Origin of the sequence: Pseudomonas sp. ANT_H4 (assembly GCF_008369295.1) — a bacterium.
Taxonomy (GTDB): domain Bacteria; phylum Pseudomonadota; class Gammaproteobacteria; order Pseudomonadales; family Pseudomonadaceae; genus Aquipseudomonas.
The window spans coordinates 1-54211 of record NZ_VOBG01000030.1 but is presented as its reverse complement, the minus strand read 5'-3'; the positions used below and the strand labels follow the sequence as shown (position 1 = coordinate 54211).

General features: G+C 59.7%; 61 protein-coding genes, 2 tRNA genes and 3 pseudogenes (1 of these 66 cut by a window edge). 45 read left to right on the top strand and 21 right to left on the bottom strand.

Annotated features, from left to right (window positions below):
• The 5 genes from modB to FQ182_RS25755 form a co-directional block, all read left to right on the top strand.
• Positions 1–368, top strand: the 3' portion of a protein-coding gene (gene modB, locus FQ182_RS25775; protein ID WP_133102688.1) for a molybdate ABC transporter permease subunit. Its footprint begins 313 nt before the window's first position; the window shows 368 of its 681 coding nt (coding positions 314–681); its start codon lies beyond the left edge, outside the window; the stop codon is at positions 366–368.
• On the top strand, positions 368–1453 hold the full coding sequence (gene modC, locus FQ182_RS25770; protein WP_178114531.1) for a molybdenum ABC transporter ATP-binding protein: 1086 nt from the start codon (positions 368–370) through the stop codon (positions 1451–1453). Before modB ends, modC begins: the two co-directional genes overlap by 1 nt.
• 84 nt (positions 1454–1537) lie before the next feature.
• Positions 1538–2566 (top strand): DNA topoisomerase IB, encoded by a 1029-nt coding sequence (locus FQ182_RS25765; RefSeq protein WP_149414464.1) that lies wholly within the window; start codon positions 1538–1540, stop codon positions 2564–2566.
• 143 nt (positions 2567–2709) lie between these two features.
• Complete coding sequence (locus FQ182_RS25760) at positions 2710–4344, top strand: ABC-F family ATP-binding cassette domain-containing protein (RefSeq protein ID WP_149414465.1); 1635 nt, start codon at positions 2710–2712, stop codon at positions 4342–4344.
• Positions 4345–4412: 68 nt separating this feature from the next.
• Positions 4413–5117, top strand: coding sequence for a YoaK family protein (locus tag FQ182_RS25755; protein WP_149414466.1), 705 nt, complete (start codon positions 4413–4415; stop codon positions 5115–5117).
• A 150-nt stretch (positions 5118–5267) separates the two neighbouring features.
• On the opposite strand, the gene FQ182_RS25750 is transcribed toward FQ182_RS25755, so the two are convergent.
• On the bottom strand, positions 5268–5621 hold the full coding sequence (locus FQ182_RS25750) for a hypothetical protein (protein ID WP_149414467.1): 354 nt from the start codon (positions 5619–5621) through the stop codon (positions 5268–5270).
• Positions 5622–5741: 120 nt separating this feature from the next.
• Here FQ182_RS25750 and FQ182_RS25745 point away from each other — a divergent pair, with 120 nt between their 5' ends.
• The gene (locus tag FQ182_RS25745; protein WP_133102694.1) at positions 5742–5981 is read left to right on the top strand and encodes a hypothetical protein; all 240 of its coding nucleotides are present in this window, start codon (positions 5742–5744) and stop codon (positions 5979–5981) included.
• Positions 5982–5987: 6 nt separating this feature from the next.
• Here FQ182_RS25745 and FQ182_RS25740 read toward each other — a convergent pair whose 3' ends face one another.
• Positions 5988–6311, bottom strand: coding sequence for a YbjQ family protein (locus FQ182_RS25740; RefSeq protein WP_149414468.1), 324 nt, complete (start codon positions 6309–6311; stop codon positions 5988–5990).
• 131 nt (positions 6312–6442) lie between these two features.
• Between FQ182_RS25740 and FQ182_RS25735 the strand changes: the two genes are divergently transcribed.
• A complete protein-coding gene (locus FQ182_RS25735; RefSeq protein ID WP_133102696.1) occupies positions 6443–6658 on the top strand; it encodes a hypothetical protein in 216 nt (71 codons plus the stop codon).
• A gap of 224 nt (positions 6659–6882) precedes the next feature.
• Here FQ182_RS25735 and FQ182_RS25730 read toward each other — a convergent pair whose 3' ends face one another.
• The 3 genes from FQ182_RS25730 to FQ182_RS25720 form a co-directional block, all read right to left on the bottom strand.
• Positions 6883–7194, bottom strand: coding sequence for an AzlD domain-containing protein (locus tag FQ182_RS25730; RefSeq protein WP_149414469.1), 312 nt, complete (start codon positions 7192–7194; stop codon positions 6883–6885).
• Positions 7191–7886, bottom strand: coding sequence for an AzlC family ABC transporter permease (locus tag FQ182_RS25725; protein ID WP_149414515.1), 696 nt, complete (start codon positions 7884–7886; stop codon positions 7191–7193). Before FQ182_RS25725 ends, FQ182_RS25730 begins: the two co-directional genes overlap by 4 nt.
• 98 nt (positions 7887–7984) lie before the next feature.
• Complete coding sequence (locus FQ182_RS25720) at positions 7985–8200, bottom strand: hypothetical protein (RefSeq protein ID WP_149414470.1); 216 nt, start codon at positions 8198–8200, stop codon at positions 7985–7987.
• Between the two features lie 176 nt (positions 8201–8376).
• Between FQ182_RS25720 and FQ182_RS25715 the strand changes: the two genes are divergently transcribed.
• The 8 genes from FQ182_RS25715 (at position 8377) to FQ182_RS25680 (ending at position 16097) form a co-directional block, all read left to right on the top strand.
• Positions 8377–8733, top strand: coding sequence for a metalloregulator ArsR/SmtB family transcription factor (locus tag FQ182_RS25715; RefSeq protein ID WP_149414471.1), 357 nt, complete (start codon positions 8377–8379; stop codon positions 8731–8733).
• A gap of 18 nt (positions 8734–8751) precedes the next feature.
• Positions 8752–10035, top strand: a complete 1284-nt coding sequence (locus FQ182_RS25710; protein WP_149414472.1) for an arsenic transporter — start codon at positions 8752–8754, stop codon at positions 10033–10035.
• 12 nt (positions 10036–10047) lie between these two features.
• A complete protein-coding gene (locus tag FQ182_RS25705; RefSeq protein WP_149414473.1) occupies positions 10048–10518 on the top strand; it encodes an arsenate reductase ArsC in 471 nt (156 codons plus the stop codon).
• A 9-nt stretch (positions 10519–10527) separates the two neighbouring features.
• Positions 10528–11217: an arsenical resistance protein ArsH gene (arsH, locus tag FQ182_RS25700; RefSeq protein ID WP_178114533.1), complete on the top strand. Its 690-nt coding sequence runs from the start codon at positions 10528–10530 to the stop codon at positions 11215–11217.
• A 349-nt stretch (positions 11218–11566) separates the two neighbouring features.
• Positions 11567–11863 (top strand): hypothetical protein, encoded by a 297-nt coding sequence (locus tag FQ182_RS25695; protein WP_149414475.1) that lies wholly within the window; start codon positions 11567–11569, stop codon positions 11861–11863.
• A gap of 264 nt (positions 11864–12127) precedes the next feature.
• A complete protein-coding gene (mgtA, locus tag FQ182_RS25690; protein ID WP_149414476.1) occupies positions 12128–14842 on the top strand; it encodes a magnesium-translocating P-type ATPase in 2715 nt (904 codons plus the stop codon).
• Between the two features lie 76 nt (positions 14843–14918).
• Positions 14919–15266: a DUF2493 domain-containing protein gene (locus FQ182_RS25685; RefSeq protein ID WP_149414477.1), complete on the top strand. Its 348-nt coding sequence runs from the start codon at positions 14919–14921 to the stop codon at positions 15264–15266.
• A gap of 24 nt (positions 15267–15290) precedes the next feature.
• Positions 15291–16097: a hypothetical protein gene (locus FQ182_RS25680; RefSeq protein ID WP_149414478.1), complete on the top strand. Its 807-nt coding sequence runs from the start codon at positions 15291–15293 to the stop codon at positions 16095–16097.
• 30 nt (positions 16098–16127) lie between these two features.
• Here the strand turns inward: FQ182_RS25680 and FQ182_RS25675 are convergent, their stop codons facing one another.
• Complete coding sequence (locus FQ182_RS25675) at positions 16128–16886, bottom strand: tellurite resistance TerB family protein (protein WP_149414479.1); 759 nt, start codon at positions 16884–16886, stop codon at positions 16128–16130.
• A 161-nt stretch (positions 16887–17047) separates the two neighbouring features.
• Between FQ182_RS25675 and FQ182_RS25670 the strand changes: the two genes are divergently transcribed.
• Positions 17048–17575, top strand: a complete 528-nt coding sequence (locus FQ182_RS25670; protein ID WP_149414480.1) for a DinB family protein — start codon at positions 17048–17050, stop codon at positions 17573–17575.
• Between the two features lie 2 nt (positions 17576–17577).
• Here FQ182_RS25670 and FQ182_RS25665 read toward each other — a convergent pair whose 3' ends face one another.
• Complete coding sequence (locus tag FQ182_RS25665; RefSeq protein ID WP_149414481.1) at positions 17578–18036, bottom strand: GFA family protein; 459 nt, start codon at positions 18034–18036, stop codon at positions 17578–17580.
• 225 nt (positions 18037–18261) lie between these two features.
• On the opposite strand from FQ182_RS25665, the gene FQ182_RS25660 reads away from it, so the two are divergent.
• Positions 18262–18546 carry a hypothetical protein gene (locus FQ182_RS25660; protein ID WP_149414482.1) on the top strand — a complete coding sequence of 95 codons (285 nt, stop codon included), beginning with the start codon at positions 18262–18264 and terminating at the stop codon, positions 18544–18546.
• A gap of 1 nt (position 18547) precedes the next feature.
• On the opposite strand, the gene FQ182_RS25655 is transcribed toward FQ182_RS25660, so the two are convergent.
• Together FQ182_RS25655 and FQ182_RS25650 are read right to left on the bottom strand one after the other, a co-directional pair.
• Positions 18548–19183, bottom strand: a complete 636-nt coding sequence (locus FQ182_RS25655; RefSeq protein ID WP_149414483.1) for a LysE family translocator — start codon at positions 19181–19183, stop codon at positions 18548–18550.
• Positions 19184–19316: 133 nt separating this feature from the next.
• Positions 19317–19508 carry a DUF2188 domain-containing protein gene (locus FQ182_RS25650; protein ID WP_149414484.1) on the bottom strand — a complete coding sequence of 64 codons (192 nt, stop codon included), beginning with the start codon at positions 19506–19508 and terminating at the stop codon, positions 19317–19319.
• Between the two features lie 136 nt (positions 19509–19644).
• On the opposite strand from FQ182_RS25650, the gene FQ182_RS30785 reads away from it, so the two are divergent.
• From FQ182_RS30785 to FQ182_RS25630, 5 genes and pseudogenes are all read left to right on the top strand, one after another.
• A complete protein-coding gene (locus FQ182_RS30785; protein ID WP_306108733.1) occupies positions 19645–19965 on the top strand; it encodes a hypothetical protein in 321 nt (106 codons plus the stop codon).
• A 12-nt stretch (positions 19966–19977) separates the two neighbouring features.
• Positions 19978–20169, top strand: coding sequence for an N-acetyltransferase (locus tag FQ182_RS30780; RefSeq protein WP_306108734.1), 192 nt, complete (start codon positions 19978–19980; stop codon positions 20167–20169).
• An 89-nt stretch (positions 20170–20258) separates the two neighbouring features.
• A complete protein-coding gene (gene yghU, locus FQ182_RS25640; RefSeq protein WP_149414485.1) occupies positions 20259–21098 on the top strand; it encodes a glutathione-dependent disulfide-bond oxidoreductase in 840 nt (279 codons plus the stop codon).
• Between the two features lie 190 nt (positions 21099–21288).
• Positions 21289–21547: pseudogene (locus FQ182_RS31060) on the top strand (phage repressor protein); the annotation flags it as partial.
• Between the two features lie 9 nt (positions 21548–21556).
• The gene (locus tag FQ182_RS25630; RefSeq protein WP_131427900.1) at positions 21557–21793 is read left to right on the top strand and encodes a hypothetical protein; all 237 of its coding nucleotides are present in this window, start codon (positions 21557–21559) and stop codon (positions 21791–21793) included.
• Positions 21794–21887: 94 nt separating this feature from the next.
• On the opposite strand, the gene FQ182_RS30775 is transcribed toward FQ182_RS25630, so the two are convergent.
• Positions 21888–22034 (bottom strand): hypothetical protein, encoded by a 147-nt coding sequence (locus FQ182_RS30775; protein WP_178114530.1) that lies wholly within the window; start codon positions 22032–22034, stop codon positions 21888–21890.
• Between the two features lie 384 nt (positions 22035–22418).
• Here FQ182_RS30775 and FQ182_RS30770 point away from each other — a divergent pair.
• The 3 genes and pseudogenes from FQ182_RS30770 to FQ182_RS25610 all read left to right on the top strand — a co-directional run.
• Positions 22419–22625: pseudogene (locus FQ182_RS30770) on the top strand (integrase); the annotation flags it as partial.
• Positions 22626–22861: 236 nt separating this feature from the next.
• Positions 22862–23290 (top strand): DUF2231 domain-containing protein, encoded by a 429-nt coding sequence (locus FQ182_RS25615; protein WP_149414487.1) that lies wholly within the window; start codon positions 22862–22864, stop codon positions 23288–23290.
• On the top strand, positions 23287–24579 hold the full coding sequence (locus FQ182_RS25610) for a sorbosone dehydrogenase family protein (protein ID WP_149414488.1): 1293 nt from the start codon (positions 23287–23289) through the stop codon (positions 24577–24579). The genes FQ182_RS25615 and FQ182_RS25610 overlap by 4 nt, the downstream gene beginning before the upstream one ends.
• A gap of 856 nt (positions 24580–25435) precedes the next feature.
• On the opposite strand, the gene FQ182_RS25605 is transcribed toward FQ182_RS25610, so the two are convergent.
• Positions 25436–25522 (bottom strand) — tRNA-Leu (locus FQ182_RS25605).
• Positions 25523–26171: 649 nt separating this feature from the next.
• A complete protein-coding gene (locus FQ182_RS25595) occupies positions 26172–26780 on the bottom strand; it encodes a LysE family translocator (RefSeq protein ID WP_149414490.1) in 609 nt (202 codons plus the stop codon).
• 172 nt (positions 26781–26952) lie between these two features.
• Here FQ182_RS25595 and FQ182_RS25590 point away from each other — a divergent pair, with 172 nt between their 5' ends.
• Positions 26953–27372 carry an RDD family protein gene (locus FQ182_RS25590; protein ID WP_178114529.1) on the top strand — a complete coding sequence of 140 codons (420 nt, stop codon included), beginning with the start codon at positions 26953–26955 and terminating at the stop codon, positions 27370–27372.
• Between the two features lie 409 nt (positions 27373–27781).
• On the opposite strand, the gene FQ182_RS25585 is transcribed toward FQ182_RS25590, so the two are convergent.
• Entirely contained in the window at positions 27782–28312 is a 531-nt protein-coding gene (locus tag FQ182_RS25585; RefSeq protein ID WP_149414492.1) for a hypothetical protein, read from the bottom strand.
• A gap of 56 nt (positions 28313–28368) precedes the next feature.
• On the opposite strand from FQ182_RS25585, the gene FQ182_RS25580 reads away from it, so the two are divergent.
• Complete coding sequence (locus FQ182_RS25580; protein ID WP_149414493.1) at positions 28369–28581, top strand: hypothetical protein; 213 nt, start codon at positions 28369–28371, stop codon at positions 28579–28581.
• Positions 28582–28828: 247 nt separating this feature from the next.
• Positions 28829–29260 carry a glycine zipper domain-containing protein gene (locus tag FQ182_RS30545; RefSeq protein WP_133102728.1) on the top strand — a complete coding sequence of 144 codons (432 nt, stop codon included), beginning with the start codon at positions 28829–28831 and terminating at the stop codon, positions 29258–29260.
• A 57-nt stretch (positions 29261–29317) separates the two neighbouring features.
• On the opposite strand, the gene FQ182_RS29920 is transcribed toward FQ182_RS30545, so the two are convergent.
• Positions 29318–29455, bottom strand: a complete 138-nt coding sequence (locus tag FQ182_RS29920) for a hypothetical protein (RefSeq protein ID WP_178114528.1) — start codon at positions 29453–29455, stop codon at positions 29318–29320.
• Positions 29456–29512: 57 nt separating this feature from the next.
• On the opposite strand from FQ182_RS29920, the gene FQ182_RS25570 reads away from it, so the two are divergent.
• Entirely contained in the window at positions 29513–29800 is a 288-nt protein-coding gene (locus tag FQ182_RS25570) for an integrase (protein WP_149414494.1), read from the top strand.
• 78 nt (positions 29801–29878) lie between these two features.
• On the opposite strand, the gene FQ182_RS25565 is transcribed toward FQ182_RS25570, so the two are convergent.
• Positions 29879–29952: transfer RNA gene (locus FQ182_RS25565), tRNA-Cys, on the bottom strand.
• Between the two features lie 241 nt (positions 29953–30193).
• Entirely contained in the window at positions 30194–31918 is a 1725-nt protein-coding gene (ggt, locus tag FQ182_RS25560; protein ID WP_149414495.1) for a gamma-glutamyltransferase, read from the bottom strand.
• Positions 31919–32321: 403 nt separating this feature from the next.
• Between ggt and FQ182_RS25555 the strand changes: the two genes are divergently transcribed.
• Together FQ182_RS25555 and FQ182_RS25550 are read left to right on the top strand one after the other, a co-directional pair.
• On the top strand, positions 32322–33599 hold the full coding sequence (locus FQ182_RS25555) for an MFS transporter (protein WP_149414496.1): 1278 nt from the start codon (positions 32322–32324) through the stop codon (positions 33597–33599).
• Between the two features lie 134 nt (positions 33600–33733).
• Positions 33734–34882, top strand: a complete 1149-nt coding sequence (locus tag FQ182_RS25550) for a MalY/PatB family protein (protein ID WP_149414497.1) — start codon at positions 33734–33736, stop codon at positions 34880–34882.
• Positions 34883–34936: 54 nt separating this feature from the next.
• Here FQ182_RS25550 and FQ182_RS25545 read toward each other — a convergent pair whose 3' ends face one another.
• Positions 34937–35152 (bottom strand): molybdopterin-binding protein, encoded by a 216-nt coding sequence (locus tag FQ182_RS25545; protein WP_133102741.1) that lies wholly within the window; start codon positions 35150–35152, stop codon positions 34937–34939.
• A 340-nt stretch (positions 35153–35492) separates the two neighbouring features.
• On the opposite strand from FQ182_RS25545, the gene FQ182_RS25540 reads away from it, so the two are divergent.
• From FQ182_RS25540 to FQ182_RS25530, 3 genes are read left to right on the top strand one after another with little or no spacing between them, the layout of a single operon-like run.
• On the top strand, positions 35493–36464 hold the full coding sequence (locus FQ182_RS25540; protein WP_149414498.1) for an aliphatic sulfonate ABC transporter substrate-binding protein: 972 nt from the start codon (positions 35493–35495) through the stop codon (positions 36462–36464).
• 10 nt (positions 36465–36474) lie between these two features.
• The gene (locus FQ182_RS25535) at positions 36475–37314 is read left to right on the top strand and encodes an ABC transporter permease (protein ID WP_149414499.1); all 840 of its coding nucleotides are present in this window, start codon (positions 36475–36477) and stop codon (positions 37312–37314) included.
• A 3-nt stretch (positions 37315–37317) separates the two neighbouring features.
• On the top strand, positions 37318–38031 hold the full coding sequence (locus FQ182_RS25530; protein ID WP_149414500.1) for an ABC transporter ATP-binding protein: 714 nt from the start codon (positions 37318–37320) through the stop codon (positions 38029–38031).
• A 27-nt stretch (positions 38032–38058) separates the two neighbouring features.
• Here the strand turns inward: FQ182_RS25530 and FQ182_RS25525 are convergent, their stop codons facing one another.
• From FQ182_RS25525 to FQ182_RS25510, 4 genes are all read right to left on the bottom strand, one after another.
• A complete protein-coding gene (locus tag FQ182_RS25525; RefSeq protein ID WP_149414501.1) occupies positions 38059–40449 on the bottom strand; it encodes a TonB-dependent receptor in 2391 nt (796 codons plus the stop codon).
• Between the two features lie 126 nt (positions 40450–40575).
• Positions 40576–41526, bottom strand: a complete 951-nt coding sequence (locus tag FQ182_RS25520; protein WP_149414502.1) for a FecR domain-containing protein — start codon at positions 41524–41526, stop codon at positions 40576–40578.
• Complete coding sequence (locus FQ182_RS25515) at positions 41523–42041, bottom strand: sigma-70 family RNA polymerase sigma factor (RefSeq protein ID WP_149414503.1); 519 nt, start codon at positions 42039–42041, stop codon at positions 41523–41525. Before FQ182_RS25515 ends, FQ182_RS25520 begins: the two co-directional genes overlap by 4 nt.
• A gap of 99 nt (positions 42042–42140) precedes the next feature.
• Positions 42141–43097, bottom strand: coding sequence for a LysR family transcriptional regulator (locus tag FQ182_RS25510; RefSeq protein ID WP_149414504.1), 957 nt, complete (start codon positions 43095–43097; stop codon positions 42141–42143).
• Between the two features lie 122 nt (positions 43098–43219).
• Between FQ182_RS25510 and FQ182_RS25505 the strand changes: the two genes are divergently transcribed.
• The 11 genes and pseudogenes from FQ182_RS25505 to FQ182_RS25455 all read left to right on the top strand — a co-directional run.
• Positions 43220–44515 (top strand): MFS transporter, encoded by a 1296-nt coding sequence (locus FQ182_RS25505; RefSeq protein ID WP_149414505.1) that lies wholly within the window; start codon positions 43220–43222, stop codon positions 44513–44515.
• 16 nt (positions 44516–44531) lie between these two features.
• The gene (gene rhmD, locus FQ182_RS25500; protein ID WP_149414506.1) at positions 44532–45716 is read left to right on the top strand and encodes an L-rhamnonate dehydratase; all 1185 of its coding nucleotides are present in this window, start codon (positions 44532–44534) and stop codon (positions 45714–45716) included.
• Positions 45717–45727: 11 nt separating this feature from the next.
• Entirely contained in the window at positions 45728–46528 is an 801-nt protein-coding gene (locus FQ182_RS25495; protein ID WP_149414507.1) for an HpcH/HpaI aldolase/citrate lyase family protein, read from the top strand.
• Positions 46529–46539: 11 nt separating this feature from the next.
• Positions 46540–47973 (top strand): aldehyde dehydrogenase, encoded by a 1434-nt coding sequence (aldA, locus tag FQ182_RS25490; RefSeq protein ID WP_149414508.1) that lies wholly within the window; start codon positions 46540–46542, stop codon positions 47971–47973.
• Between the two features lie 82 nt (positions 47974–48055).
• Entirely contained in the window at positions 48056–48940 is an 885-nt protein-coding gene (locus FQ182_RS25485; protein ID WP_149414509.1) for an amidohydrolase, read from the top strand.
• Entirely contained in the window at positions 48940–49260 is a 321-nt protein-coding gene (gene rhaM, locus FQ182_RS25480) for an L-rhamnose mutarotase (RefSeq protein WP_149414510.1), read from the top strand. Before FQ182_RS25485 ends, rhaM begins: the two co-directional genes overlap by 1 nt.
• A gap of 39 nt (positions 49261–49299) precedes the next feature.
• Positions 49300–50358, top strand: coding sequence for an L-rhamnose/proton symporter RhaT (gene rhaT / locus FQ182_RS25475; protein WP_149414511.1), 1059 nt, complete (start codon positions 49300–49302; stop codon positions 50356–50358).
• A 28-nt stretch (positions 50359–50386) separates the two neighbouring features.
• A complete protein-coding gene (locus FQ182_RS25470) occupies positions 50387–51157 on the top strand; it encodes an SDR family NAD(P)-dependent oxidoreductase (RefSeq protein WP_149414512.1) in 771 nt (256 codons plus the stop codon).
• A gap of 227 nt (positions 51158–51384) precedes the next feature.
• Positions 51385–52707, top strand: a complete 1323-nt coding sequence (locus FQ182_RS25465; protein WP_149414513.1) for a carbohydrate porin — start codon at positions 51385–51387, stop codon at positions 52705–52707.
• Between the two features lie 125 nt (positions 52708–52832).
• Positions 52833–53747, top strand: a complete 915-nt coding sequence (locus FQ182_RS25460; RefSeq protein WP_149414514.1) for a pyridoxal-phosphate dependent enzyme — start codon at positions 52833–52835, stop codon at positions 53745–53747.
• 287 nt (positions 53748–54034) lie between these two features.
• Positions 54035–54211: pseudogene (locus FQ182_RS25455) on the top strand (ribonucleotide-diphosphate reductase subunit beta); the annotation flags it as partial.

Below are 54211 nucleotides of genomic sequence, written 5' to 3'. Positions count from 1 at the left end.
CTTTCGTGGTGCAGCCGTTGCAGAACGCCTTCAGCGCCATCGGCACCCGTCCGCTGGAAGTGGCCGCGACCTTGCGGGCCAACCCCTGGGACACTTTTTTCAACGTAATCCTGCCCCTGGCCCGTCCGGGCTTTATCACCGCCTCGATTCTCGGTTTTGCCCATACCGTCGGCGAGTTCGGCGTGGTGCTGATGATCGGCGGCAATATCCCCGACAAGACCCGGGTGGTCTCAGTACAGATCTACGATCATGTCGAAGCCATGGAGTACATGCAGGCCCATTGGCTCGCCGGGGCGATGGTGGTGTTTTCTTTCCTGGTGTTGCTGGCGCTCTACTCCAGCCGTAAAACCAAAGCGGGCTGGAGTTGATGTCGATGATTGAAGTACGCCTGCAACTGAGCTATTCCGATTTTGCCCTGGATCTTGATCTGCAGTTGCCTGGCCGTGGGGTGACCGCGCTTTACGGGCATTCCGGCTCCGGTAAAACCACCTGTTTGCGTTGTATTGCCGGGCTGGAACGGGCCGAAGATGGATTTATCCAGATCAACGATGAGGTGTGGCAGGACAGCCGCAAAGGGTTATTTGTCCCGCCCCATAAACGCGCCCTCGGCTATGTATTCCAGGAAGCCAGCCTGTTCCCGCATTTGTCGGTGCTGGCCAACCTGGAGTTCGGCCTCAAACGCATCCCCCGGTCACAACGACGAGTGGACATGGCCCAGGCCACAGAACTGTTGGGCATCGGCCACCTGCTCGACCGTCATCCCCAACATTTGTCTGGCGGCGAACGCCAGCGGGTCGGCATCGCCCGCGCCCTGCTCACCAGCCCGCGCCTGCTGTTGATGGATGAGCCGTTGGCGGCCCTGGACAGCAAACGCAAGAGCGAGATCCTGCCCTACCTGGAACGCTTGCATGACCAGTTGGAGATTCCGGTGTTGTACGTCAGCCACGCCCAGGATGAAGTGGCGCGGCTGGCCGATCACATTGTCCTGCTCAGCGACGGCAAGGCCTTGGCCAGCGGCCCCATCGGCGAAACCTTGGCCCGCCTCGACCTGCCGCTGGCCCTTGGCGACGATGCCGGGGTGGTGATCAACGGCACAGTCAGCGCCTATGACGCCCACTACCAGTTGCTCACCCTGCAACTGCCCGACAGCCAGTTGCAGGTACGCGTCGCCCATACGCCGCTGGACCTGGGCAAGCACCTGCGCTTTAAAGTCCAGGCCCGGGATGTCAGCCTCAGCCTACAGCCTGAGGAACACAGCAGTATCCTCAATCGACTGCCGGTGACCGTGACCCAGGAAATCCCTGCCGATAACAGTGCCCATGTATTGGTGCGGCTCGACGCGGCAGGTACGCCATTGCTGGCGCGCATCACCCGCTTCTCGCGAGACCAGTTGCAACTGCATCCAGGCCAGGCGTTGTGGGCGCAAATCAAGGCGGTGGCGGTGCTGGCGTGAGCAGTTGGAATCCATTGGCACGACCGCAAACCACGGTGGTCAATCAGTCATACCGGCCTGATTTGTTGCCAAGGACTTCGCCCCATGCCCGATCCTGCGTTGCTTGCCGACCTGCCCCGCGACCTGCATTACGTTGACGACACCCAGGCGGGCCTGAGCCGTAAGAAAGTACGCGGCACGTTCCAGTATTTCGATGCCCGTGGCCAGCGCATCACCGACGCGGCCGAGGTCAAGCGCATCAACGCTCTGGCGGTGCCACCGGCCTATACCGACGTGTGGGTCTGCTCCGACCCGCGCGGTCACCTGCAAGCCACCGGCCGCGATGCCAGGGGGCGCAAGCAATACCGCTATCACCCGCGCTGGCGCGAAGTGCGCGACGGCGATAAATACTCCCGTCTGCAAGCGTTCGGCAACGCCCTGCCGAAACTGCGCAAACACCTGGAAGCGCAGATTGCCGCGCCCGGTTTTAATCGCGAAAAAGTCCTGGCCACGGTGATCCTGCTGTTGGATGCCACGCTTATCCGCGTCGGCAATAGCCAATACGCTCGGGATAATCGCTCCTATGGGCTGACCACCCTACGCGCCCGACACGTGGACATCAGCGGCAGCGCGATCCTGTTCCAGTTTCGCGGCAAGAGCGGCATCGAGCACCAGATCACCGTCAAGGACCGGCGCCTGGCCAATGTCATCAAGCGCTGCCTGGAATTGCCAGGGCAGGATCTCTTTCAATACCTGGACGAAAATGGCGATCGCCATACGATCAGCTCCACAGACGTCAACGCGTACCTGCATAGCCTCACCGGCGCCGACTTCACCGCCAAGGATTACCGCACCTGGGCCGGCAGCGCCCTGGCGTTGGCGGTGTTGCGGGAGTTGGCCTGGCAGCCTGAATCGGAGGCGAAGAAGCATGTGGTGGAGATGGTCAAGGACGTTGCCAGGCAATTGGGCAATACCCCGGCGGTGTGCCGCAAGTGCTATATCCACCCGGCCGTGCTGGAGTATTTCAGCCTAGGCGAGCTGGCGAAACTGCCCAAGCCCCGGGTGCGCAAAGGCTTGAAAGTCGAGGAAGTGGGGCTGGCGATGTTTCTCGAACAACTGGCTGCATCCTTGTAGGAAAAAACCCAAGTGCGTTACCCTGTTGGTCCTTTCTGATCGCAGGACGACCGCCGACGTGAACAACTAAGCCTTCCAAAATGTAATCGCAACGAGCCGCCTGGCGCGCTTGTTGGCTTGCCCCACATTTTTTGGAGGTGCTGATGACTGACGTCAACCGGCTGCCTGTGCTTGTTTCTTTGCATCGCGTGGGTTTCCAGTTCGCCAATGGCGAAACATTGCTGGAAGACCTGACCTTAACTTTCGATCACACACCCACCGGGATTGTCGGCCGTAATGGCATGGGCAAAAGCATCCTGGCGCGATTGATTGCGGGGTTGCTCATGCCCTCTTCCGGCCTGCTTAAGTCTTCGGCCAGGCTGGCCTATGTCCCACAAACGGTTCCCCTCTTTCCCGGCCAAACCGTTGCCCAACTGACTCGCTGCGCCGACGTCCTCATGGCTCTTCAACGCCTGGCCAAGGGTGAAGCGACGGCCGAGGACCTGGACTTGGTCGACGACCGCTGGGACCTGGCCGAGCGCCTGCGCAAGGCATTGGATGGGGCGGATTTATCCGAGGTCGATGTTGAAGACCCGGCCGAGCAACTCAGCGGCGGCCAACTGGCCAGGGTCGCGGTGATCGGCGCGCTCTTGTCCCAACCGCAGTTGCTGATTCTCGACGAACCCACCAATCATCTGGACAGCGCTGGCCGCGACTGGCTACTCAAGACCTTGGGCGACTGGCGCGGGGGCCTGATCGTGGTCAGCCACGATCGGCAGTTGCTCAACACTCTGGAGCGGATCATCGAACTGTCACCCCTGGGCACGCAGGTATACGGTGGCAACTACAATGATTTTCGCGCGCAGCGCGAGACCGAACGGCACGCCGCCCAGGCCACCCTCGAACATGCTCGCCTGGACCGCAGCCGCGAACGCAAACGCCTGAAAAAAGACCATGACAGCGTCCAGCGCCACGCCGCCAGCGCCCGCAAACACGCAGAAACCGCCAATGTCGACCCGCTCACCCGGTCACGCTGGAAAGGTGCCGCCAATGACATCGTCAGCACTGTGCGCAGCGCCCAAGTGCAGCACAAGAATGAACTCAATGAGCGCGTGCGCCAGGCTCACGCGCGGGTGGTGGACGAGACACCAACGTTACTATCCCTGCCGGGGACCACACTGCCATACGGGCTCCAAGTGTTATCCCTGGACCAGGCACGGTTGCCCTGGCTCGATGCCCACGCACCTACCACTTACCTGAGTGTCAACCTGATCGGCCCGATGCGCGTGGCGGTGAGCGGCCCCAATGGCTGCGGCAAATCCACCTTACTCAAGCTGCTGGCAGGTCAATTGCAACCGCTGAGCGGAGAATGCCGGGCTCATGTGCCCAGTGCCTATATCGATCAGCGGCTGGCGCTGCTGGACGATACGCTCTCGATTGTCGAGCATCTGCAACGGCTCGATACGCCGCTGACAGAAAGCGAGTTGCGCACGCGCCTGGCACTGCTGCAACTGGACGCCTTGCGGGTGACGCAACCGGTGGGCAATCTCAGCGGTGGGGAGCGACTCAAGGCCGCCATGGCGGTCGCGTTGTGGCGCGAGACGCCGGCGCAACTGCTGCTATTGGACGAGCCCACTAACCACCTGGACCTGGAATCGGTGATCGCTTTTGAACAAGCATTGCAGGATTTTACCGGGGCGATGGTTGCGGTCTCCCACGACGAAGTGTTTCTCGCTGCACTCAACCCGACCCATTGTTTGAGTTGGCACGCTGATGGCTGGCACTTTGAAGTGAGCTAGGTCATTGCAGTCTGGATCAAAGCGTCCTACGGTAGTGGCCGGATAATCTCATCAAGGAACCTAAGCCTGTGCTGCCCTCCGCCCTCAAACCTTACGCCAACGCGGCCCTTCTGCAGCGACACAAATGGCGCGGCCGTGTCGGACTGATGCTGGTGGCCAGCCTGTCGGTGCTGGCGGGCATGACCGACGCCATCGGATTCATGGCCAGCGGCGACTTTGTCTCGTTCATGAGCGGCAACACCACGCGCCTGGCGGTGGCAATCAGTGAAGGCGACCGTGGCCTGACCGCACGCCTGACGTTGCTGGTGGCGACGTTTGTCGCGGGCAATGCCTTGGGTGTGATCCTCAGCCGGGTCAGCAAGCGTCACGCCTTGCCGCTGTTGCTGTGCATCGCCACGTTGCTGTGTGGGGCGGCGGCGTGGCCGTTTGCCAATCAACTGCCGGCCTTGCTGGCGGCGATCATCGCCATGGGCATGCTCAATGCCGCCGTGGAAGAGGTCAACGGCTTGCCGGTGGGTCTGACTTATGTGACCGGCGCGTTGTCGCGTTTCGGCCGGGGGTTGGGGCGCTGGATGCTGGGTGAGCGCAGGAACGGCTGGCGAGTGCAACTGGTTCCCTGGGCAGGCATGTTTGTGGGTGCGGTAATCGGTGCCTTGCTGCAGCAGCAGATGGGCATTCGTGCGCTGTTGGTCAGCGGTTTTCTGTCAGCGCTGCTGGGACTGGTGTCGCTGAAGATTCCCCGACGCTGGCACCTGGGATACATGCCGCGCTAAGTGCGGCTTTAAGAAACAGGTGCCCTCCCGACGTTGGCCTCGACTTCCTTGTACTGGTAAAGAGCCAGGACGCCGGGCGAGCGCGGGCATATTAAGGCAATGCCCGCGGTGTGTCCGCCGGGCATTTCTGAAAAATTCTAAGGCAATGTCTTACAGACAAGTCGCCAGGGCCGCAAGGCGGCGCTTGGCGGCCCAGTTGTCCTCGGCTGCGTAATAGTTGACGGTGGTGGCATTGCCCGCGCCGCGCACGTCGACAAAGTAATCGCCACCGGTGGTGTAGACCGTGTGGCCACCGCCTTCGGCAGGTTCCATGAACCCACCGGCATCGACGCCAAATACGGACTCATCCTGCCAGCCAAACTGGATGCATTGGGCAACCACCAGGGCGGCCTTGTCCGAAGCCAGGGTCTTGTAAGGCGCGGCAGAACGCGCGTCTTTCATCTTTGAGCCCGCGCAACCGGCCAGTGATGCCAGTACCAAAGCGCCTATTACCACCATCCGCATGCCATTACTTCCTTGGAAAAAACGCGACTCTACCATTGGTGCGGACATAGCAGGCGACACCGAGTGATTATTGCGTCACCCTGTCGCCTACTTGTAAACCCGCTTTTATCCGGAAAACCAATGACACCCAACGCCGAACTCTACAACCCATCCACCGACTATGCCGACAAGCTGATCAGCCGCATCGGCCAGACACCTTCGTGGATTGCCAAGCGCATCGGCGTCACCGACAAGCGCATCCGCTACATCCTCGACGGCGAGCGCACGGTGAAGGGCGAAACCACCCCGATCCAGATGAGCTATACCGAGCAGTTCGCTTTGGAATGCCTGGCGGCCGAGGCCCAGGCCAACAAGAAGTAACCGGGGTTATTTCAGCTTCACTGCCGTCCCGGTAACAAACACCACCAGCATCGCCCCGCGTCCGCCGCCGGGCATGCTGATCTCAAAATCCAGACCTACCACCGCATCCGCTTGCAGGCTATGCGCCCGCTGCTTTATTTCGTCGGTGGCCTGGATGCGCGCTTCCTTCAACGCCCGCTCAAGCGTTTGCGAGCGCCCCCCGAAAAAATCCCGCATCCCGGCAAACAGATCTCGTACCACATTAATGCCTTGTACCGATTCGGCGCTGACAATGTCGAGGTACTCGGCAATCTCACGCCCGGCGATGGTGTGGGTGGTGGTAACAATCATGGGGTTCTCCTGTTGAGCAATGGGTGCACCACCTGCGGCCAAGGTGGCATACACGTCAGGTATGGCATTATGATACCGACGCTGGACCTCACTGATGAGGCCAGCGGGACACTACCTAGAAAGGAAGCATCATGAAAGATTTCGTCATCGGCGTTAACAATACCGTTCTCTACATCGCACTGGCGTTCCTGTGGATCACAGGCCTGGTGGTGATGTTCAGCCAGAGTTTTCTGGCAGGTTTGGGCGCCTTGATAGGCGGTACCCTGATTTGGTGCATCATCTCCGGCTTCTGGTTCGTCCAGTCGGCGACTTACGACGAACTGCGCAAACTCAACGCAAAAAACTGATACAACTCTGCCGCTCGCTCGAGCGGCATTCCTGACTCTGATTAATCGACGACCATCAGCTTTTCGCCTGCACGGGCGAAGGAAAGCTATCGTCAACCTGTCTTGCAGATGAAGTTTGTTTCACTGTAATGGGAGACTTCGCCCTCTATATTGGGCAGGCTCATTTTTAGAAGTCTCCCTTCTGCCCGCCCTCCCGCGGGCTTTTTTTTGCCTGCGGTGGGCGCTCAGAGCAACCAGCGAAACAGGTAAAACAGTGCCATGCTCAGCAGCACCGTGATCAACACGCTGCGGGTCCAGAACATCAGCGCCACCGCGCACACTCCGGCCAGCAGGTAGGGATTGCCCAGGCTCAGATTAAGCTTGTCGTCGGCCAAGAAAATGATCGGGCCGCAAATGGCGGTCAGCATGCCAGGCACCGCAAAACCGAGAAACTCCCGCGCGCCACGGTTCAGACGCACCGGCAGACGAGGTTCGAGGAACAGGTAGCGATTGAGGAACACGATCAGGCCCATGCCGAAAATCATCACAAAGATCATTGCTGCCCTACTCCCAGGCGTTTGCAGGCATAACCCACGCTCATCCCCAACAGGCCAGCCACCACCACCGCCGACTCCCACTGCCAGTAGCTCAGCAGCACCGAACACAGCAATGACACCGCAACGCAAACCACCGTTGGCACATCACGCACCACGGGGGTAATCAAGGCAATAAAGGTGGCAGCGATGGAAAACTCCAGGCCCAGTTGATCAAGGCCGGGAATGCTTTTGCCCAGTACAATGCCGGCGAAGGTAAACAGGTTCCAGATCAAGTAGAACGTCAGCCCTACGCCCAGGGCGTACCAACGATTGAAGGTCTGGCGGTCATATTGGCTGACCAGGGCGAAAAACTCGTCGGTCAAGAGAAAGCCCAGGCTCATGCGCCACCGTGCCTTGAGCGGCGACAAGGTTGGACGCAGGTGCATGCCGTAGAGCAGATGCTGAGAGGTCAGCAGCAAGGTGGTCAGCAAAATAGAAATCAGGCTGGCACCGCTCTTGACCATACCGATGGCCACCAACTGCGCGGCACCGGCAAACACAATGGTAGACAGGCCCTGGGCTTCCCATGGGGTGAACTGGGCATCAATCGCCGTAGAGCCGGCCAGCAGCCCCCAAGGGGCACAGGCCAGGGATAAGGGCATGATCGCAATCGCGCCACGGGCAAAGGCGTAGTGAGGCAAGGCAGTAGGCATGGACAACAGGCTCATCGACAGACAGTCGACAAGCATGGCAGCGGCGAGACGGGTTGTCTTGAATGATCTTGCTCAACAGCCGGGCTGATGCGTGGGCTTCAGGCAAGCTTGACCGACACCCGCTCCACCGCATCACGCGTTTCGCGCAGTTCGTGGGCATCCTGATTGAGGCGGTGGATGGTGTTCAGCAGACGCTGGCGCAACACTTCATCGCCGAGTTTTTCCACCGCGCGCATCAGGTCAAAGGCCGCGGTTTCATTGTTGTCCGCAACAGAATCAAGAGTTTTACGCAGGTTTCGAGTCGCACGGGTCACACTGTTTCTTCCTTAATAACCGATGGGCAGGCACTTTAGGACATTTGTGTTTCATTTTAATTTCAACCACTTGTCATCGACTCCAGCGCCGTTGACGTGGGTCAATCGAAACATCTTTTGACTAATATATGTGGATATCCGTATATTCGAACTATCGAATATGAAAGGCCCTGTCCATGTCAGACCTCTTTCCCCCACCCAGCGTCTTCAAATGCCTGGCCGATGCCACCCGCGCACGTGTTGCGCTTCTGATCCTGCGCGAAGGCGAACTTTGCGTCTGTGAGCTGATCCATGCTCTGGACGACAGCCAGCCCAAAATCTCCCGCCATCTGGCGCAACTGCGCAGTTGCGGGCTGTTGCTGGACCGCCGCCAGGGCCAATGGATCTATTACCGTCTCAATCCAGCGTTACCGCAATGGGTGACAACGGTGCTGGAAGCCACGCTACAGGCCAATGAAGCCTGGCTGCACATGGATGCACAACGTCTCGGCGCAATGGGCGACAGACCACAACGGGCCAGTGCCTGCTGCTGACTTCTCGGAGAGCGCTTCATGCTTGTCGCAATTGCCATTTTTATCTTCACCATCGTCCTGGTCATCTGGCAGCCCAAGGGCCTGGGCGTCGGCTGGAGCGCCACGATGGGCGCGATCCTGGCCCTCGCCTGTGGCGCTATCAGCCTGACGGATATCCCGGTGGTGTGGCACATCATCTGGAACGCCACCGGCACGTTCGTCGCGCTGATCATCATCAGCCTGTTGCTGGATGAAGCCGGCTTTTTTGCCTGGGCGGCGCTGCATGTGGCCCGCTGGGGCCGTGGTCGTGGCCGTCGGCTGTTTGCCTATATGGTGCTGCTGGGCGCCCTGGTATCGGCGCTGTTCGCCAATGATGGCGCGGCGCTGATCCTCACGCCCATCGTCATGTCGATGCTCCTGGCGCTGCGCTTCTCGCCAGCGGCAACCCTGGCGTTCGTCATGGGCGCGGGCTTTATCGCTGACACCGCCAGCCTGCCGTTGGTGGTGTCGAACCTGGTGAACATCGTCTCGGCGGACTACTTCAAGATCGGCTTCAACCAATATGCCGCGGTGATGGTGCCGGTAAACCTTGTCAGCGTCGCCGCGACCCTGGCGGTGTTGTTGTGGTTCTTCCGCCGAGACATCCCCCAGGCTTACGACCCCGCCGACCTTGCTGACCCGGCAACCGCGATCCATGACCGCGCCACCTTCCTCGCCGGCTGGTGGGTGTTGGGCATTCTGTTAGTGGGCTGCTTCGCCCTGGAGCCCCTGGGCATTCCCATCAGTGCGATCTCCGCCGTCTGCGCCGTACTGCTGCTGGTGATCGCCGCCAAAGGCCACAAGATCTCCACCCGCAAGGTGTTGAAAGAAGCCCCATGGCAAATCGTGATCTTCTCCCTGGGCATGTACCTGGTGGTCTACGGCTTGCGCAACGCGGGGCTGACCGACTACCTGGCGACCTGGCTCGACACCTTCGCCCACTACGGCATCTGGGGCGCAGCACTGGGCACCGGGCTACTGACGGCACTGCTGTCATCGGCGATGAACAACCTGCCGACGGTGCTGATCGGCGCGCTGTCCATCGAGGCCAGTCACGCCGTCGGCGTGGTCAAGGAAGCGATGATTTACGCCAATGTGATCGGCAGCGACCTGGGTCCGAAGATCACCCCCATCGGCAGCCTCGCCACCCTGCTCTGGCTGCATATCCTGGCACGCAAAGGTATCAATATCACGTGGGGTTATTACTTCAAGGTCGGCATCGTCCTGACCCTGCCGGTGCTGTTGATCACCCTTGCCGCCCTGGCTCTACGCCTCAGTATCTAACGGAGAACCGTCATGAAAGTGCTGTTCATGTGCACCGCCAACAGCTGCCGCAGCATCCTGTCTGAAGCGCTGTTTAACCATCTGGCTCCGGAAGGTTTTCACGCCATCAGTTCCGGCAGTTTCCCCAAGGGGCAGGTGCTGCCCCGCAGCCTCAGTACCCTAGAGGCCGCAGGGATCAGCACCGAAGGCCTGTACAGCAAAGGCAACGAGGCCTTCGAAGGCAGCCCGCCGAATATTGTGATCACTGTCTGTGACAAGGCCGCCGGTGAAACCTGCCCGGTGTATTTCGGCCCAGCGATCAAGGCCCATTGGGGCCTGGAAGATCCTTCGGACCTCAACAGCGATGAAGCGCACATCGATGCGGCCTTCCACGCCACCCTGGAAACCATCGAAACCCGCTGCCGGGCCTTTTTCGCGTTGCCTTTCTCCAGCCTCAGCCCCACTGAGCTGAAGGCCGAACTCGACCATATCGCCGTGCTGTAACCGGAGTCCATCATGAGCACCCTGCCCAATCTCAACGCCACGTTGTCTGGCCACCTGAACAGCGATCTCGACAACCGCCCGCGCATCCTGTTGCTGTACGGCTCCACCCGTCCACGCTCCTTCAGCCGCCTGCTGGTGGAAGAAGCCGCCAGGTTGCTGCAACACCTGGGCGCCGACACACGCATCTTCAACCCATCGGGCCTGCCCCTGCCGGACGATGCTCCCAGCGACCACCCTAAGGTCCAGGAGCTGCTGGAACTAATGCAATGGTCCGAAGGCCAGGTCTGGTGCTCTCCGGAGCGCCACGGCTCAATGTCGGCGGTGTTCAAGGCACAAATCGACTGGGTGCCCCTGGCCCTCGGCGCGGTACGCCCGACCCAGGGCAAGACACTGGCGGTGATGCAGGTGTCAGGAGGCTCGCAATCTTTCAATACGGTCAACCAGTTGCGGGTACTCGGGCGCTGGATGCGCATGTTCACCATCCCCAATCAGTCGTCGGTGCCCAAGGCGTTTATGGAGTTCGACGACCAGGACCGCATGAAGCCCTCGGCGCTGTATGACCGGGTGGTGGACGTGATGGAGGAGTTGGTAAAGTTCACTTTGCTACTGCGTGATCGACCCGACCTGGTGGACCGCTACTCGGAACGCAAGGAAAGCGCCGACGAACTGTCGCAACGGGTCAATCAACGGTCGATCTGACACTATTGGTGTTACGCGGTATATGAGTGGCTTATATGTACTGCAAGTTTTGCGCACCTCTTATCTGAATGAATTCTGAACCAGTGACAAATTAATTCTTTTAATGTTGACAATCAGTAACTGCCTAAGTAAATTGCCCGTGCCTGCAACCCGGGCCATTTTTTAAACCTCACAAAAGAAGCCAATGGACACAAACTCTAGTCACTGTCCGATCACCGTGAATGCGGCGAGTCGGGCGCTAAACCCAGTTAATGACGGGACTCGCCTTTCAGGTCGGGTAAGCTGCGCTAGAGCTTGAAGCTCCAACGTAACTGCCTCATCCGGCGCCAGTCCGGTCCCGAGGCATGTTATGAACTTTCAACTCCTTGTTTTGCCTGATCTGCGCACGCTGGCTTCGGCCCTGCGTGCCAAGCTGTGCCGTGAGCCGGTAGGCTTTTCCCCTACCCGCAAGGCCTGTGTCACCCCTTCCTCTCGTGTAAGCTCGGCCCATCCCCAGGCCCACTGGCGTATCTGCCCAACGACTGGCCAACGAGTCCAGCAATGGGATCACGCCGACCCTCAAGACCCTCAGAGTCGATACTTTTCCAGCCTGCTCGTCCAAGCGAGCCTGATGCTGAGCCTCTACGTGGGCGCTCGCGCGGCGTAAGCCGGCTGGAAACGTCAGCCGTCGCGATACAGGCTGTTTTCTGATTATTCGCTAATTGATTCGCTGGAGTTCTCTATGGACGAAGCCAGTAGTAGCCCGCTGCGCGTTAGTTAACTAACGACCTTATAGCGGGCCTGTAGAAAGTTGCCCAACACTTTATTTAAACCGATCGCGAAGTCAGCGACTCGGCATGCTTTCGCTCGCCTGTCATCAGGTAAGTACCGGGTATGTTTTGTCGAAAAATTGGCGACAGGAGTACATCCAATGAGCGCAATAAAAACCACACCATTGCCGAACAAAAACAGCACGAATACCGACACCAAACTGTCGATGCGCGCTGCCCGTGAAGCTCAAAACGGCCTCTCGACCACCCTCGCCAACGTCAGGGCGAGCAAGGACGGCCTGACCGAACTGGACGCCAGCGCTCGCCTGCAACGGGAAGGCTACAACGAGGTCGCCCATGACAAGCCACCTCACGCCTTCGTGCAGTTTCTCCAGGCACTGAACAACCCGTTCATCTATGTCCTGTTGACCTTGGCCGGCATCAGCTTCGTCACCGATTACTGGCTACCGCTGCAGGCGGGTGAAGAAGTCGACCTGACCAAGGTCATCATTATCATGACGATGGTCATGCTCAGCAGCCTGCTGCGTTTCTGGCAGGAACACCGCTCGGCAAAATCCGCCGAGGCCTTGAAGGCCATGGTCCGCACCACCGCCACCGTGCTGCGGCGTGAGCAAGTCGGCGCCCAACCAACCCTGCGGGAAGTGCCGATGCGCGACCTGGTGGCCGGCGATATCGTGCAACTGTCGGCCGGCGACATGATCCCGGCGGACATCCGCCTGATTGAATCCCGCGACCTGTTTATCAGCCAGGCGGTGCTGACCGGCGAAGCCTTGCCGGTGGAAAAATACGACACCCTGGGAGATGTCACGCAAAAATCCGCCACCTCCAAGGTGGCAGACCAGAGCAACCTGCTGGACTTGCCGAACATCTGCTTCATGGGCACCAACGTGGTCAGCGGCCGAGCGCGGGCGGTGGTGGTAGCGACCGGGCCACGCACCTATTTCGGCTCGTTGGCCAAGGCGATTGTCGGCTCCAGGGCACAGACCGCGTTTGACCGGGGGGTGAACAGCGTCAGCTGGCTGTTGATTCGCTTCATGCTGGTGATGGTGCCCATCGTGTTCTTCCTCAACGGCTTCTCCAAGGGCGACTGGGGCGATGCCTTCATGTTTGCCCTGGCCGTTGCGGTGGGCCTGACCCCGGAAATGCTGCCGATGATCGTCAGCGCCAACCTGGCCAAGGGCGCCAACGCCATGGCCAAGCGTAAAGTGGTGGTCAAGCGCCTGAACGCGATCCAGAACTTCGGCTCGATGGACGTGCTGTGCACCGACAAGACCGGCACCCTGACCCAGGACAAAATCATCCTCGAGCACCACGTCAACGCCAGCGGCCAGCGTGATGATGCGGTGCTGTCCCTGGCCTGGCTCAACAGCCATCACCAAAGCGGCATGAAGAACCTGATGGACCAGGCGGTGGTGCAATTCTCGGAGCACAATCCCAAGTTCCAGGTGCCGTTTGCCTACAGCAAGGTCGACGAACTGCCCTTCGACTTCGTGCGCCGGCGCCTGTCCATCGTGGTCAAGGACAGCCACGACGACCACCTGTTGGTGTGCAAGGGCGCTGTCGAGGAGATGCTTAGCATCTCTACCCATGTGATGGAAGGTGACGCTGCCGTCGTCCTGGATGACCGCCGCCGCGAAGAGTTGCTGGCCATCGCCAACGACTACAACGAGGATGGTTTCCGGGTGCTTGTAGTCGCAACCCGCAACATCCCCAAGGCCCTGGCACGCAACCAATACACCACCACCGATGAACGCAACCTGGTGATGCGTGGCTTCCTGACGTTCCTCGATCCACCGAAAGAAACCGCCGGCCCGGCCATCGCCGCGCTACGGGAAATCGGCGTGGCGGTGAAAGTGCTCACCGGCGACAACCCCGTAGTCACTCGCACCATCTGCCGCCAGGTGGGGCTGGAGCCAGGCGAACCGCTGCTGGGCGTGGAAATCGAGGCCATGGATGACGCCACTCTCAAGCTGCGGGTCGAGGAGCGTACGATTTTCGCCAAACTGACCCCGCTGCAGAAATCCCGGGTGCTCAAGGCCTTGCAGTCCAACGGCCACACTGTGGGCTTTCTCGGCGACGGCATCAACGATGCACCAGCGCTGCGCGATGCCGACGTCGGTATCTCGGTGGACAGCGGCACCGACATTGCCAAGGAATCGGCCGACATCATCCTTCTGGAAAAGAGTCTGATGGTGCTGGAAGAAGGCGTGCTCACGGGCCGTGAGACCTTCGGCAATATCATGAAGTACCTGAACATGACGGCCAGCTCCAACTTCGGCAACGTGTTCTCGGTGCTGGTGGCCAGTGCGTTCATTCCGTTCATGCCGATGCTGGCGATCCACTTGCTGCTGCAAAACCTGATGTACGACATCTCCCAGTTGGCCCTGCCCTGGGACAAGATGGACAAGGAATACCTGGCCAAACCACGCAAGTGGGATGCGAAAAACATCGGGCGCTTCATGATCTGGATCGGGCCGACCTCGTCGATCTTCGACATCACCACCTTTGCCCTGATGTGGTACGTGTTCTCGGCCAACAGCGTGGAAATGCAGACGCTGTTCCAGTCCGGCTGGTTTATCGAAGGGCTGCTGTCGCAAACCCTCGTGGTGCACATGTTGCGCACCCGCAAAATCCCGTTCTTCCAAAGCACCGCCGCCTGGCCGGTGATCATGATGACCTGCATCGTCATTGCGCTGGGGATCTATGTGCCGTTCTCACCCCTGGGCACCCTGGTGGGCTTGGAGCCGTTGCCGCTGTCGTACTTCCCATGGCTGGTGGGCACCTTGCTCAGCTACTGCTGCGTGGCGCAACTGATGAAGACGATCTACATCCGCCGCTTCAAGCAGTGGTACTGATCAAAACCTGCCCTGGACGCGGTGGTTATCCCTGGATGACCACCGCCTGCGCAGGCTCTACACAAGGAACATCACCATGCGCGTCTTGATCTGTGCAGGTCGTCATTACGCCGATACAAAAATGTCTCGCCAAGTGCTGGACGCCTATCACCGCCTGCACCCTGTGCACGTTTTGATCCACGGAGGCAGCCAGTATTTGGGCAGCGAAGTGGAAGACTGGGCTCGGGAAACGAGCGTCGATGTGGTGCGTTATCCGCCTAACTGGCAACGGCACGGCAAGCAGGCAGAGCGCCATCGCAACCAGTTCATGCTGGCGGACAGCCGGCCCGATGTCGTCATCGCCCTGCCTGGTGGCGAAGACACGTCTGAGCTGGTCAGTCGGGCCAAGGACTGCGGCATTCATGTGCTTACCGTTGAAAACTGAGTTACCTATCTGGAGCATGAACCCATGCACAAAAACACGCCGCTGCGCCCTGATGGTTTTGCCAAATACCGAACCAGGCAACGCCAACAAGCCAACGCCACCTTCCAGCACCTGCCGCCCTCCCGACAATGGGCCTTGCGGCGCAACCTGATTTTTGTCGGCACGACCCTGGGCAGCCTTCTGGTGGTGAGCCTGTTCGCCAAGGCCTTCGCCGCCGGCGGTGCCTATAAGGTCGACGATGGCGCGATCAATGCCCCCGGCGAATGCAACGTTGATGGCTGGTTTACCCGCCATCGCCATGATTCATCGACTCACAACGCAACCCTGTCCGCTGCCTGCACGTCCGGTGCGGTGCCGTGGCTGCAATGGGGCGCGGCCGTCGACGATAGCAATACGCAAACCCAGGTCAGCCCGCAGCTCAAGGCGCAGCTGTGGTCACGGCAAGAGCTGGGCATTGAGGTCGCGTTGTCCGCTGCGGCGCATTTTGCCGTGGATCGCCGACATACCTTCGACGGTGCTGACTTGAGCCTCCCGCTTACCTGGCAACTGCTGGGCGCCTTGCGACTGAACGTCAATGCCGGCTGGGCCCACGCCCATGATGAGGGTGAGCAGAATCATCGTCTGACCTGGGGCACAGGGTTTGAATACAGCTTGGCAGACTCGCTGACCCTGATCGGCGAGCGTTATGGCCAGCAGCGCGGCGAGCAGGCTTGGCAAGCCGGGCCTCGGGTGCATATCGGGAGGGATGTCGATGTGGACCTGGTGGTTGGGCGCAGCCTGATTGGGGATCGAGACCAGTGGCTAACGACGGGGGCTACGGTGCGGTTTTGAAACCGTACGCCCTCGCCGCCCCACACACCGTTAAACCTGTCCCTTGGCCTGCTGCTCCAGGTGCACCTGCAACGCGGGGTCAATCTGCAGTTGGCTCGCCAGTTCGTCCAGGTAGCTGCGCTCCGCGTCCTGCTGGTCGTCCACCAGCAGGACACTGGCCAGGTAAACCTCGGCAGCCACGGCAGGGTCCTGGGCAAACTCGGCAAAATCTGCCGCATCCAATGGCCGGGCGACCTCGGCATCCAGCCATTGCTGCAATTGCGGGTCATCGGTATGGAGACCGACTTCGGCTAAAATCCTCTGTTTCTCCTGATCATCGATCCGGCCGTCGGCCTTGGCCGCCGCGATCAGGGCCCGCAGGACCGCGTGACTGTGCTCCTCGACCTGGGACTCGGACAGTTGATCAACGGTCTGCAACGCCTGCTGCGGCGCAGACGCCTGCTGCCGTTGCCAGGTCTGATACGCCTGAAAAGCCATCATCCCCAGCGAGGCCAGGGCCGTATAGTTGGTGCCGCCGGAACGCCCCTGAGTCGCACCGCCAGCCCGTGCGCCACCGAGCATTCCACCCAGGCCGCCAAGCAAATCCCCCAGGCCGCCGCCCGACGCGGCACCGCCACCGCCAACGCCACCGCCACCGCCAGAACCGGTTCCACGCAGCAAACCGCCGAGCAAACCACCCAACCCGCCGAGGCCGCCAGCACCGCCCTGGGGTGCCGCCGAACTGCCCTGCTGGGGCATCGAGGCTTGGCCTGCTCGCAACAGCTGTTCCAGTAGATTGCCGGTGTTCATGGTGATGCCCTCCTTCGGGCTATATTCCAGACAAGCAACAATAGCCCGCCTTGGACATAATGCCATGACCGCCCGGCAGGCCCTGTTCTGTAGCGCCCATCCCCTCGGCCGCCTTATCATGGCCTCGCCACATTCAGCGCACGCCACCCAGGAAAACCTGCATGACTCGCACCCAACATGTTGCCCTGATGGCGACCTATAACCAGTGGATGAACCGCAAGGTCTACGAGGCGGCCAGCCGCCTGAGCGACGACGATCTGCTGGCTGACCGAGGCGCCTTCTTCGGCTCCATCTTCGGCACGCTGAACCACTTGGCGCTGGGGGATACCGTCTGGCTCAAGCGCTTTGCCCTGCACCCGGCCGACTACACCGCCCTGGCGCCGCTGAACACACTGGATGTCCCGCAACGACTGGATCAGGTGACATTTGCCAATATCCGCGAACTGTCGGCCCATCGCGCCTGGCTCGACGGGATCATTATTGATTGGGCGAACGCCATCAGCGAACCAGATCTGGACCAGCACCTGCACTACCGCAACATGGCGGGCATTACGGCCGAAAAGAATTTCTACAGCCTGATCAGCCACTTCTTCAACCACCAGACCCATCACCGAGGCCAGGTAAGCACCCTGCTCTCACAAGCCGGCCAGGACATCGGCGATACCGACCTGGTAGGCCTCCTCGATTAGGATCAGGCTGCACAGTGCTCTGCGTAGGCCTGTAGCAGGCGAGGAAACTCATCAGGCTCGGGAAGCTGCGCAAAGCTTCGGACCGCTGGGGTGGACGCCCACGGCAACTTCTCGCTGGTCCAGGTTTCCATGAAGGGCACGTAGCCGCTGGCGTCATCCAGCATGGTCGCCCGCAGGTTGATCAAGTCATCTATCCCCTGGGGACGGGTGAATAACCAGCTCATGCAGTGCGGGCAGAAATAGTGGCGGGCTTCGCCATGGAGTCCACCGATCACGGGCTCGCCCTGGGTGAGCGAAAAACCGTCAGCAGGAACGAGGGCGCTCAGGGAGAACGCGCTGGAGGACATTTTCTGGCAGCTGGTGCAATGGCAAGCCATGGTAATAACCGGCTTCAAGCTGACGGTAAAACGTACCTGCCCGCAGCGACAGCCGCCTTCCCAAGAGATCGTATCGACGCTCATCACGCATTCCTTTTTATGATTGGGTTGCGCGCAGGGTAGCGTCTACGTCGGGGCCTTGAACAGGTCGCCGGAAGACCGCGCCAGGCACATTTGGGGTCAAGGGCGAACGTCACGCCGCGCCAGCGGTCGAAAAAACAAGAGTGCAGTGTTTATCAATGCCGCACCCTGACCGCGTGCATCAACAGATTGCAGATGCCGCGTACCCTCAAAGAAGGAGACGCTTTCATGGTCACTCACTTCAAGGTCGCTGGGCATCTGGCTTGCGGCCATCACGGTAACAATCTCACGTCCAGCATCGAGCTGAACCGGGTTAAATGCCGCACCTGCCGCAACACCGAAGCCTACAAGGAAGCCCGCCGCACCCAACGCAACGCCGCTCGCCGTGTCGCGCGCAAATCCAGGGCCAACCCGGCCGCAAATGACTGGCGCAGCGCCTGGACTCAACGCTTGACGGATCTGCCAGGGCTACAACGCCTACCGCGGGGTTTCCGCGGGCAGCCATTCGTGTAGATCATGGCGCAGGGGCACGACGATAGGCTGCCAGCAACACGCCCATCGTCATCAACAAGCCACCGGCGCCCCGATTGAAACGCTGCAAGTGCGCGGGCCGCAAGCGACTCAACAGGCGCGCCCCGCACACGGCATAAAACGTCATGGTGCTAACGTTCAGCACACACAGCACCAGCAATAGGCAGGCGTACTGCGGCAATTGGGGCTGAGCGCTGTCGACAAACTGCGGCAGGAAGGCCGACATGAACAACAGGGCCTTGGGATTGGAAATCGCCACCAGGAAACTGCGGGTGAAAATGATTGCCGAGTGAGCGCCCGGCTCATCGCCCTCGCCCACCACCGGCAACGCCGATTGCGGGGCGCGCAGCATCTGCCAGCCCAGCCAGATCAGATACGCCGACCCCATCCATTTCAGTGTTTGAAACAACCCTTCGCTGGCCGCCAGCAGCAACCCCAGCCCACACGCCACCGCCGTGACCAGCAGCGCATCGGCAAGCACCGCGCCCGCCATGCCCCAGATTGCCGCCTTCAAACCATGGCGCGACCCGTTCTGCAGCGCCAACAACACCGTCGGGCCAGGAATCGCGATAATTGCCGCGCTCATCATGACGAAGACAAACAACGTAGCCAGGGACATCGGGGTTTCCTATCAAAAAGGAGCTAACAGTGCGCGAATGATCCGCCAAAAATCTTCTCGTCGCCTAGTCCAGGATCAACTCGCACAAAAAAGCCCCGGGAGTGCCGAGGCTGATGATGGGTTTTACTGTGGTTTAATCGTTGCCTGACGCAGGCCTTGGACGCGCCTTGTACCCCGGCAGCGCCGCCGCATAAGCCAGCGCCTGCTCGCGGGAGCCAAAGGACGCCAAACGGTCATCCCTGGTACACACCCGCCAGGGGCCACTATTGACCCGGACGATTTCATAGCCGTTAAGATGCATCTTGTTCAGCATTGGAGCGCTCATAGTCACCTCCCTCAATCCGAGATAATCCAGGCGTTGCCTGAACGACCATACACCTGGGTGAGGTGATGCAACCTACCGAACGTCGCACCGGTTAACTTTTCTTAACGTCGCGCAGCTCACTCATGGAGATAGCAAGATGATCTGGATTAAAGAAGCGACTATCAACGATATTCCCCTACTGCGCGATATCGGCATCCAGACCTATACAGAGCACTTCTCGACGATCTGGAGTCCGGCGGGCATGCAGGCGTTTCTGGACAAAGACTTCGCCATTCAGGCCCTGCGACAAACCCTTGAGTCACCTGACCGGCATGGCTGGTTTCTGGCCTTCGACGAACACGACAGCGCCGTAGGTTTTGCCAAAGTGAACTGGGCCAAAACGATGCCTGGCAGCGACAAGATCGGCGCCGAACTGCAAAAAATCTACTTTGCTCAATCCCAGGCCGGCAAGGGCTAGGGCAAGCACCTTCTGCAGTTCATTTGGCAGCTTGCGCAAAACCGTCAAGAGCGACTGCTGTGGCTTGAAGTGCTCAAGACCAATATCAGCGCCCAGCGTCTCTATGAGCGCCGGGGCTTTGAAGCCCAGGCAGAGATACCTTTCAGTACCGACCTCGCCGCGATCCCGATGGTGCTCATGGCTTGCAGCCTCGCCCAAGCCTGAGCTGCCATCACTGGCGAATACAATCACGCCATCATCGGCGGCGCGCAGAGCGTTGTGATCACAGCGCCTGAACCAGGAGATTTCACCCTATGAACAAAACATCTTACGTGCCCCCCAAGGTCTGGCAGCACGCCGTGCCGTCGGGAGGCCAGTTTGCCAACATCAATCGGCCAACAGCGGGAGCAACCCACGAAAAAGCACTGCCCATCGGCAAGCACCCGTTGCAGCTCTATTCCTTGGGCACACCCAATGGCGCGAAGGTAACGATATTGCTTGAGGAGTTGCTGTTATTGGGGCATCTCGACGCCGAGTACGACGCGTGGCTCATACGCATCAACGAAGGGGACCAGTTTTCCAGTGGCTTCGTCGAGATCAACCCCAACTCGAAAATCCCGGCGCTGCTGGACCGTAGCGTGGAACCCGCGATTCGGGTGTTTGAATCCGGCTCAATCCTGCTTTACCTGGCGGAAAAATTCGGCCAATTCCTGCCCGCTGATCCAGCCGGGCGCACGCAAACGCTGAACTGGCTTTTCTGGCAAATGGGCTCAGCGCCCTACCTGGGCGGCGGGTTCGGGCATTTCTATGCCTACGCACCGGAGAAGCTCGAATACCCGATCAATCGGTTCACCATGGAGACGAAACGCCAGCTGGATGTTCTCGACCAGCGTCTCAGCGAGAGTCCATACATTGCCGGCGACAGCTACACCATCGCCGACATAGCAATCTGGCCTTGGTACGGCCTGCTGGTACGGGGCGACCTGTATGGGGCCGGCGAATTTCTTTGCGTGGATCAATACACCCATGTGCAACGCTGGGCCGAGGAGATCGCCAATCGACCGGCCGTCATCCGTGGACAGCGAGTCAACCGGACCTGGGGCGAAGAAACGAGCCAGGTAGCGGAACGGCATCAAGCCAGGGATCTGGATTGAACGACGGTTAATCACTGATGCCGCAGCGTTTGAACACCCTGCATCAATGCGGGTGAAGCACTGCGGCGGGCATATTCATAGGAGCGATCTGCGTGGTTCTTCATACAGAAATATCACCTATGGCATTTTTAAAAGTAAATGCCATTGGCACTTGTAGCTGTATTACCTATGGGAATACGATTCGACGCCGCCAGCCGACTATGTCGAGGTGATCAGAGGCATAACTGTCCACCTTGATTGTCTGAAAATGCAGGGGCTGTCGTACTTAAAAATTGAGAACATCGCGATCATTGTTGGTGATGGCGACTGCATGAGCGCATGACCGGCGGCTCATTGCGAATGATCTCAGACAACCCGTATACCCAGCGATCTTGATCGAAGGCGATCTGCTTGAGCGGGTGCATATCCAAGCTCGAGTATTGCTGGTCTGGAACACTCGAAAACTGTAGGAGTCCCCTATGCCCCTCACCAAAAAAAACCAAGACCTGCGCCGCGAACTCAAAGAGATAGGATTTAGCCTTGAGCAAGCTGCAAGCGAAGTGCTCAACCTCACCAAGGGTTGCGAGGGGGATGAGGTAATAGCCGCCCTGAAGCTGATTGCGAAACTCTACGAGGATGCAGATCGGCTTGCGACGTTTGCGGATGAGGTCAAGGTCGGGCGTATAACAAGGACCAAGGTTGAGTTGCCTGACTGAGTGGTGAGGCATGGAGCACGCCGCCTGGCACTCGCAGGCCGTTCTGCCGCGCCTGTAGTTTGCGCAGAAGCTGAAGGCGAGATCAGAGCAGGCATTAACCCGCCCTGAAGGGCAAGCCAGAAGGGTCAGTTGTCTCTATCGTCACGATCCCGGCCGCGATTGCGATTGCGATCATCGCGCTGATCATTGTCACGACGATCGTATCCACGGTCATTCCCGCGATCATCATGCCCTCGGTCATATCCACGATCCTGATTATGGCCTCGATCGTACCTTTCTCCTCCGTCACGGTGATGCCCGCAGCCGCCAAGCAGGATAAAGCTTGATACCGCCAAGAAAATCATTACTGCACGCTTCATTTGTCATCCTTAAAGCAAGGGTCACAGCCAATACAATGGTTGTCACTGCCCGAGAATTTGATTCGGAGAGCGTTCACCCTAAGTAAGACCATGAATCGGCTCAATGATTCGTATGTGAAATACAGCAAGCCAAAAGGCTAAAAAGCCAAATCCAAAGCCAGAATGAAGACCGTCTCCTTCCCCAGCATCTATCCGCCAACACTCACCCCGCGCCCGTCGCGCAATCAGCGGGAGGCATGAGTATTGACGAATACAGATGAACCACAAGGACAGATGCTGCGAGGGAAGCTGCCGGCGTAAAAAAGGCAGATTTTCAGATGCGGGACCTGCGCGCAAAGGCTGGTACCGATAAGGCGGAATCAAGCGGAGATATTCTGCAAGCCAGAGATCAGCTTGGGCACACAACCGTTGTGATGACCCCCCGGTGTCAGGGCATGGCAAACCCTTCCAGAACACGACCTAATCCATCTTGATCAAGGGGCGCTCGCGGCGGGGCTGCTGACGTTTACCGGCATATTCGGCATCAGCAAAGGGCATCTGCTTCATCGGACCTCAGCCGCCGCGTTAGTATCGGACAGGTACTTCTCCAGACTTGGAAGTCTTCTTCATGGCATCCCTAGCCTCACAATCCTTTAAGCGCAAGTCTGATGGCTCTTTGCATCCGCGCTGATGCTACAGTGTAAGGTCGCCGACCCATAAGGAGCCTGCCGTGACCGTTACCACTCCCTCCGCCTATCGATGTACGCCAACCCCTCTACATGCAATTTTTCTTGCTGGGGCTATCCCTCTATTCCTCGGAGCCTTGCTGAGTGACATCGCCTATTTCGAGACCTTCCAGATTCAGTGGAGCAATTTCGCGGCCTGGCTAATCGCTGGGGGCTTGGTGTTCTTTGGGTTTGCTCTACTGTTCGCACTGGCCAATCTGTTCCAGGCCAAGCACAAGAGTGGCCGGCCTTTGGTGTATTTTCTTCTGTTGTTAGTGAGCTGGGTGCTAGGCCTAATAAATGCTTTTGAGCATGCCAAAGATGCCTTTGCAGTCATGCCCACAGGCTTGGTTCTTTCAGTCATTGTCACCTTGCTCGCTATCGTTGCAGCCTGGGTAGGTCTTACCAATCTGCGTTCAGGAGATGTGAAGTGAAGTATTCCAGCGCATTGACGACCATTAGCCTGGCATTGCTGTTGAGTGCCTGCGACAGCGAAAGAAACGGCGATCTATCTCTCGGCCCCAATCCTAAACTGCCGGAACAGCATCGCGGTCTCGTGCCCACGATGAAGATTGCCGAGCCTGCGGAATGGGGTGATCGAAAGCCAACTGTGCCGCAGGGCTTCAGCATCACGGCGATTGCCACCGATCTGGGGATTCCGCGTCAGACCCTAGTACTACCCAATGGCGACATTCTCGTCGCAGAAGGGCGTGGTGGCAGCGCCGCCAAGCTCAAACCCAAAGATGTGATCGCCGGTTACATCAAGGCGCAGGGCAACACCAAGGTCAAAGGTGGCAACCGCCTAACGTTGCTGCGTGATGCCAACGGTGATGGCATCTACGAGCTGCAGACGGTGTTTGCCGAAAACCTTAACGCGCCTTACGGCCTGGCCTACGCGGATGGCAATTTGTACGTGGCCAACCAGGATGCAATCGTGCGCTTCGCGTACGAAAACGGCCAAACCAAGGCCAGCGCCGCACCGGTAAAAATCCTCGATTTGCCTTCGCAGATAAACCACCACTGGACCAAGGCCCTGGCCATCAGCCCCGATGGTCGTCAGCTGTATGTTGCCATCGGTTCCAACAGCAATATCACCGAGCGCGGCATGGACGCTGAGGTTGATCGGGCTCAGGTGTGGCAGGTCGATGCCCGGACAGGCGCCCACAAGCCGTACGCAACCGGCCTGCGGAATCCGACAGCGTTGACGATTCAGCCTGATTCCGGGCAGTTGTGGGCGGTAGTCAACGAGCGCGACGAGCTGGGGCCAGACCTGGTGCCAGACTACCTGACCTCGGTTCGCGAAGGCGGGTTCTACGGCTGGCCCTATAGCTATTGGGGGCAAAACGTCGACTCGCGCGCGCAGCCGCAGAAACCGGAGAAAGTGGCCGCTGCAATCAAGCCGGATTACAGCCTGGGCGCGCACGTAGCGGCGCTTGGCGTCGACTTCTCCGTCCCGGCCATGGGAGCGAAGTTTGCCGAGGGCGTCTTCGTGGGTGAGCACGGTAGCTGGAACCGCCCTGATCCGGTGGGCTACAAGGTGATCTTCGTGCCGTTCAGCAACGGGCGTCCGGCCGGTGAGGCGATCGACTTCGCAACCGGCTTCCGTGGCGAAGACGGCAAAACCCGCGGCCGGCCGGTCGGTGTAACCGTCGACCCACGCGGCGCCCTTATCATCGCGGACGACCTCGCAAACACGGTGTGGCGGGTAACGCGTAATCAGTGAGGCAAAAGGCACGGGCGGGCAATCCGCTCCGTGCTTGGACCTGACAACGAAAACAGCTATCCCTAACTCCCCGGGGTCCTGCCGACCGCCAATTAAAATGGCGCCCCGTCAACGATGGTCTAGGCTGATATTGAAAATTGTTAAGCGTGTATTTTAGTTCCTTTAGGAGAATCGCCCAATGAGAAAAGTACTCGTATTCGCCTGCACAGCGTTGATAGCAGGATCCGCTGTCTCAGCCGAAAGCATGAATCTTTGCGATGCAAACTTGCAAAAACTTCGCGACCTCAAAGCATCCATATCCGTTATGCCTCAACCGTTGCTCGGGGAAGTACAGAGTTTACGAATGGATGCCCAAGACGCCAAGGACGATAGCGATCAAGCAAAATGTATTGCATTGACAACGAAGGCTTTGCAGAGGCTCAGGACTGCGAAGAAAACTTGAGCGGCCATCGTAGTAGCAGTTAGCAAGGCTCCAGACCTGCTGGCGCCGAATATAGAAGCCCCGAAGTCGCGAACCTTCGGGGCTTTGCTTTTTGGCTTTCCGGGTACAGGCAACCCAGACCAAAGAATAGGTAGCAAGCTATCTAATATTTCATTACATTCGCTCGCGCACATTAAGTGCTCCTTTGATTCGCCTTTACGACCGCTGCATAACCTCCCCAGAGCTGCGGCGGTCGCTTTTTCTCATCGATCCCCTCCCTCCCCAAAAAACATCTGACTGACAGATCGGAGAGCTAGCAGTGATGCCCGGCTGACAAAGCCACGAAATCGCCATGAAGCGAGGTCGAAAAAGCCCCGCTAGGCCAGAGCCTGCGGGGCTTTTTGAGAAGGATTGAGAACCCTTGAGAATCGAAAATGGTGCCCGAAGCCGGAATCGAACCGGCACGCCCTTACGAGCGGGGGATTTTAAGTCCCATGCGTCTACCAGTTTCGCCATTCGGGCGGTAGCGCGGTGAAGCGACTCAAGAAGCTCTGAACTATCAAAGTGGCACTTGAGCCCTGCAGCAGGCTAGGGAATATATAGATCCAGCCCCCTTGACGCAAGTTCTGGCGCTGTCTTTTTCAGACCACTCGAATGGGCTATCGCAGAAAAAAAGCTCAACAGATCAGTGATCTACCTCTTCTCCGTGATCCGGTGGAGCAGATCGCACAGCACCTTTGTGTCTAGGCCGAGGGCCATGCCGGCTGCCGAAAATGACAGCCCTGGGCATTCATCTCGATACCGCCCTCTGATACGCTTTTTTCTTCATCATCTGCATCTGTACCGAAACGCGCCCTACGCCCACAATGGGTCGCTCCCGACACGCCCGTGGAGCCCGGCAGGAATCGTCCTGCCGCCCCTTCTTTTCGGAGGCCTCATGGCTAAGATGGCATTTTTTCTATTGGGTTTTTTAGCGTTGACCGTCGGCATTGGCCTACTCGCCACCATTTCACCAATCTGAATCCACAGCCTTCAATCGTCAGTGGAAACGCTGACAGACTCCATGCGTCGATGTCCGTGGTCTTCTGCGTCTACTTGTCCATGACCTGTTTGACCGCATCGCGGCCCAACAACAAGTAGTTCGAAATTTTATATTCCGGTCTCTAACTTTTTAACCCGCAAAAAACATCGGATACAAAGAAAGCACCAACAATCCTGCCATCGAAAAGTTGAACACCCTTAACCAGCGCGGGTTGCGTAACACGTTGCGCAACCCACTGCCGCACCCGGCCCAAACGCAGACACTGGGCAGGTTGACCACGGCAAATACAAGAGCGATGACCAAGACGTTAGTGACGTAGCCTTCAGCGGGCGTATAGGTGGTGATTGCACCCAACGCCATGACCCAGGCCTTGGGATTGACCCACTGGAACACCGCCGCACCGAGAAACGTCATGGGTTTACGGCCGTTATCGGTGTCATCGGATAGCGGGCTGGAAGTCGCAATTTTCCAGGCCAGGTACAGCAAGTACGCAGCCCCTACATAGCGCAACAGCCTGTAAGCCCAGGGCAGCGCCTTGAACACCTCGCCAAGCCCCAACCCGACCGATATCACCAACACCATAAACCCGATGCTGATCCCCAGCGCATGGGGGATCGAGCGGCGGAAGCCAAAGTTCACCCCGGATGCCAGCAGCATGGTGTTATTGGGGCCCGGCGTAATCGAAGACACAAAGGCGAACAGCGCGAATGCCGAGAGCAGGCTTGAGGACATGAGCATGAGAACGTGACCCGGACAAATTATTGTAGCCATGACAGTAGTGTGTTCCACGGATGTGCGCCCCATACAGCTGGTGCGAGATAGAGAGATACACTTGCGCGTTTTGTACGCGGCTTGCCTTCACTGCACGGTATGCTTGCCAACCGACAAGCCAAAACGCACGGAGCGACAAATGGAGGTCTCCAGAACTTCTTTACTGGTATGGCGTATCGGCGCTTACGTTATCGACTATGGTGCAATCGTCCTGATAGGACTGTGGCTTTACACCCAGGACAATCTGCCCTTCGTCGGCTTCGAGCTAATTTTTGTCTATGTATTCCTCTACCCGTTATGTGAATGGGCCTTTCAGGGCCGGACACCGGGAAAATACGTCTTTGGGCTGATAGTCATCAACGGTGCAGGCGGTCCACCTACTTTTGTTCAGGCATTCATCAGAGGCATCGCTCGGCACATAGAGGCCCCTCTGGGAATCATCACAGTCTTCATTTACGCCCAGTCTGCACGATGCCAGCGGGTTGGAGACATGCTTGCGAAGACTTATGTGATCCCGGCCAAAGACTTGGCAGAACTGCGCACGAGAATGCAAAGCTAAGCTAATCAGCGAGAAGGCCGGCACAGTCTTTGCGCCGCCCGATTTGCTCGCCATCTTCCTGCACCATCGACACGAAGCGCCAGCCAGCCAAATCGCAGGTAATAAAAAACCCCGTAGATCATTGATCTACGGAGCTTTAAGAGTGGAGGCCGAGGTCGGTATCGAACCGGCGTAGGCAGATTTGCAATTCACCAACAAAACAAGCTATTTCAATAGGTCATCACCACTACCGCTCCGCAACTAGCTAACTTTAATGAGCGTACAGCCCAAGCGGGCCGTGGGAGCTCTTGATTGCGGAACTGTTTTTACCCCTCCCTCGGCGTCCATGCCGACCGAACACAACCCATCCCAATGCACGGCACCTTCCACATCGTTCAAGCCTAATCGCACATCGCCTTTCGGGACTCAGTTACTTAACGCTGACTTGGCCCCGTGCGTACATTGAGGTCGAGCCGTGGTCGGGGATCGTGCAGGTAATCACGCCGGGTGGGCCAGGCTTCTTGTGTTTGTCCAGGGTGATCACGTTGGCCAGGTGGAAATACTGCTTGTCATCCAGATTTTTGGCCGACGCAGCATAGTAGAGCAGTCGGCCCAGGACTTCGGTGAAGGCCGCGTAGCAGTGCTCCTCCTCACTCAGTTCGGCGGGGTAGGTTTTGCTTTCCATCTGAATCACCACTGGTTCCTCGGGCGTTGACTGAGGGTCGGCTTCTACGCGGTCCATCGCATAGCTGATTTTCGGCTTGCGATCGTTGTAGCTGTAGCGCAGGAACTTCCAATCCTTCATCGCGTAGGCCAGGCCCTTTTCCGGATCCAGATAGAGTGTGACGTCATAGGTGTTCACGACGCGCTTGCCAATCAGCTCCGATGCCGCTTGGGCGGTTTGCAGGACGGCGCTCAGAGTGATTGCGACCAGGGTCCAAGTAAGGGTGGCGGTTTTCATTCCTGGATTTCCGTTCCTTGGCGGTGGGTAGTGGCTCAATAGTGGCGGATACTTTCATGAGTCTACTGGGTGGTCAACTGCGTAAAGCCAGAGAGGACATACTCGGTCTGGTGCAGATGTACGGCGAAGCTTTCGCGCAGCGTGACGAAACGATGAAAAGTCTACGTGAGAGATCCGGCGCGCTGTCAGTGATGTATATAGCGGTGCGCGATCTTCAAGTGATATCCGCGCAAAGGACAGGATCATTGAGGACCTTCGCCGCCAATTGACTCCTTGTTTCTGCCCTCCTCGATCTGAATCCGTAGCCCGCCGAACCTGAGCGGGCCCTTCTTCCTTCGGCGCGATTCGCCATGAGTAAAAACGCCGAATTAGGGCGACTCATGTAAAATAGCTTGTTACAACTAGTCATCCGACATCAGTTGCCACCACAGAACTTTAATAATCACGCTTGATCTAAATTACTGGGCGTAGTTTCACCCGTGAATGCCCCGTTAACGACCTGTTGAGGTTCATGAAATGAGAATGACACTGCCCGCCCTTGCCTTGGGTATCTTGATTACGCAGGGAGCAATGGCTGCTGGAGATGGAACCGCCGCTCTCGGAGGTGGTGTTGGTGGCGCGCTGGGCAACATTGTTGGTCAACAGTTAGGCGGGTCCACTGGTGCTGCCGTGGGGGCTGGCGTAGGCGGTGCTGCTGGTAGCGCGGTTGGAGCGCCAAGAGGCAACAAAACTGAAGCAGCGATCGGTGGCGGGATCGGGTCAGCTGGCGGCTCACTCATCGGGAATCGTCTCGGAGGCACTACGGGATCTACTATAGGCGCCGGTCTTGGCGGCGCGGCTGGCGGTGCAGTAGGTAATAACCTTGCCGACGACGACAGCAAGCACCGGTCTGGTGGCAAGAACTACAATGGCAAAAACAAGCACAAACACAAGAACAAGCACCGCTGATGAACTGAGCACCATTGAAAGAGAGAGCCCGCCACTGAGCGGGCTTTTTGTTGCTCATCAGAAAGGCGCAGGCTCTGCCTCTTCCTCAAAATCAGCGACTCCTATGGGCGAGTCCTCGCCTGCCTGGGCCTTCCACCTAACGGTGACCGCACCGTCGTCATCGAGCGTGATGTCGAGGTCATCCGTTTCGGACATGGGGTTGATGCGTCCGCACTCAGTGCCTTCCTTGACGCGCTGCTGGAGCGCAAGGCGATGGCGGGAATCAAAAGCTCGAGCCTGATCACTAATCAGGCTGGACTGAAAATGAGCTATCCGATGCTGCGCAATCGCTGGGATGAAGCCAGGGAGAAAGCGGCGGCGAAGGCTGCGAATGAAGGCCACACAACTCACTCGGCAACCATCAGGCAATTCCAGTTCCGCGATATACGACCGAAGGCTGCCAGCGAAATTGATGATAGTCGCCTGCTGGGCCACTCGACTCAGGAGATGACGAAGAAGGTTTATCGTCGTGTCGGCGAGATCGTAAAACCGACAAAGTGACGGTTAGTTGCGGAACACCTCCCAAATCGCAGGTAATAAAAAACCCCGTAGATCATTGATCTACGGGGTTTCTAAGAGTGGAGGCCGAGGTCGGAATCGAACCGGCGTAGGTGGATTTGCAATCCACTGCATAACCATTTTGCTACTCGGCCTCAAACGATCAATGCCAAAACCACTGGCACTCACCGCATACAAACTTGAGTGGGCTATGTGAAGCTTGCCTCTACTCTATCTCATTGAAAACATTGACGTTTTTTATTCGTCAGCGCGTTCGATGGGCGCAATTATGTACTCATTTGCTGGGGCTTGCAACCCCTTGATTTCAAAAAATATTCTTGTTCCGGGCAAGGTGTAACCGTTGTGGAGCGAGCTTACCCGCTCCACAAGAAGGCCTTAATAACCCAGGGACAGCCCGGTGTTACGCCGTGGGTCATTAGCCCCGTAGAAGCGGTTTTTGCCCACCGGCTTGCCACCCAGGGACGGTGCGCCCACCAGGATCGCCGCCAAATGGTTGGCATCCTGAGGGCCGGCAAATTTGTGGCCCCAGCTTTCGAGAATCTTCTGGGTGTCGGGACTCAGGGCGAACGTCTCGATGTTGGTTTCCTCGGGCAACCACTGCTGGTGGAAGCGCGGTGCATCGACGGCTTCCTGGATGTTCATCTTGTAGTCGATGACGTTGAGGATGGTCAGTAACGTTGCAGTGATGATGCGACTGCCACCGGGGGTGCCGACCACCATGACGGCCTTGCCATCCTTGGTGACGATGGTCGGGCTCATGGACGACAACGGCGTCTTGCCCGGCGCAATGGCATTGGCTTCGCCCTGGACCAGGCCGTACATGTTCGGCACCCCTATCTTGGAGGTGAAGTCGTCCATTTCGTCGTTGAGGATCACCCCGGTCTTGCTGGCCATGACGCCGGCGCCGAACCAGTCGTTGAGGGTGTAGGTCACCGACACTGCGTTACCCCACTGGTCGACGATGGAGTAGTGCGTGGTGTTGTTGCCTTCATGGGGAGAAACCCCAGGCTTGATGTCTTGGGAGATGCCGGCCTTTTGCGGGTCGATGGCGGCGCGCAGTTTGGCGGCGTAGTTCTTGTCCAGCAGATGGGCGACGGGGTTTTCGACGAAGTCCGGGTCGCCCAGGTAGCTGTTGCGGTCGACGTAGGCGTGACGCATCGCTTCGATCTGGTAATGCAGACCCTGGGCCGAGTGGTAGCCCAGCTCCGCCATCGGATAGCCTTCGAGAATGTTCATGATCTCGCAGATCACCACGCCACCGGAGCTCGGAGGCGGTGCCGAGACCACGTGATAACCACGGTAGTCACACTCGATGGGCGCCAGTTCGCGGGTCTTGTACTTGTCCAGATCGGCTTGGGTGATAATGCCTTTGCCGGATTGGCTGGAATCGACAAGCGCCTTGGCCACCCAGCCTTTGTAGAAGCCGTCGGCGCCGTTGGCGGAGATTTCCCGCAGGGTTTTCGCCAGGTCTTTTTGCACCAGTTTCTGGCCAACCTGCATTGGCTCGCCGCCGTGCAGGAAGATCCCGCGCATGTCCTGGTCTTTCTTGAACTCATCGGTGGCCGTGTGCAGCAGGTCGATATCACCCTGCTCCAGGGCAAAGCCGTTTTCCGCCAGGGTGATGGCCGGAGCAATGACCTGGGCGCGCTTCATCGTGCCGTACTTGCTTAGTGCCAACTCCATGCCTGACACGGTGCCAGGCACACCGACCGCCAGGTGGCCCTTGGAACTCAGGTTGGGGACAACGTTACCGTCTTTATCCAGGTACATATCCGCCGTGGCCGCCAGCGGCGCTTTTTCGCGGAAGTCGAGGAAGGTCTTGCGCCCGTCCGCCAGTTGCACGGTCATGAAACCGCCACCGCCCAGGTTACCGGCCGCCGGGTAGACCACCGCCAGCGCGTAACCCACGGCGACCGCTGCATCCACTGCGTTGCCACCGTCCTTTAGTACGTCGACGCCGACGTGGGTGGCCAGGTGCTGGGCCGTGACCACCATGCCATTTTCGCCGCCCACCGGGGCCTGGGACGCCGCGTGTACACCGCTGAACGTCAGGACCAGGGAAGTCGCTATCAATACTCGGGTAAAGGGTTGGTATTTCATCCATGGATACTCTATTTATTGGAAGCCATCAAAGTAGTCTCTTTCGAATCCAACCCCCAGTGCCATGGCGTTTTTATGACAGAGCCTGTCGGTGACGGAATAATGCCCATGCTATATTCCGGGCCTTCACGCCGAGCAGCAGACGCCATTGATGGTGAGCAAGAAGACCGGCATCCGTACCCAGCAAGCCGATCAGGCTCGTGCTCTAATTCCAGAACGTGGCAGGCCTTCCGGGGTTACTTCGCGACCCAACGGGAGCAAGCTCCCTCGCCACAAATGACTGCCAAATACCTGCAGCATCTCAGTCTTCTGACACTGCCTTTGGACGTCGCGTCTACAGCACCCCGAAGTGCTGAAAAAAGCGGTGTTATAAAAACCATAAGTCACCGCCAGGAAACACCCAATGGCCGACCCGATCCACGCGCTTTACCACAAGATCACCTGGAAGCTGATTCCCTTCCTGTGCTTCTGCTATCTGGCCGCCTACCTGGACCGGATCAATATAGGCTTCGCCAAACTGCAAATGCTCGACCAGTTGCAGTTCAGCGAAACCGCCTTCGGCCTTGGCGCCGGCCTGTTCTTTGTCGGCTATATCATCTTTGAAGTGCCCAGCAACCTGGTGCTGGAAAAGGTCGGCGCGAAGATCTGGATCGCCCGGATCATGATCACCTGGGGCCTGCTCTCGGCCTGCACCATGCTGGTCACCTCCACCACCCAGTTCTATATCCTGCGTTTTTTGCTCGGCGCCGCCGAAGCCGGGTTCCTGCCGGGGGTTCTGTACTACCTGACCACCTGGTTTCCCACCTATCGCCGCGGGCGGGTCATTGCCCTGTTCATGATCGGCCTGCCGCTGTCCAGCGTGATTGGCGGGCCGTTGTCTGGCTGGATCATGGGCCACTTCGACCACGTGGGCGGCCTGCGCGGCTGGCAGTGGCTGTTCCTGATCGAAGCGGTGCCCAGCGTATTACTCGGCGTGCTGACTTTCTGGGCTCTGCCTAACACCTATCAGCAAGCCAAATGGCTGTCACCGGAAGAAAAATCCCTGCTGGAAAGCGAGTTGCGCAAAGACGATGCCGACAGTGCCAGCAGCAAGCACAGCTTGCGCGACGGTTTCTTCAACCTCAAAGTGTGGATGCTCGGCGGTATCGACTTCTCGATCCTGCTCAGCGCCTATGCCATGGGTTTCTGGATGCCTACCTTTATCCGCAACGCCGGGGTTACCAACACCTTCCACATTGGCATCCTCACGGCCCTGCCAAGCGTCGCCGCGCTGTTGGGCATGCTGCTGATCGGCGCCAGCTCCGATAAACACCGCGAACGCCGCTGGCACATCATCGTGCCGTTTTTGGTGGGCGCCGTGGCCATGGCCAGCAGCACCTTTTTCACCCATAACGTGGTCGCCACCGTGGCCCTGTTTGCCATTGCCTCGGCGGCGATCATCGGCGCCGTGCCGGTGTTCTTCAGCCTGCCGGCGACCTTTCTTAAAGGCACCGCAGCGGCCACCGGTTTTGCCCTGGCCTGCTCGCTGGCAAACATAGCAGGGCTGGTGAGCAACTCGTTGATGGGGGTTGCGATCGACGTCACAGGCAGCAGCGCCGGGCCCCTGTGGTTTTTCGCAGGCTGCCTGATTATCAGCAGCTTCCTGGTGATCGCCCTGCCGGCGAAAATAGTGAATCGCTAAACACGCCTCACGTACCCTGGCGATGACGCGCGTCAAATCAAATGGGGGCAAACGGGCAATCAGCTCTGGCGTGTAGGTTTTATGGCGTTAGAATCAGCGCCATTGCACGCCAGCCCCACAGACACGAGCCCCCCATGAGCTTTGATTTCGACACGATCCACTCCCGCCTCGGCACCGGCAGCACCAAGTGGAGTCGCTACCCGCAAGACGTTCTGCCGATGTGGATTGCCGACATGGACATCGCCGCGCCAGAGGCCATTCTGGAGGCGCTGCACCAGCGCCTGGACCAACAGATGCTCGGCTATAGCATCGCCCGCCCGCAAGTTCGCGAGGCAATCGTCGCCGATTTGTGGAACAAGTATGCGTGGCGCGTGCAGCCCGATGAACTGCTGTTCCTGCCCGGTGTAGAGCCAGGGTTCAACATGGCGCTGCATGCTTTCGTCCAACCGGGGCAACCGGTGGTGTTGCAGACCCCCAACTATTGCCCGCTGCGCAACGCACCGGGCAACTGGAACCTGCCAAAGATCGAAGTACCGTTTGAACTGAGCGAAGCAGGCGAATACCTCACCCCGCTGCCCGCCTTGCGCCAAGCGCTGACCGGTGCCGGCGCCCTGCTGCTGAGCAACCCGCATAACCCGCTGGGCAAAGTGTTCCCCCGCGAAGAGTTGCTGGCGGTGGCCACTGCCTGCCTGGAGCAAGGCGCGCTGATCATTTCCGATGAAATCCATGCAGACCTGTGCTTCGACGGGCGTCGGCACATCCCCACGGCGAGCCTGAGCCCAGAGATTGCCCAGCGCACCATCACGCTGATGTCGGCCAGCAAGGCCTACAACATCGCTGGCTTGAAAACCTGCTTTGCCGTGGTTCAGGACCCGGTGATACGCGAGCGCTTCAACCGCGCGCGCTGCGGCATGGTCGACAGCGTCAGCCCCCTGGGCCTGGAAGCGACATGGGCAGCTTACAGCCAGTGCGGCGAATGGCTGGAGGCGCTGGTCAACTACCTGCAAGGCAATCGCGATTACCTGATAGATGCTGTGCGTACCCGTTTGCCGGGCGTGCTGATGCATGCACCACAAGGTACTTATCTGGCGTGGCTCGATTGCAGCGCATTGGGCCAGGAAGATCCGCAGCGATTTTTCCTGGAACAGGCGAAAGTCGGTCTCAGCGCCGGTCTGGAGTTCGGCGATGACAGCCAACAATTTGTGCGTTTGAACTTCGGCTGCCCAAGGGCGTTGCTCGAAGAAGGTCTCCAGCGCATGGAGCGCAGTTTGCGTCTGCGCTGAGGCCATTGGTTGATATGTGCTGATCGTTCCCAGGCGAGGGAACGATCATCAGCTTCACAGCTTGGCGATGGAAACTTCTGTCGATTTGACGAAAGCAATCACCTCGCTGCCCACCTTCAATTCCAGGTCACGTACCGAACGGGTGGTGATCACTGACGTCACGACGCCGGATGCGGTTTGCACGTCAATCTCGGACACCACTTCGCCAATCAGGATTTCCTTGATCACACCTTTGAACTGGTTGCGCACGTTGATCGCTTTGATGGTCATGTCGGCTTTCCTTTAGCTGTTGGGTCAATCCGCACGAATGCGCAGGCCCTCAAAATGCGCCATTCGAAAGAACAACAAAAGGAATATATAACTCTTTATTTATTCCATAAAAACATATGCAATAAAAACACTACTGTTGCCCAACCAACAGCTAATCAACAAAGTGCCCTGTCGCTTCACAGCATTTTCCCGCCGTTATCCGCCAGAAACGCCTTAACTCTCGCCCCGCGCCAGATGGCACAGAGACTGCATATTCCTCAAACGCATGATGAAACATGCCGACTGATATTTTCTGAATATAAGAAAGCCTTCTCTTTCCCGCCTTGCCCGGAGCTGTTCCATGAAATCCTTCGCCAAAGTCCTCTTGGGCGCCTGCGCCCTTGCCCTTAGTCTGCAACCTGTGGCTCAGGCCGCCGAAAGCGCACCCGCCGAAGTCCATCTGGACTACGCCTATTACTCGCCCGTGAGCCTGGTGCTCAAGCATTTCGGCTGGCTTGAAAAAGCCTTGCCACAAACCAAGGTCGGCTGGGTATTGAGCCAGGGCAGCAACCGCTCCCTGGAATACCTCAACAGCGGCGGCGTCGACTTTGCCTCTTCGGCCAGTCTTTCAGCGGTGTTGAGCCGAGCCAATGGCAGCCCGATCAAATCGGTGTACGTCTACAGCCGCGCCGAATGGACCGCGTTGGTGGTGCGCAAGGATTCGCCGTACAAGACCGTCACCGACCTCAAGGGCAAGAAAATCGCTGCCACCAAAGGCACCGACCCGTATCTTTTTACCCTGCGCAGCTTGCAACAGGCCGGCCTGACCAAGGACGACGTGGAACTGGTACACCTGCAACACCCGGACGGCCGCACCGCTCTAGAAAAAGGCGATGTCGACGCCTGGGCAGGCCTTGATCCGCACATGGCTGCCAGCGAGATCCAGGCCGGCTCACGCCTGCTATATCGCAACAAGAATTTCAACAGCTATGGCGTGGTCAGCGTCACCGAGCGTTATGCCACGGAGCATCCACACACCATCGCCACCGTGCTCGGCGCCTATGAAAAGGCCCGGGAATGGGCGGTAAAAAACCCCGAGGAGCTGGCGAAACTGCTGGCGACCGAATCCGGCCTCCCCCTGGAAGTAGCCAAGCTGCAACTGTCGCGCACAGACTTGAGCAGCCCGCTGCTCACCGCCCAGGACGTCGTTTCATCCAAGGCCGCCGCGCCGATCCTGGTGTCCGAGGAACTGGTGCGCCGTGGGGTGAATGTCGATCAGGTCATCGACCAGTTGATCGACACCTCATTCGGCCAGGCCCTGCCTCGTCCATAAAGGTGGCGTGATGACCAGCAAAAGCAAATCCCTGCCTGTCGGCCTGGCCCTGGCCACAGCGCAACCACTCAACCGCAGCGCCTGGCCACGGCGGCTCAAGGGCCTGGCGTTGCCGGTGCTGATCATCGCGTTGCTGGAGGTGATCGTGCGCATTGGCTGGCTGCCGTCTTACCAGATGCCGGCGCCCAGTGAAATCGCCGTGACCCTGACGGACCTGGCCGAAGGCGCCTTGTGGAAACACATCAGTGCCAGCCTGCTTCGGGTATTGCTGGGGTTCGCCATCGGCGCCAGTCTGGCCCTGGTGTTTGCCGCCTGGGTCGGTTTGAGCCGCGAAGCCGAAGCCTATCTGGAGCCTACTTTCGCCGGCCTGCGCTCGATTCCGAGCCTGGCCTGGGTGCCGCTGTTGTTACTGTGGCTGGGCATCGACGAGACCTCGAAGATCGTACTGATCGCCATCGGCGCGTTCTTCCCGGTGTACCTGAACGGCGTCGCGGCGATTCGCGATATCGACCGCAAGCTGGTGGAAGTCGGGCAGATGTATGGCTTCAGCCGCCGACGCCTGGTGCGGCGAGTGCTGTTGCCGGCCGCCCTGCCCGGCCTGTTCACTGGCTTGCGCAGCGGCCTGAGCCTGGCCTGGATGTTTCTGGTGGCGGCTGAATTGATCGCGGCAACCAAGGGCTTGGGTTACCTGCTCAGTGATGGGCGGGAAACGTCACGGCCAGATATTGTGCTGGCGGCGATCATAGTCCTGGCGTTGCTGGGCAAGATCAGTGACGGCCTGCTGGCCGCCCTGGAAAAACGCTGCCTGGCCTGGCGCGACACCTTCAACGGCCAAGGCCCAGGGGATTAAGCCATGAGTGAAGCGTTATTGGATATTCGCGTCGAGCGTAAAACCTTCGGCGCCACCACTGTGCTGACCAACGTCCACCTGACCTTGCAGCCTCGGGAAACCGTGAGCCTGCTGGGCCCCAGCGGCTGTGGCAAAAGCACCTTACTGCGGATAGTCGCCGGCCTGGAAAAGGACTTCCAGGGCGAACTGCGTAGCAGCGGCGGCGAAGTGGCGTTTGTATTCCAGGAGCCACGGTTGATGCCGTGGCTGACGGTGGAACAAAACATTGGCTTTAGCGATGACGGTCATTACGACAAGGCCTGGGTCGCTCAGTTAATCGATGAGGTGGGCCTGAATGGCTTTGCGCAAGCCTTGCCCAAGGCGTTGTCCGGCGGCATGGCCCAGCGGGTTGCCATCGCCCGCGGCCTGTATTCACGCCCGCAGGTGCTATTGCTGGACGAGCCGTTCAGCGCAGTGGATGCCTTCACCCGCATGAAATTGCAGGACCTGTTATTGCAACTGGCCGAACACCACGCCATCGCCCTGCTGCTGGTGACTCACGATGTGGACGAGGCGCTGTACCTGAGTGATCGGGTGCTGGTGATGGACAACCGGCCCAGCAGCATTCGCCAGGAGTTGGCGGTGGAGTTGGCTCATCCGAGGGATCGGCGAGACCCGCTGCTGGCTCGGCTCAAGGTGTTGTCCCTGACCGAGTTGCAGCGGGCGCATGTGATCTAAAGAATGCGCACCGTCTCGTAGCAGCGATCAGAACCCTACCGTTGCCGACACCAGCCAGGTACGCGGCGTTGATAGGGTCAAGCCAGGGGCGCTGTCGGATGAGGTGGCGGCCGAGGCCCAGTAAGTAGTGTTCAATACGTTCTCGACCGTGGCGCGCACGGTGATCGGTTTGTCGTCGACTTTGAAGGTGTAGCGCGCTCCAAGGTCGTAGCGTTCCCAGCTGTCGATTTTTTGCTGGTTGGCCGCGTCCAGGTATTGCGAGCCGGTGTGGATGGCGCGGGCAGTCAGGGTCAGGCCTTGCAGGTGTTGGATGTCCCATTCGGCGCCAAGGTTGACGTTGGCCACCGGGGAGCCGGTGCCGCGCTTGCCGTCGGTCTGGCCCTTGGCGGTTTTGGTTTGCTCGCTGTCCAGCAGCATCACACCACCCAGTAATCGGACATGCTCAATGGGTTCGCCAAACACCGTCAACTCAACGCCTTGGTTGCGCAACTCGCCGTTAGGCTTGAAGTTGTTTTGCTCGTCGATACCGTACGCCGGTTGATTGATGCGGAACACGCTGGCGGTCATCCCGAAGCTGCCCATATCGTACTTGGCGCCGACTTCCACCTGTTTGCTTTTAGTGGGCGCGAAGATCGCGTTTTCGTTGTTCACCCCGCTTGACGGTGCCGTTTCGCCCTGGCTCAAACCTTCCATGTAATTGCTGTAAAGCGAGAACTGATCAGTGATTTTCACCACCAGCCCGAGGGCTGGCGACAGCGCTTGCTCGTCATATTCCGGTTGGTCCTTCACCCCGTTGCTCCAGGACGTCACCTCGACCTTTTGCAAGCGTGCGCCCAGCGTCAGCAGTACACGGTCATCGAGAAAGCTGAGGGTATCGGCCAGGGCCAGGCTGGTGAAACGGTCTTCGGTGTGGGTGCTGGTGTCCCAGCGCACGGCCTTGCCGGGCTTGGGCAATACAACCGGGTTGTAGAGGTTGCTCTTGCCGGGGGTATAGCGCTCGCCGGCATTGTCGAAGTCCATGTTGAAGCGGTTCAGGCTGACGTTGATGGTGTGTCCCACAGCCCCCGTATTGAACCAGCTGCGGGCGCCGACGGTGACGGTCTTGACGTCTTCATCGCGGCGAAAACTGCGCGGCACGACGGTAAAATCGCCGTTGCTCTGGGTACTCTGCACCCCATGGCGCAGGAAGTCGTAGTTGCCTTTACGCGCCCCCGCCGAGGCGTAGACCATCAGCGAATCATTCACGTCAAACTCACCGCGTACCGCGCCAAAGGTGTCCTTGGTGTGGGACCAGGTCCAGGACTGGGCGAAGTTGCGGCGGATGTCCTCGGCCTTGGGCATCACGCTGCCCTTGGCGATTTCGACCCGCTCCTGCGGTGCGTCGGCGGTGCGTTCCTGGCGGCCCAGGTCGAGGGACAAGCGCACCCGCTCCTTGCGAAAGTCCAGGCCGATCACGGCCATTTCCCGATCCACGCTCTGGTGATCCCACTCGGTATCACCGGATTGCTTCACGCCGTTGAAACGCACGCCAAATTGCTGCTCTTCACCGAAGCGCCGGCCGATATCCACTGCGCCGCCGAACTGCCCGGCCGAGGCATAGCTACCGGTAAATTCGGTGATCGGTGCGTCGGTCGCGCGCTTAGGTTCAATATTGATATTGCCGCCAACGCTGCCCCGCGGGGCGATGCCGCCGAGCAAGGCACCGGGGCCTTTGAGGATGTCGACGCGCTCGACCATTTCCATGTCGATGGCGTAGGTCGGCAGCACGCCGTACAGGCCACCGTAGGACACATCACTGTTGAACAGGCTAAAACCGCGTACCGAAAACTGCTCAAAGCGCCCGCCCGCCGGGTTAGTGATGCGCACCGACGGGTCGCTGGCAACCATCTCGCCAAGGGTGCGCGCCTGCAGGTTTTTCACAGCTTTGGCGGTGTAGGAAGTGAGGTTGAAAGGCGTGTCCAAAAAGTCAGCCTCCCCCAACATACCTTGGGCACCTTTGCGGGTGACTTGGTCACCGGCATAGGTTTCAGCCACTGGCGTGGCAGCGATACCAAGAATTGAAGTAGCGGGCAGTTGGTAGCTGCCGCTTTGCGGCGCAGGGATCAAGGTGTAGGAGCGATCACCCACCGCCTGCAATTGCAGGCCGGAACCCTGGAGCAAGCGGGCGAAGCCTTCCTCAACGGCAAATTCACCGGAGATCCCGGCGCTGTTGCGACCGCTCACCAGGGCCGGGTCCACCGAAAGGTTGACCCCAGCCAGCCCGGCGAAGCGGGTCAGCGCCGTGCCCAGGCTGCCGGCCGGCACCTCATAACTGCGCCGGGCCGCGTCCTCGGCCCAGCTCACAGGAACAAACAACGGGCTGGCACTCAGGCTCAGCACAAGACTCAGGCGCAACAGCGATGGCGGGACGACGGGCATTTAAAAGGCTCTCTGTTTTCGTTCACTTGCCTTGGATGACAAGCGACGCGAAAAAAGGGGACACGGTCTTTTCAATTAATTAAGCCGAACACGGTTGTGGCAAGCCCGCTCGCCACAACAAACACCTCAGGCCAGTTTTTTGCGGGGCGTCAATGTGACCCAATAACGCGTGCGCGAATGAACCTCCAGAGCCAGGGTCGAGGCCAGGAGGCTAAGAATGCGATCGGTGTCTTCCAGGCGAAAGCTGCCGGTGACTCGCAGGGTTTCCAGGCTCGGGGCCCAGCGCAGCACGCCGGGTCGATAACGTTCGAGTTCGCGCAGGAAGTCGCCCAACGGCTGGTTCTGCGCAGTCAGCACTCCGTCGCGCCAGCCCAGTTGCAGGGCGTCGAACGGACTCATCGGGCCAAGGCCGGTGCTTTGCAGTCGCGCTTGTTGGCCGCCTTGCAAGGTTGCGACTTGCCCGCGACCATCGCGCACCTGAACCGCGCCCTTGAGCACCGACACCTGGCATCCATCAGGCAACTGCCGCACACAGACCTCGGCCTGACTGACGATGACCTGGCCGTAGCGAGTCTGCACGGTCAACGGCGCTTTGCCCGGTACCGTCAGCGCCAACTCGCCATCCACCAGTGTCAGGCGGCGCTGGGCCAGGTCCACGTCCACTGCGCTGGCGGTATTGAGTTGCAGACTGCTGCCGTCGGCCAGCGGAACTTGTTTGCGCTCGCCCGTGGCGGTGTGCAGGTCGGCACGCCAGACGTCGATGGGCAATTGCCGGCTGAGCAACCACACCGCCGGCACCAGTGCCGCCACGCCCAAGGCACGCTTGAGCACCGCGCGCCGGCCCGGTTGCGGTCGATCCAGGCTGGCCATGGCCAGCGCCTGGGGTAATTGGGCAAAGCGTTGGCGCAGCAACTGCGCCTTTTGCCAGGCCTGTTCATGGCGGGTGTGGCTGTCTCGCCATTGTTGCAGCCCGGCATGATCACGCTCGGTGGCGCTGCCCGACTCCAGCAACGCCAGCCACTGCGCGGCAGCCCGGGCGACCTGGCGCGCTTCGGGCGACGGCCCGCTGCGACTCACAGTTCCACCAACAGGCAATGCTCATACGCCTGGGCCATATAGCGCTTGACCGTGCGTTCCGAGACCTTGAGCCGCTCGGCAATCTCGCGATAACCCAGGCCTTCTAGTTGGCTCCAGAGAAACGCCCGACGCACAGCCGGGGGCAAGCCGTCGAGCAACTCATCCAGGGCGTGCAGGGTTTCCAGCAGCAGCCAGCGCTGTTCGGGCGACGGCACACAGTCTTGCGGCAAGCGCGCCAGGGCATTCAAGTAGGCCTGTTCCAGGCTGCGGCGCTGATGGAAATTGACCAGCAGGCGCTTGCCCACCGTGACCAGATAGGCCCGAGGCTCCTGAAGTTGCGCAATCGGCTGGGCGCTGGCCAGCACCCGCAGGAACGTGTCCTGACTGAGGTCGGCCGCATCCCAGGCATTGCCCAGCCGGCGCCGCAACCAGCTTTCCAGCCAACTGCGGTGGTCGCGGTACAAACTGTGAAGGCTGGGCTCTGCGACGGGCATTGGCCTTACTGCATCATTCATGGCAAACAAACCTGCGCGGCGCGAGTTAATCTCAAATGAGATTAATTCTAATTAATATCCCTGCGACGCACCATGTTCTTTTTGCCAAACCCCTCGCGCCTACAAAAGGCGGGTATCGAGCAGCGCCGCCTTTTGCCTGAGCAAATCAATAAACAGCCCCAACTCCCGACTCACCGGCTCCCCCTTGCGCAGCAGTAGCCCAAATGGCTCAAGCTGCACCTCCAGTTCCACCGGCAGCGCCACCACCAGGCCCATTTTCAGGTAGTCACGCAGGGCACTTTCCGAGAGGACCATGATTGCGTCGGTAAGTTGAATCAGCTGCTGCATCGAGTACACCGAACTGCATTCGATGATGTCCGCCGGTAGCGGCAAGGCCAGATGCTGCAAGGCCTGGTCGAAGCCGATGCGCGCCGGGCTGGTTTCCGGTTGCAGGATCCACGGCCAGTCGCTGACCAGCTCCGCCAGCGGCAGATGTTCGCGCTGGACCAGGGGATGGCCGGCATGCACCACCACCAACAGCCGTTCGTTGCCCAGGGGCTCGAAGGTGTAATGCTCGCTGTCAGTGGCGGCGTTTCGCCGGGCGATGGCCAGGTCGATGCGACCCTGTTCCAGCAACTGGATCACCTGGTCGCTGGTGTCACCCATGATGCGAATCCGCAGTTGCGGGTTGAGTGCCTTGATCTGCGCGATTGAGTTCATCACCAGATCCGGCGCAGCGCCCATGATCGTGCCAATCGACAGATAGCCGTAGCCGCCCTGCTGGCGCGCCATCAAGTCCTCGGCGCAGCGGTCCAGGCCGCTGAGGGCGGATTCAGCAAAACGAATCAGCTCCTTACCCAGCGCGGTGGGCCGCATGCCTCGGGGCAAACGCTCGAAAAGATCGCACGCAAACATGTCTTCGATCTCGCGCAGCATGCGGGTCGCCGCCGGTTGCGACATGTTCAGGGTTTGAGAGGCACGGTGCAGGTTCTGGCTGGAACTCAAGGCCACCAGCATATGCAGATGCTTGTAACGCAGGCGGTTGAACAGGCTGCGAGAAATGGTGGGGCTACTCATTTTTTTCCTTGTTATCGATAACCTTAAGGTATCGCTTGTGAGCTAGATTCGATTTGTAGCGCATTGCTCGGCCGCCGTACAGTCCGCCCCATAAGAACAAAGCCTCACAAAAGGACTTTACGATGACCACCCTGCCCGCGCCCCTGCTCGCCAAGATTTCCTGGCGGCTGCTGCCCTTCCTGCTGCTGATGTACATCATGGCTTTCCTCGACCGCGCCAACGTCGGGTTCGCCAAACAAGCCTTCCAGGCCGACACCGGTCTCAGTGATGCCGCCTTCGCCTTTGGCGCCGGGGTGTTTTTTGTCGGTTATGCGTTGCTGGAAGTACCAAGCAACCTGATCCTGCATCGCGTCGGTGCCCGCCTGTGGATGTGCCGGATCATGGTCAGTTGGGGCCTGGTGTCGGCGGCCATGGTTTTCGCCCATAACGAAACCAGCTTCTATGTGTTGCGCTTTTTACTGGGCATAGCCGAAGCCGGATTCTTCCCCGGCGTGATTCTTTACCTCACCTACTGGTTCCCCCAGGCCGTGCGCGGCAAGGCCATGGGTTTCTTCTACTTTGGTGCGCCGCTGGCGTTTATCTTCGGCAGCCCGTTGTCCGGTTTACTGCTGGAGATGGACGGTTTCGCCGGTATGCACGGCTGGCAATGGTTGTTCGCCGTGGAAGGCCTGATGGCCAGCGTGGTGGGTGTGTGGGCCTATTGGTACCTGGACAATCGTCCCGCCGACGCCAAATGGCTGACCGTTGATGAACGCCGCCAGGTCCAGGACCTGCTGGACCGCGAAGACCAAGACAAATCCTCCCACGGCCGCAGCCTCCTCAACGTGTTGTGCCAGCCATCGGTGTTGTACCTGTGCCTGGTCTACCTGCTGATCCAGGCCAGCGTGTACGGCGTGGTGTTTTACCTGCCGACCCAGGTCGCCGGCTTGCTCGGCACCAAGGTCGGGCTGATGGTCGGCTTGGTATCGGCAATTCCCTGGGTCTGCGCGCTATTTGCCGCCTGGTGGATCCCCGGTTATTCCGACCGTACCGGTGAGCGCCGTCGCACCGCGTCCCTGACGTTATTGATGGCCGCCGCCGGCATCGCCTGTTCGGTAACGTTCAGCAACCCGCTGTTGGGCATGCTCGCCCTGTGTTTCGCCGCCTCGGGATTTATCGCCGTGCAGCCGGTGTTCTGGACCTTCCCTTCCAGCTACTTGGCCGGCAGCGCCGCAGCCGCCGGCATTGCGCTGATCAACTCCTTCGGAGCGCTGGGCGGGTTTATCGCCCCGGTGCTGAAAAACTGGGCAGAAAGCGCCTTCCATTCCCCGGCGGCCGGTCTCTACCTGCTGTCCGCCACCACAGTACTGGCTGCGTTGCTGGTACTGGGCATCCATTCACCCGGCCATAAAGCGTCGAACACGCCGGCCACTGTTTAATTCCAGGAGTCACACCATGGGCAACATCACCATCAAACACGTGCGCGCCTTTGTACTGCGCGGCGGCGGCGCGGATTATCACGACCAGGCGGACGGCCACTGGATCGACGACCACATCTCGACGCCAATGAGCAAATACCCCGAGTACCGCCAGAGCCGCCGCAGCTTCGGGATTAACGTGCTCGGCACCCTGGTGGTGGAGGTCGAAGCCAGTGATGGCACGGTCGGTTTTGCCGTGACCACCGGCGGTGAGCCCGCCGCCTATATCGTCGAAAAGCACCTGGCACGTTTCCTTGAAGGCGCACGGGTCACTGACATCGAAAAGATCTGGGACCAGATGTACCAGTCGACCCTCTACTACGGTCGCAAGGGCCTGGTGATCAATACGATCTCTGGCGTTGACCTGGCGCTGTGGGACTTGCTCGGCAAGATCCGCCAGGAACCGGTGCACCAGTTGCTCGGCGGCGCCGTGCGTGACGAGTTGCAGTTCTACGCCACCGGCGCCCGCCCGGACCTGGCGCAGAAGATGGGCTTTATCGGCGGCAAGATGCCCCTGCACCACGGCCCGGCCGAAGGTGAAGAGGGCCTGCGCAAGAACCTTGAAGAGCTGGCAACCATGCGCGAGCGGGTCGGCCCGGACTTCTGGCTGATGCTCGATTGCTGGATGAGCCTGGACCTCAACTACGCCACCAAGCTGGCAGTCGGTGCCCACAAGTACGGTTTGAAATGGATCGAAGAAGCGCTGTCACCTGACGATTACTGGGGCTACGCGGCCCTGCGCAACAACGTGCCCAAAGGCATGCTGGTGACCACTGGCGAACACGAGGCCACCCGCTGGGGTTTCCGCATGCTCCTGGAAATGGGCTGCTGCGACATTATCCAGCCGGACGTCGGCTGGTGCGGCGGCCTTACCGAACTGGTGAAAATTTCCGCCCTGGCCGATGCCCACAACGCCATGGTGGTACCGCACGGCTCGTCGGTCTACAGCTACCACTTCGTCGCCACCCGCCATAACAGCCCGTTCGCCGAGTTCCTGATGATGGCACCCAAGGCAGACGAAGTGGTGCCGATGTTCCACCCGCAACTGCTGGGTGAGCCGGTGCCGGTCAATGGCCGCATGCGCTTGTCGGTGCTGGATAAGCCGGGTTTTGGCGTCGACCTCAATCCTGATTGCGTGCTTCACAGACCCTACAACCGCTAAGGGAGACCGTCATGAATATGCCCCACAACACGTTCAAGGCTGCGCTGCTTAAAGACGCGCCGCAATATGGCATCTGGGCCGGTTTCGCCACGGCCTACGCGGCGGAAATCGTCGCCAGCACAGGCTATGACTGGATGCTGGTCGACGGCGAGCACGCCCCCAACACCGTGCCCAGCGTACTGTCCCAACTCCAGGCCGTGGCACCCTACGGCACTGCGCCGGTGGTGCGGGCGGTCAGTGGCGATACCAGCCTGATCAAGCAGTTGCTGGACGTCGGCGCCCAGACCCTGATGATCCCCATGGTGGAAACCGCCGAGCAGGCCCAGGCCCTGGTGCGTGCCATGCGTTATCCCCCCCACGGCATTCGCGGTGTCGGCGGTGGCCTGACCCGCGCCACGCGCTGGGATGGTGTGGCCGACTACCTCAACACCGCCCATGAACAGCTATGCCTGATTGTCCAGGTGGAGTCGCGGCTGGGCGTGGAAAACGTCGAGGCGATTGCCTCCGTCGAAGGTGTGGATGCGGTGTTTATCGGCCCGGCCGACCTGTCCATCGGCCTCGGTCACGCCGGCAATCCCGGCCACCCCCAAGTGCAGGAGCGTATCCAGCATGCTGTCAATGCAACGCTCGCCGCCGGCAAGGCCTGCGGCATTCTCGCCCCCAACGAAGAGGACGCCCGCCGCTATCAAGCCTGGGGTTGCCAGTTCATTGCAGTGGCCATCGACATCAGCCTGTTGCGCCAGAGCGCGATGACCACCCTCGCCCGCTACCGCCCTGCCGCCGACGCCAAAGCGCCGTCGCGCACTTACTAAGGAACCTGCCCATGTCATCCGTTCCCGTGTACCAGAACTTCATCAACGGCCAGTTCACTGCCAGCGCTGCCCATCTGGATGTGCTCAACCCCGCTACCGGCGCGCTGCTGTCGAAGGTCCCGGCGTCTACCGCCGAAGACGTCGACCGCGCCCTTGCCGCCGCCCGTAACGCGCAGAAAGACTGGGCGCGCAAACCGGCCATCGAACGCGCCGGGCACCTGCGCCGCATCGCTGCCAAGTTGCGGGAAAACGTCGCCCACCTGGCCCGCACCATCACCCTGGAGCAGGGGAAGGTCACGGGCCTGGCGGAAGTGGAAGTCAACTTCACCGCCGATTACCTCGACTACATGGCCGAATGGGCGCGACGGATAGAAGGCGAGATCATCACCAGCGATCGGCCCAACGAAAATATCTTTCTGTTCCGCAAGCCCCTAGGCGTGGTGGCCGGCATTCTGCCGTGGAACTTCCCGTTCTTTTTGATCGCCCGCAAGATGGCCCCGGCGCTGCTGACCGGCAACACCATCGTCATCAAGCCCAGCGAAGAAACTCCGAACAACTGCTTTGAGTTCGCCAAACTGGTGGCCGAAACCGACCTGCCTGCTGGCGTGTTCAACGTGGTTTGCGGCGACGGCAGCGTTGGCGGCGCACTGACCGCCCACAAAGGCGTGGACATGATCAGCTTCACCGGCAGCGTCGCCACCGGTTCGCGGATCATGGTCGCTGCCGCGCCGAACATCACCAAGCTCAACCTGGAACTGGGTGGCAAGGCGCCGGCCATTGTTCTGGCCGATGCCAACCTTGATCTGGCGGTCAAAGCCATTCGCGACTCGCGAATCATCAACAGCGGCCAGGTGTGCAACTGCGCCGAGCGGGTGTACGTGGAGCGCAAGGTCGCCGACCAGTTTATCGAACGCATCAGCGCCGCAATGTCCGCTACACGCTACGGCGACCCTATCGCCCAGTCCGATGTGGAGATGGGCCCGCTGATCAACCGCCAGGGCCTGGACAGCGTCAACCGCAAGGTGCGCACGGCCCTGAGCCAAGGCGCCACACTGGTCAGCGGCGGGCAGATTGCCGACCTGGGGCAAGGCTTCCACTTCCAGCCGACGGTATTGGCCGGTTGCCGCGCCGACATGGAAATTATGCGCGAAGAAATCTTCGGCCCGGTGCTGCCGATCCAGATCGTCGACGACCTCGACGAAGCCATCGCCATGGCCAATGACTGCGACTACGGCCTGACTTCGTCGATCTACACCCGCGACCTGGGCCAGGCGATGCATGCGGTGCGCGAGCTCGACTTTGGCGAAACCTACGTCAACCGCGAAAATTTCGAAGCGATGCAGGGCTTCCATGCCGGCGTGCGCAAGTCCGGGATCGGCGGCGCCGACGGCAAGCACGGCCTGTATGAGTACACCCATACCCATGTGGTGTACCTGCAGAGCTGAGGTGGTGCAACGGGCCCTTGCACGGTAGCGTGCGGGGCCTTACGACAATTCTTACAACAACTCTTCCGACAAGGATTGCGCAATGACCATTGCCAACCTCTACAGCGGCCCGATCATCGACAGCCATCTGCACCTGTTCGATCCGCACCGCCCTCAAGGCATTCCGTGGCCCGAGCCGGGTAACCGGCTGTATGCCGCGCATTTGCCCGTGGACTATTGGACCCTGGCGGCTGAACACAATGTGATCTGTGCGGTAGCGGTGGAAGCCAGCCCCTGGCGCGACGACAACCGCTGGCTGCTGGAGACCTTGCGCAGCGATGCGCGGATGCTGGGTTTTGTCGGCAACCTCGACCCCCTGCATGCACAGTTCGCCGCCGACCTCGCGGCGCTGGAACATGAGAGGCTGTTCCGCGGCCTGCGTTACGGCAACCTGTGGGGCCGGGATTTGCTTCTGGATCAGACCCGTCCCGGTTTTATCGACGGCCTGCGCCGGCTGGCCGACTGCGGGCGCAGCCTGGACAGCGCCAACCCCGACCCCCGACTGATCAAGGGCCTGCTGCACGTGAGCGATGCACTGCCGCAACTGCGGATCATCGTCGATCACCTGCCCAATGCAAGTGTGCCGCCGGGTAAGGAAGCGGCGTACCGCGCCGACCTGCTGCGCCTGGCAGAACGTCCCAATGTGTTCGCCAAACTGGCGGAAATCCCCCAGGTCGGGCCGCAAGGCTTGATCCTCGATACGGCCTTCTACAACGATCGCCTGGCCGTGTTGTGGGAAGCGTTTGGCGAAGACCGCTGCTTCTTTGGCAGCGATTGGCCCAACAGCAATCACCTGGCTGACTTCGCCACCACCCTGGGCCTGGTGAAGGCCTGCATGGCCGACAAACCACAGGCTGTGCAGGGCAAATTTTTCTTGCATAACGCGTTGCGAATCTACAGCCCCACGCCACCCCGTGGAGGTCTCTGATGCAGACCCGCGCCTTTCGCATGAACCTTAATCCGGGCCAGGCCGCTGAGTACCGGCTGCGCCACGAGCAGGTTTGGCCGGAACTGGCCCAGGCCCTGCGCGATGCCGGCGTGGCGGATTACCGGATTTTCCTCGATGAGCCAAGTAACGCGCTGTTCGCGGTACTGACCCACGAGGATACCCATGGCCTGGATGAGTTGCCCGGCACCGCGCTGATGCAGCGCTGGTGGCAGTACATGCAAGACATCATGCCCAGCCACCCGGACGCCTCGCCCATCAGCGTGGACTTGCTGCCGATGTTCAGCCTTGCGCCCGGCTGATTCACCTACTCACAACAACAATAAAAAGGATTCGAACACGTGGAAATCATTCTCTTCGGTGTGATTCTGCACTTCATTGGCGGCTTCGCCTCCGGCAGTTTCTACATTCCCTACAAGAAGGTCCGCGGCTGGGCCTGGGAAAGCTACTGGATCACCGGCGGCCTGGTGTCCTGGCTGATCGTGCCGTTGATTGCCGCGCAACTGACCGTGCCCGGCTGGGTCGATATCCTCCGTCAGGCGGACTCCAGCACCCTGCTCTGGACCTATATGTTCGGCGTGCTCTGGGGCATCGGCGGGCTGACCTTCGGCCTGACCATGCGCTACCTGGGGTTGTCTTTGGGGATGTCATTGATCATGGGCCTGACCTCGGCCCTTGGCGCCTTGATGCCGGCGCTGTACCGCGATGTGTTTACCAACGAGACCGAAGGCACCCTGACCTCAATGCTCGCCTCACAGGGCGGGCATTGGGTGCTGTGGGGCGTGGCGGTATCGCTGATCGGCATCGCAGTGTGCGGCAAGGCCGGGCTGATCAAGGAGCGCGAAGTTTCCCAGGCAGTGAAGTTCGCCAGTGTCAGCGAGTTCTCCCTGGGCAAGGGCATGCTGGTCGCCGTGATTTCCGGGGTGCTGAGCGCCTGCTTCAGCTACGGCATTTCCGCCGGTCGTCCCTTGGCCGCAGCAGCGGTGGAGCATGGCGCCAACAGCCTGTTCCAGAACAACGTGACCTTTATGGTGATCATGTGGGGCGGCCTGACCACCAACGGTATCTGGTGCCTGTGGCTGAACTGGCACAACCGCACCTTCCACAACTACACCGACCGCAGCACCCCGCTGCTGCGCAACTATCTGTTGGTGGCCTGCGCCGGGACGTTGTGGTTTTTGCAGTTTTTCTTCTACGGCATGGGCGAAAGCCGCCTGCAGAACGACGCCAGTTCGTGGGTGCTGCACATGTCGTTCATCATCATCGTCTCCAACTGCTGGGGCCTGTATTTCCGTGAATGGCACGGCACCAGCGCCACCAACAAGGGCGTATTGGTGGCCGGGATTGCGGTGATTCTCGGCGCCATCGCCATGGTCGGTTACGGCAACTACCTCGGCTGAAGCCACTTATTTTTCAAGGAGTCTTTCCATGTTGTTAGCAGACAAAACCGTGATCATCACCGGCGCCTCCCGTGGCATCGGCCGCGCCGCCGCTCGTGAATGTGCGCGCCAGGGCGCCCGCGTGGTGATCGGCCACAGCGGCAGCAGCCAGGGCACTGAAGCGGCCTATTCGCTGATCGAAGAGATCCTGGCATTCGACGGTCAAGCCATTGAAGTGGGCGCCGACGCAGCAGACCCAGACACCGGCGACAAGCTGGTGGCCGGCGCGGTCAAGGCTTTTGGCAGTGTCGACGTGTTCGTCAACAACGCCGGGATCTGCCCGTTCCACTCCTTCCTCGACATGCCTCGCGAGGTGTACCTGAAGACCGTCAACACCAACCTCAACGGCGCCTACTTCGCCGTGCAGGCGGCGGCCAACCAAATGAAAAACCAGGGCAAGGGCGGCGCGATCATTGCCGTCAGTTCCATCAGCGCCCTGGTGGGCGGCGGCATGCAAACCCACTACACGCCAACCAAGGCCGGGCTGCATTCGTTGATGCAGTCCTGCGCCATTGCCCTGGGGCCGTATGGCATTCGCTGTAATTCGGTGTTACCGGGGACCATCGCCACCGACATCAACAAGGAAGATTTGGCCGACGAGGAAAAGCTGGCGTACATGACGTCGCGCACACCCTTGGGCCGCCTGGGTGAACCAGACGATGTCGCCGGGCCGATCGTGTTCCTGGCCTCGGACATGGCGCGTTATGTGACCGGTGCATCGCTGCTGGTGGATGGCGGGCTGTTCGTTAACTTGCAGTAAGCACTCACCTTTACCTCGGGTCACCGGGCCTGTTGTGGCGAGCGGGCTTGTCAGATCGCCGCACCGCCGCGTTGGGCTGCGTAGCAGCCCCAATAAAATCGCCACACTCTTTCAGACATACCTCATCGAAAGACCTCGGGGCTGCTGCGCAGCCCAACGCGGGCAAGCCCGCTCGCCACAAAATTTGAGCAACACCCCTAATAAAAAACAAAACCAAGGAGCACTCCATGCGCAACACCCTCCCCCTGGCCCTGTTATGCGGCGCCTTTTCCACCAGCGCCGTGAGCACCGGCTTTCTCGATTCCAACTCACCCGCCATGCTCGGCGACTGGAACGGCCTGCGCCCGGAACTGGCGGAAAAAGGCTACGACTTCACCCTCAAGTACGTCGGCGAAGTCGGCTCCAACCTGGGCGGCGGCTACGACTCCCACATGACCGCGCGCTGGAGCGATCAACTGATCCTCGGCGTGACCATGGACCTGCAAAAACTCCTCGGCTGGCAGGACGCGACCTTTCGCATTGGCATCGGCGAGCGCCACGGCAAGGACATCACCAACGACCGCGTGCATCACCCCGACGCCACCGGCCTGACCTCGACCATGGAAGTGTTCGGCGGCGGCAATGCCTGGCGGCTGTCACAGTTCTGGTACGAGCAGAAATTCTTCGACCGCAAGTTCGCCCTGAAACTCGGCCGCTTCGGCCACGGCGAAGACTTCGACCAGTTCCCCTGCGAGTTCCAGAACGTGACCCTGTGCGGCTCCCAGGAAGGTAACTGGAACGGCGTGTGGAACAGCTTCCCCATCAGCCAGTGGGCGGTACGGGCCAAGTACCAGTTCACCGACGAGTTCGCCCTACAGGTCGGCGCCTACGACAAAAACCCAGGCAACGCCGAGGCCAGCAACGGTTTCAAACCCTTTATCAGCGGCTCCCAGGGCACCAGTTTTCCCATCGAAGCCATCTGGAAAGGCCAGATCGCCGGCCTCAATTCCGAGTACCACGCCGGTTACTACTACGCCAACGCCGATGCCAAGGGCATGCTCAAGGACGCCGACGGCAACTACGCCGCCGACAGCAACAAGCCTTACCGCATGTACTCAAGCAATGACGGCTGGTGGCTGTCGGGCCAGCAGCAGTTGACCACGGTCGACGGCAACGCCAAGCGTGGCCTCAATGTGTTCGCCAACCTGACCGTCAACGATCCCGACAAAAGCGTGATCAAGAGCCTGATCCAGGTCGGCATGATCTACCGTGGCCCGTTTGATTCACGCCCAGACGACACCTTAGGCATCGGTGCCTCAAAGCTTACGGTCAGCAACGACTACACCCGCAACACGCAAATGCTCAACGCCCGCAACGGTGTGAGCTCCATGGACGACCCGTTGTACGTTCCCGAGCAACGCCGGGAGTACAGCTACGAGATCAACTACGGCGTGCAGGCGACCAAATGGCTGATGGTGCGACCCAACCTGCAATACGTGAAATACCCGGGCGGGTTGAAGGAAACCAACAGTGCGGTGGTCGGGGGGGTGCAGTTTATTGCTGATTTCTAGTCGGTCCGCTGTTCGCCATTAGACCCTTGCCCACGTCGGATCAAGCTAGCACCGCACGCAGTCAGATATACGCTGCGGGGCTGCCACCCTTATGATGGAAGGCCTACCAATAAGGAAATTGCGCAATGCTGCCGATTCGTACCCCATTGATTCTGCACCCAGGCCTCTCCACACCCAGCCGGCGGATCTGGCTCAAGCTGGAAAACCTGCAACCCTGCGGCTCGTTCAAGTTGCGGGGGATGAACACCCTCTGTGCCTACGCCGCCAGCCAGGGCAAGACGACAGTGGTCTGCCCGTCCGGCGGCAATGCCGGGTTGGCGACGGCGGTGGCGGCACGAGGGTTGGGTTTACACGCGCGAATCGTGGTGCCAACGACGACACCGCAGGCGACCCGCGCACGTATCCAGCGGGCCGGCGCTGAAGTGGTGGTGCACGGTGATCTTTGGGATGAGTCCAATCAGCTGGCGCTGCAACTGGCCGAAGCGCCGGATGCGCTGTATGTGCCGGCCTTCGATCACCCGCTGCTGTGGGAAGGCCATAGCAGCATGGTCGACGAGATTCTTGAGGATTGCCCCCAGGTTGATGCCATTGTCACTTCCGTGGGCGGCGGCGGGTTGCTGGCAGGTGTGTTGGTGGGGCTAGAACGCCACGAGCGTTATGACTGCAAGGTCATCGCTTGCGAGACCCAGGGCGCCGCGTCGTTTGCCGCCGCCGTGGACGCCGGGCATCCCGTGCGACTGGCGAAAATCGACACCATCGCCAAGTCCCTCGCCGCCACGCAGGTTGCGGGGTGGCCGGTTGAGCATATCCAGGGTTTCCCCCATCAATGCGTGGTGCTGAGCGATTCCGAGGCGATGATGGGCGTTGCTCGTTACGCCGATGACCTGCGCCAGTTGGTGGAGCCCGCATGCGGGGTGTCGCTGGCGGTGGCTTATCTGGATCACCCGGCGATTGCCGAGGCGCAGGACGTGGTGATCATCGTCTGCGGCGGTGTAAGCATCAGTGCCGAGACGGTTGGCCAGTGGCAACAAGCGGGCTAAAACGCCCGTTCCATCTTGATGATCTCGATCGACACCCGGCTTTATATCCAACAAAGGGTTTGCCAGCCGCTCAAGACCGTACTTTCTACGCGTTGACCACCCTAGGTAAACACCATATAGTGTGCCAACACCAACTAATCACCACTACATAGTGTGCGGCGCCGTCAAAGACAGACCACACTGCGTGCAGTATTTCAATGCCTTGAAGCCTGCAAGTAGAACATTTTTGAACGCGGTGAACAGCAGTCACCCACGCCGTCAGAACGGACCAGGAAGGAGTATTTTCAATGCTGAGTTGGGATGAAGTCGATAAAGAAGACACCCACGACGTAGTCATCAAAGGCGCCAACGCCGGCCACGCCACCGAAGCCAACATGGACCGCCTCGACGGTGCCGGCGCTGCCGCCGCCATCGAAGCCCGCGCCGTCACCGCTAACGACTCCGCCGCTATCGTGCGCGCCAAG

What these genes read in the sequence shown, in the direction of transcription:
- modC (WP_178114531.1), top strand. Translation starts at nt 368, where the DNA reads ATGTCGATGATTGAAGTACGCCTGCAACTGAGCTATTCCGATTTTGCC.
- FQ182_RS25765 (WP_149414464.1), top strand. Translation starts at nt 1,538, where the DNA reads ATGCCCGATCCTGCGTTGCTTGCCGACCTGCCCCGCGACCTGCATTAC.
- FQ182_RS25760 (WP_149414465.1), top strand. Translation starts at nt 2,710, where the DNA reads ATGACTGACGTCAACCGGCTGCCTGTGCTTGTTTCTTTGCATCGCGTG.
- FQ182_RS25750 (WP_149414467.1), bottom strand. Translation starts at nt 5,621, where the DNA reads ATGCGGATGGTGGTAATAGGCGCTTTGGTACTGGCATCACTGGCCGGT.
- FQ182_RS25745 (WP_133102694.1), top strand. Translation starts at nt 5,742, where the DNA reads ATGACACCCAACGCCGAACTCTACAACCCATCCACCGACTATGCCGAC.
- FQ182_RS25740 (WP_149414468.1), bottom strand. Translation starts at nt 6,311, where the DNA reads ATGATTGTTACCACCACCCACACCATCGCCGGGCGTGAGATTGCCGAG.
- FQ182_RS25735 (WP_133102696.1), top strand. Translation starts at nt 6,443, where the DNA reads ATGAAAGATTTCGTCATCGGCGTTAACAATACCGTTCTCTACATCGCA.
- FQ182_RS25730 (WP_149414469.1), bottom strand. Translation starts at nt 7,194, where the DNA reads ATGATCTTTGTGATGATTTTCGGCATGGGCCTGATCGTGTTCCTCAAT.
- FQ182_RS25725 (WP_149414515.1), bottom strand. Translation starts at nt 7,886, where the DNA reads ATGCCTACTGCCTTGCCTCACTACGCCTTTGCCCGTGGCGCGATTGCG.
- FQ182_RS25715 (WP_149414471.1), top strand. Translation starts at nt 8,377, where the DNA reads ATGTCAGACCTCTTTCCCCCACCCAGCGTCTTCAAATGCCTGGCCGAT.
- FQ182_RS25710 (WP_149414472.1), top strand. Translation starts at nt 8,752, where the DNA reads ATGCTTGTCGCAATTGCCATTTTTATCTTCACCATCGTCCTGGTCATC.
- FQ182_RS25705 (WP_149414473.1), top strand. Translation starts at nt 10,048, where the DNA reads ATGAAAGTGCTGTTCATGTGCACCGCCAACAGCTGCCGCAGCATCCTG.
- FQ182_RS25695 (WP_149414475.1), top strand. Translation starts at nt 11,567, where the DNA reads ATGAACTTTCAACTCCTTGTTTTGCCTGATCTGCGCACGCTGGCTTCG.
- mgtA (WP_149414476.1), top strand. Translation starts at nt 12,128, where the DNA reads ATGAGCGCAATAAAAACCACACCATTGCCGAACAAAAACAGCACGAAT.
- FQ182_RS25685 (WP_149414477.1), top strand. Translation starts at nt 14,919, where the DNA reads ATGCGCGTCTTGATCTGTGCAGGTCGTCATTACGCCGATACAAAAATG.
- FQ182_RS25680 (WP_149414478.1), top strand. Translation starts at nt 15,291, where the DNA reads ATGCACAAAAACACGCCGCTGCGCCCTGATGGTTTTGCCAAATACCGA.
- FQ182_RS25675 (WP_149414479.1), bottom strand. Translation starts at nt 16,886, where the DNA reads ATGAACACCGGCAATCTACTGGAACAGCTGTTGCGAGCAGGCCAAGCC.
- FQ182_RS25670 (WP_149414480.1), top strand. Translation starts at nt 17,048, where the DNA reads ATGACTCGCACCCAACATGTTGCCCTGATGGCGACCTATAACCAGTGG.
- FQ182_RS25665 (WP_149414481.1), bottom strand. Translation starts at nt 18,036, where the DNA reads ATGAGCGTCGATACGATCTCTTGGGAAGGCGGCTGTCGCTGCGGGCAG.
- FQ182_RS25660 (WP_149414482.1), top strand. Translation starts at nt 18,262, where the DNA reads ATGGTCACTCACTTCAAGGTCGCTGGGCATCTGGCTTGCGGCCATCAC.
- FQ182_RS25655 (WP_149414483.1), bottom strand. Translation starts at nt 19,183, where the DNA reads ATGTCCCTGGCTACGTTGTTTGTCTTCGTCATGATGAGCGCGGCAATT.
- FQ182_RS25650 (WP_149414484.1), bottom strand. Translation starts at nt 19,508, where the DNA reads ATGAGCGCTCCAATGCTGAACAAGATGCATCTTAACGGCTATGAAATC.
- FQ182_RS30785 (WP_306108733.1), top strand. Translation starts at nt 19,645, where the DNA reads ATGATCTGGATTAAAGAAGCGACTATCAACGATATTCCCCTACTGCGC.
- yghU (WP_149414485.1), top strand. Translation starts at nt 20,259, where the DNA reads ATGAACAAAACATCTTACGTGCCCCCCAAGGTCTGGCAGCACGCCGTG.
- FQ182_RS25630 (WP_131427900.1), top strand. Translation starts at nt 21,557, where the DNA reads ATGCCCCTCACCAAAAAAAACCAAGACCTGCGCCGCGAACTCAAAGAG.
- FQ182_RS30775 (WP_178114530.1), bottom strand. Translation starts at nt 22,034, where the DNA reads ATGACCGAGGGCATGATGATCGCGGGAATGACCGTGGATACGATCGTC.
- FQ182_RS25595 (WP_149414490.1), bottom strand. Translation starts at nt 26,780, where the DNA reads ATGCTCATGTCCTCAAGCCTGCTCTCGGCATTCGCGCTGTTCGCCTTT.
- FQ182_RS25590 (WP_178114529.1), top strand. Translation starts at nt 26,953, where the DNA reads ATGGAGGTCTCCAGAACTTCTTTACTGGTATGGCGTATCGGCGCTTAC.
- FQ182_RS25585 (WP_149414492.1), bottom strand. Translation starts at nt 28,312, where the DNA reads ATGAAAACCGCCACCCTTACTTGGACCCTGGTCGCAATCACTCTGAGC.
- FQ182_RS25580 (WP_149414493.1), top strand. Translation starts at nt 28,369, where the DNA reads ATGAGTCTACTGGGTGGTCAACTGCGTAAAGCCAGAGAGGACATACTC.
- FQ182_RS30545 (WP_133102728.1), top strand. Translation starts at nt 28,829, where the DNA reads ATGAGAATGACACTGCCCGCCCTTGCCTTGGGTATCTTGATTACGCAG.
- FQ182_RS29920 (WP_178114528.1), bottom strand. Translation starts at nt 29,455, where the DNA reads ATGTCCGAAACGGATGACCTCGACATCACGCTCGATGACGACGGTGCG.
- FQ182_RS25570 (WP_149414494.1), top strand. Translation starts at nt 29,513, where the DNA reads ATGGCGGGAATCAAAAGCTCGAGCCTGATCACTAATCAGGCTGGACTG.
- ggt (WP_149414495.1), bottom strand. Translation starts at nt 31,918, where the DNA reads ATGAAATACCAACCCTTTACCCGAGTATTGATAGCGACTTCCCTGGTC.
- FQ182_RS25555 (WP_149414496.1), top strand. Translation starts at nt 32,322, where the DNA reads ATGGCCGACCCGATCCACGCGCTTTACCACAAGATCACCTGGAAGCTG.
- FQ182_RS25550 (WP_149414497.1), top strand. Translation starts at nt 33,734, where the DNA reads ATGAGCTTTGATTTCGACACGATCCACTCCCGCCTCGGCACCGGCAGC.
- FQ182_RS25545 (WP_133102741.1), bottom strand. Translation starts at nt 35,152, where the DNA reads ATGACCATCAAAGCGATCAACGTGCGCAACCAGTTCAAAGGTGTGATC.
- FQ182_RS25540 (WP_149414498.1), top strand. Translation starts at nt 35,493, where the DNA reads ATGAAATCCTTCGCCAAAGTCCTCTTGGGCGCCTGCGCCCTTGCCCTT.
- FQ182_RS25535 (WP_149414499.1), top strand. Translation starts at nt 36,475, where the DNA reads ATGACCAGCAAAAGCAAATCCCTGCCTGTCGGCCTGGCCCTGGCCACA.
- FQ182_RS25530 (WP_149414500.1), top strand. Translation starts at nt 37,318, where the DNA reads ATGAGTGAAGCGTTATTGGATATTCGCGTCGAGCGTAAAACCTTCGGC.
- FQ182_RS25525 (WP_149414501.1), bottom strand. Translation starts at nt 40,449, where the DNA reads ATGCCCGTCGTCCCGCCATCGCTGTTGCGCCTGAGTCTTGTGCTGAGC.
- FQ182_RS25515 (WP_149414503.1), bottom strand. Translation starts at nt 42,041, where the DNA reads ATGAATGATGCAGTAAGGCCAATGCCCGTCGCAGAGCCCAGCCTTCAC.
- FQ182_RS25510 (WP_149414504.1), bottom strand. Translation starts at nt 43,097, where the DNA reads ATGAGTAGCCCCACCATTTCTCGCAGCCTGTTCAACCGCCTGCGTTAC.
- FQ182_RS25505 (WP_149414505.1), top strand. Translation starts at nt 43,220, where the DNA reads ATGACCACCCTGCCCGCGCCCCTGCTCGCCAAGATTTCCTGGCGGCTG.
- rhmD (WP_149414506.1), top strand. Translation starts at nt 44,532, where the DNA reads ATGGGCAACATCACCATCAAACACGTGCGCGCCTTTGTACTGCGCGGC.
- FQ182_RS25495 (WP_149414507.1), top strand. Translation starts at nt 45,728, where the DNA reads ATGAATATGCCCCACAACACGTTCAAGGCTGCGCTGCTTAAAGACGCG.
- aldA (WP_149414508.1), top strand. Translation starts at nt 46,540, where the DNA reads ATGTCATCCGTTCCCGTGTACCAGAACTTCATCAACGGCCAGTTCACT.
- FQ182_RS25485 (WP_149414509.1), top strand. Translation starts at nt 48,056, where the DNA reads ATGACCATTGCCAACCTCTACAGCGGCCCGATCATCGACAGCCATCTG.
- rhaM (WP_149414510.1), top strand. Translation starts at nt 48,940, where the DNA reads ATGCAGACCCGCGCCTTTCGCATGAACCTTAATCCGGGCCAGGCCGCT.
- FQ182_RS25470 (WP_149414512.1), top strand. Translation starts at nt 50,387, where the DNA reads ATGTTGTTAGCAGACAAAACCGTGATCATCACCGGCGCCTCCCGTGGC.
- FQ182_RS25465 (WP_149414513.1), top strand. Translation starts at nt 51,385, where the DNA reads ATGCGCAACACCCTCCCCCTGGCCCTGTTATGCGGCGCCTTTTCCACC.
- FQ182_RS25460 (WP_149414514.1), top strand. Translation starts at nt 52,833, where the DNA reads ATGCTGCCGATTCGTACCCCATTGATTCTGCACCCAGGCCTCTCCACA.